The organism is Amphritea pacifica (assembly GCF_016924145.1).
Classification (GTDB): Bacteria; Pseudomonadota; Gammaproteobacteria; order Pseudomonadales; family Balneatricaceae; genus Amphritea; species Amphritea pacifica.
The window spans coordinates 57,672-108,580 of the sequence record NZ_JAFFZO010000016.1 but is presented as its reverse complement, the minus strand read 5'-3'; the positions used below and the strand labels follow the sequence as shown (position 1 = coordinate 108,580).

Sequence of the window (50,909 nt, the reverse complement as noted above, 5' to 3'; positions counted from 1 at the left end):
ACAGTGATAATAGGGAGTGTCTGCGGTAGAAATAATCTGATGACGGGCACGGGTCATATGATTTCCTTAACATCCTTGTTTGAGGTATCAGCAGTATAGATCAGGCTTTTAGAATATGCCTGTCCCTGTTTAGCCTTGTTTAGCCGTGAATATGCAGCGGTATTAAAGACTCTGCCAAACCTGAATCAGGCCGAATAAATGCAATAAACCGATTGCCAGGCTAATCAGTGAGCTGAGGTACCAGAACTGATCACTGTTACCCGGGATTACCCTCTTTAGCAGGGGAAACGCAGCCGACCTTAGTAGATATACTGCAGTGATAGCAAATAACACTACATTAACAAATGGCAGCCTGGGGATCGCGCCGGCACCTGATAGCGCATAGAGCGACCAGATAATGAGTATTATCCCGATCAGAACTGCGACGACAAAAGGGTAACAGTTGCCCCGTGCAGCCATGTGAACCAATCGGTCTCCTGCGCCAAGTATCCGGAAACCGGGGGCACCCAGAAAAACGCAGGCAAAATGTAATAATGCCGCGCAACCGCTTGATATTGCCGCTACCATTAGCAGAACATTCGGTGAACTTTGCATAGAGAGAAATCCTTGTTGTATTTAACGTCTGCAATCCGTACAGGCCGACAGTGTAAATGAATATTCAACTGGTCAACATGGGGCCGGTATATTTTATGAGACTGAAACGAGTTATCAAATGGGCAGGCCAATTTTTTCGTTGTTTGGCAAAAAGGGATGAAATGATAGAAGAGCAGACTACCCATAGGTACAACAGAGGCGCTACTTTCTTATGTTGGTTGGGACTCTATCTTAGCATCGCGCTGGTTGCCGGTTGTGATGTTGTGAAAGTGGAGGGCCGGGGCAGTCAGCTGGCAAGCCTTCGGATTGTCGCGCTGCCTGATGCCAACCAACAATCATCCACAGCGGTGGATCTGGTTTTTATCTACAGCAGCCGTGCGGCAACATTGTTACCCCGCGATGCTGCGGAGTGGTTTGCTGCACGGAATGGCCTGAAATCGATACTTGCTCGTCAGGCTGACCTGGTTTCCCTTGAGATACCTCCAGGCGACTTTGTCGAAGCGGTTGATTTGCCTGAGAGGTATCGGTCTGCAATCGATGTTGTGATATACGCGAACTACCTGAGTAAGAAAGGGCAGCAGCGGGTGTCTGTCTCGGGTTTTCATAACCTCCAGTTGGTTTTGAAAAAAGATCATATTGAGTATCTTGAGGTGATGGAGTGAGTGGCGCTCTTTTAGTTACAGGGCAGGCTGGTGGGGTCAGCTTCTCCTCTGGCTACGATCAAAAATACCCCTGACTCTATGAACGCCAAAGGGTTATGAATGTTTTAAACCGGTTGTTAGCACTGTTATGCAGCACCCGGTCGGGAGATATTAAGAGTCCGTTTTCTGTTGCCCAAACACACGCGCAAAAAAGTGCCCAATCGTTTCATTCAGCTTCTGGTGAACCGATACCCGATCAACATTTTTGCTGTCTTCGCACAAAACCGGAACTGCGTGTTTCAGGGCGTCCGGGCAGGGGGCAATAAAGACAAAGTGACCAGCATCTTTGATCACCTCGCTAGCGGAGGTATTGCCAAGAAATTTCTCAAAATGCTGAGCGTTGTAGCGATTATCCAGCTCCTGGTCTTTTTCTGCACTAAACAAACGGACCGGAATATCGAGTTTTGCCAGCGATTGCTCAGAGAATAGAGGCCCATACGCGGGTGCAAGCAGTACGATAGCTGCTATCTGATCAATCTTTTGCTGTGACAGTTGGTCTGCGATAGTGGCAAAACGCCGTGTCGCTTCAGGTGAACATAACAGAGCATCGTTAATCTCAGCGCTGCAGTAAGCGGCTAAACCTGATGGGTCGGGCTGCACGCCGCTGGCTGCCAGCGCGGTGTAACCACCTAAGGAGTAGCCAATAACGCCGACACGATGTTGCAGAAAGCCTGCCTTAAACTGCGGATGATTTAAGAGCCGGTTGCTGATCAACCGGAGATGACGTGGTCGTACCGCTAACGGATCGAATTCTGGTTTTCCCGACTTCAGGCCCGGTATGTCAGGATGGGTTGGTGTGGCCACCACAAAACCCTGGCGCGCAAGAAACTGAGCCGTATCATTGTGCCCCAGAAAGCTCCCCGAAAAGCCATGGGAGATCAGTATCAACCCATGAGTCCTGGCGATTGGTCTGGCGCCACGGGCCACATTCAGGGTTGCCGGACCCACCGTCTCAGCCTTCGCTCTCTCCTGGGTGGGGTACCATACCGCAACGTCAATGTCGTAATCTAACACCGGGTCTGACACCTGAAGCGTGTTAAAGCCCACATTCCACTCATCGGCCTGGGCTATTCCGCCTGCGAGGGAATAAGAAAAAGTAGTGAATATTATTAAAATTCGGGCAAGTAAGCTCATTGTATTCGTCGTTTAGTCAGAAGCGAAAAGGGAGATCGCTCAAAGCAGGGAGAGACCCTGAATAGGGTAAACGCTCACCATCCATAGCGATTGATAGCGTTATTAGAGGGGAACTGGCTAAAAATAACAATAACAAATAACCAGGGGTTATTTGCAACGGTTATTGTTAATGCACAGAGGTGCTGCGGAGGCTTTGATATGGACACTAAATCAGCTCACACAAAGTATTGATTCTATTGGTCAATACCTTCTTTCTTTGGTAAATCTCTGAGTTATGGGTAACGGAATAGATTTTTATCGTGACAACTCACTGAGCATTTCACGTCGCCCTGGTTTTCATCTACTATCATTCGACCTACTGATAATGAAAGGAAAACCGATGACCAGCCGCGTATATGTGATAGCCCAGTTTAAGCCGAAACCAGGTAAAGAGTCAGAGCTGTTTGAGGTGTTAAAGGCGCTGGAGCCTGATTCCTGCCGGGAAGAGGGGTGTATTCAATATCGGCTGACGCGTCAGATTGATCATCCCAGTGCCACCCGTAATGAATACCCAATCGTTTTCAATGAGATCTGGAAGGATGCAGACGCCTGGTCGGCCCATGGACGCAGAACACAGATTCAGCATTTCTTTGAAACCCAGGTTCAGGCAGAAGCGGGGTTGGTTGAGGATGTTATTGTTACCGCTTACTCCGATGAAAGCGTCGATTACGATGCACCTGTGTTTGAGTGAGACAGATCTCTCCGGACGAGATCTCTGCCTGCCAGCGCGGTATCGCTAATGTTTAAGAACACGACCTTACAATGAATATTGCAAAATTTTCAGCGTTGACCGGGCTCTCTTCCCATACCCTGAGGTATTACGAAAAGATCGGCTTGCTGGCGAATATCTCCAGAGATGCCAGTGGGCATCGGCGCTACTCTTCGAAGGATGTCGAATGGGTCCGTTTTATCAACCGACTGAAGGACACCGGCATGCCGTTGGCGGAGATTCGTCACTATGCTGAACTGCGGGAAGCGGGCGATGCGACCTTTGACAATCGCTGTCATTTACTAGAGCGGCACCGCGATGCTCTGAAACTGCGTTTGCAAAGAGAGCAGGAGCATCTGCAGGCGCTGGATGCAAAAATAGCGTATTACCAGTCACATAAACCCTGAACGATTAGCCGCTGAAGTCTTAAAATGCTTGACTTAGAGCATGCTCTAACCTTTAGCCTTGTTCCATACACCCACACAGGAGCAATGGAAAATGGCATTAACACGGTATGAATCAGGGTTAGAAAAGCTTACCGAGATCGATGGTGACGCCGGGCAACGGGTGATTGACAGCCTGCAGTCTGTTTGCCCCGATCTGGCACGCTACACCATCGAATTTCCTTTTGGCGATATCTATCAACGCCCCGGGCTGGATCTTAAATCACGGGAGATAGGCACGGTTGCTGCACTCACTGCGCTGGGTAACTGTGCTCCGCAGTTAGCCGTTCATATTAATGGTGCACTGAATGTTGGTTGTACCGCTGAGGAGATCATTGAGGTGATACTGCAGATGGCGGTGTATGCGGGATTCCCAGCGGCTTTAAACGGCATGTTTGTCGCTAAAGAGGTGTTTCTGAGTCGGGGCCTGATTCAGGAGCCAGCAGCTAAATAGACAGTGGCAGGCCCCGTTGTATTGCCGGGGCTTCTCTTTTATCTGTATTCGGGCAGACGCTCAGCCATCTGAGTCACTCAGCTTTTATCATCGTAATGGATAATTGAGAGCAGCTTGATCGGTACCTCTAACAACTCCTCTGGCCCGTGGGGGATCTCGGCATCAAATGTCAGGCTGTCGCCGGGCTCCATATCATAGAGATGGTTACCGTGGCGGTATCGGATCTTGCCGCTCAGAAGATGGATAAACTCCTCCCCCGGGTGAGAGAAGGTTGGGAACACCTCAGACAGATCATCCATGGTGATCAGAAAGGGTTCGAAGTTTTTCTTGCCGCCCCGCTGATAGGTCAGCAGTTGATAGGTATGGCCTTTCTCGGTTCCTCTGCGAACTACTTCCAGACCTTCGCCTGCTTTGGTGAACTGTGCACCCCCTTCCGGACGGTCAAAGTCATTAAACAGTTTTGACATCGGCATCCCCAGTGCGGAGCAGAGGCGACTGAGGGTTTCAAGGCTGGTGGAGACCTGGGCATTCTCTATCTTACTGACCATCCCCTGACTGATGCCGGATATGCGCGCGACATCGGTAATCTTTAACCCCTCTTCAAGCCGGGCTTTTTTTACTTTCATACCGATATATTGATCGAGTTCGAACTTCTGACCTTTATGTTCTGCCATCTGATTGCCCTTTCTTGGGGCGCTGTGAACCAGCTTTGTGCGCCTGTCCATGCGGCCTGAGACTATTTTTGAGATCCCTTATATTCCCATAAAGAATTTTTTTTTACTAGATTCATATAAATCAATAGGTTATCCTGTGAGGAAATAAATATTCATAAAAAGAACTTTTTTGGCATACGCGTTGCTTTCTCTTTAAGCATAAAAAATTACTGTTAAGAAATATATAGATCTGCTCCTTATCAGAGCAGAGCTCAGCATCAGACGGAGGGCTACCATGCCACAGGATTCAGAAAAGTTTATTGCGGATAACGACATTAAATATGTACTGGCTCAGTTTGTTGATATCCACGGTGTAGCCAAAACCAAATCAGTGCCGGCGAACTGCCTGATGGATGTTGTTGAAACCGGTGCTGGTTTCGCTGGTTTCGCGGTATGGGGCATGGGTATGGAACCTCACGGTCCTGACTTTATGGCCCGGGGTGATCTCAACACACTGTCAATCGTCCCATGGCAACCGGGCTATGCGCGGATTGTGTGTGAGGGCTATGTTAACGGGGCACCACACCCCTATGACAGCCGGGTGGTGCTGAAGCGACAACTGAAGCTGCTGCAAGATAAGGGCTGGACGTTGAATACCGGGCTTGAGCCAGAGTTCTATCTGTTCGAACGGGACAGCAATGGCGGTCTGAAAACCGTGGATGATACCGATACCCTGGCTAAACCCTGTTATGACTATAAAGGTTTGTCCCGTTCACGGGCATTTCTGGAAACTCTGGTTGAATCCCTGCAGGCGGTTGATTTCGATGTTTATCAGATCGACCACGAAGATGCCAACGGCCAGTTTGAAATCAATTACACCTACGGCAACGCCCTTGAATCGGCGGACCGTTTCACCTTTGTACGCATGGCTGCAGGGGAGATCGCCAATGATATGGGGATGGTCTGCTCCTTTATGCCGAAGCCCGCATCGGATCGTACCGGTAACGGCATGCACTTCCACCTGTCGATCTGCGATGAAAACGGTAAAAACCTGTTTAACGATGACAGCGATGTGAATGGTATGGGGCTGTCGAAAATGGCCTATCACTTCACTGCCGGTCTGTTACATCACGCTAAGGCCCTGTGTGCTTTCGCCGCGCCAACGGTTAACTCCTACAAGCGTCTGGTGGTGGGCGGTTCTGCGTCCGGCGCAACCTGGGCGCCAGCTTATATCGCTTATGGCGATAACAATCGTTCAGCAATGGTGCGGGTGCCGTATGGCCGCCTTGAGTTTCGTCTGCCGGACTCCGGCTGTAACCCTTATCTGGTGCATGCCGCGATTATCGCTGCCGGCCTGGATGGTATCGAACGGGAACTGGACCCTGGAAAGCCTGAGAACATCAATCTCTACGCCCTGACTGAAGCACAGCGCAGGGAGAAAGGGATCGATATTCTGCCGCAGAATCTGAATGAAGCGATCACTGCCCTTGAAGCGGACACCGTTCTGACTGAGCGAATGGGGAAAGAGATTGTGGCTGAATTTATCAAAGTTAAACGCGACGAGTGGATCGACTACAGCCGGCATGTATCCGACTGGGAGATTAACCGTTACGCAGAATTCTTCTAAGCCGGAAGGCTTACATTGTCGATTTAAGAGGACATAACTATGTGTGGAATTGTTGGCCTTTATCTGAAGAACAGGGCTCTTGAAAGTCAGCTGGGTGCGCTGTTTGAGCCGATGCTGATTGCGATGACTGATCGCGGCCCTGACAGTGCAGGTTTCGCTATTTATGGCGATGAAGTTGCCGATGGCAGTATCAAACTGACCCTGCGGCATGCGGATGAAAACTATGACTGGGCCGCGTTGGCTGAAAAAGCGCAGAGCGAGCTGAATGCGGGCGTTGAGTGGTTTAAAAACAGCAAGGTTGCGGTGTTTAAACTGCAGACCAGTGCCGCTATCGCTGAAGCTTTTGTTAAAGCGACGGCGCCGGAAGTGCTGATACTCAGTGCCGGCCAGTCTATCGAAATTCTCAAAGAGGTGGGGTTGCCCGAAAATATCGCTGACACCTTTAACCTGAAAGAGATGAAGGGCAGCCATATTATCGGTCATACCCGTATGGCGACTGAATCTGCGGTCACCATGGAGGGTAGCCATCCGTTCTCTACCGGGATGGATCTCTGTCTGGTGCATAACGGGTCGCTGTCAAACCACAACCGTCTGCGTGAAGAGTTGAAGCGCGAAGGGATTGTCTTTGAAACCGAGAACGATTCTGAAGTAGCGGCCGGATATCTGACCTGGCGTTTACAGCAGGGAGATAGTCTCAATGAAGCCCTGACTAACTCGCTGAAAGATCTGGATGGTTTTTTCACCTTTACCATTGGCACCCGGGATGGCTTTGCCGTACTGCGTGATCCGATCGCCTGTAAACCGGCGGTGATGGCTGAAACCGATGACTATGTTGCCATGGCATCAGAGTATCAGGCGCTGACCACCCTGCCGGGTATCGAAAACGCCAGAATCTGGGAACCAGAGCCCGCCACTATCTATGTTTGGGAACGCAGCAGCCACTAAGGAGCGACATGATGAAAACAATCAACCTAACAGAACAGAGCGTCCGTGACCTTAATCAGGCGCTGCATGATCAGGCTATCGAGTGTACTGAGCGGGAATGGGAAGTACTGGAGCCGAAAGGGCAGCACAATATCGCCTGTGGACTGGATCAGAATATCTCGGTCGATATCAAAGGCCCGACCGGTTACTACTGCGCCGGTATGAACAAGAAAGCCCACGTGACGATCCACGGCAATGCGGGTCAGGGGGTGGCCGAAAATATGATGTCAGGCACCGTCCGGGTTAAAGGGGATGCCTCCCAGGCAGCCGGTGCGACAGCCCACGGTGGTTTGCTGGTGATTGAAGGCAATGCCGCCGCCCGTTGCGGTATCTCCATGAAAGGGGTCGATATTGTTGTTAAAGGTAACGTGGGCCACATGAGTTGCTTCATGGGGCAGGCGGGTGCGCTGGTGGTGTGCGGTGATGCCGGCGATGCTCTGGGGGATTCTCTCTATGAAACCCATATCTATGTCAAAGGTGAGGTGAAGTCGCTGGGGGCTGACTGTATTCAGAAGGAGATGCGTGAAGAACATATCGAAGAGCTGACCGAACTGCTGAATCGCGCCGGGGTGGATGAAGATCCAACCGCGTTCAAACGTTACGGCTCTGCCCGTCAGTTGTACAACTTTAAAGTGGACAACACTTCCGCTTACTAAGGCTGATTTCGAGGACAAAAAGATGAGTGAAGATATTAAAGTAAAAGATGGTCTGCGTGAGTCAGCAACGTTTGACCGTAACACGATGACCGAGATCCGTCGTGCCGCTGAAACCGGCATCTATGATATTCGTGGCTTCGGTGCCAAGCGTAAGTTGCCACATTTTGATGACCTGCTGTTCCTGGGGGCGAGTATGTCCCGCTATCCTCTGGAAGGTTACCGAGAGAAGTGTAATACCTCGGTAACGCTGGGAACCCGTTATGCCAAAAAACCGATCGTGCTGGATATCCCGGTGACGATTGCCGGTATGAGTTTTGGTGCACTGTCTGCCAACGCCAAAGAAGCCCTCGGGCGCGGAGCATCACTGATGGGCACCTCAACCACCACGGGTGACGGCGGTATGACCCCTGAAGAGCGTGGTCAGTCCAGCAAGCTGGTGTATCAGTACCTGCCATCCCGTTACGGTATGAATCCGGATGATCTGCGTAAAGCCGATGCCATCGAAGTGGTTCTGGGGCAGGGGGCCAAGCCTGGCGGTGGCGGTATGCTGCTGGGGCAGAAGATCACTGACCGGGTGGCTAAGATGCGCACCCTGCCGATGGGAGTGGATCAGCGTTCTGCCTGCCGTCACCCGGACTGGACCGGTCCCGATGATCTGGCGATTAAGATTCAGGAACTGCGTGAGATTACTGACTGGCAGGTGCCTATCTACATCAAAGTCGGTGCCACCCGGACCTACTACGATGTCAAGCTGGCGGTCAAAGCCGGTGCCGATGTGATCGTCGTCGATGGGATGCAGGGTGGTACGGCAGCCACTCAGGATGTGTTTATTGAGCACGTCGGTATTCCGACGCTGGCAGCGATTCCCCAGGCTGTCCGCGCACTGCAGGAGATGGGGATGCACCGCAAGGTTCAGCTGATCGTCTCCGGCGGTATCCGTAACGGTGCTGATGTTGCCAAGTGTATGGCGCTGGGGGCGGATGCGGTGGCGATCGGAACCGCAGCACTGATCGCGCTGGGCTGTAACCATCCGATGTATGACGAAGAGTTCAAAAAGATCGGCTCGGCGGCAGGCTTCTATGATGATTACCATGAAGGTAAAGACCCGGCAGGTATCTCCACTCAGGATCCTGAGTTGATGAAACGTCTTGACCCGGTTGATGGTGGTCGTCGCCTGGCAAACTATCTCAATGTGCTGACGCTGGAAGCCCAGACCCTGGCCCGTGCCTGCGGTAAGAATGATCTGCGTAACCTGGAACCTGAAGATCTGGTGGCCCTGACGGTGGAGTCGGCAGCGATGGCCAATGTGCCACTGGCGGGCACCAACTGGATTCCTGGAAAGGGCTACTAACAACGCGACCAGAACGGCGTTACTGAAACGCTAAACAGATAGATTCAAAGGGAACCGACACGGGACGCACCCGCATCCTGTGAACGGTCACCCTTTGCCTGAATAGATGAATAATGAACCGGAGACTATGGAGTCTGCCATCATGAGTAAGTACGAAGCAGATAATGAGATTGTATTAAAAGCCAGCTGTATTGCTGGCAGTGGCATCGTCGCAAAAGTAACCACCTTCCTGGCAGAGCGGAACTGCTATATCAGCGAATTGGCGCAGTTTGATGATGAGGACAGCGGTAACTTCTTCATGCGCGCCCGTTTCCATGTTGAGAATGGCGGCTATCAGATCACCGATCTGCAGAATGAATTCCCTGAAGTGGCGGACAGCTTTGATATGAAGTGGGAGATGGTCTCCGTTAAGTCACCGATGAAAACCCTGATTATGGTGAGTAAGTTTGACCACTGTCTCGATGATCTTCTCTATCGCCTGCACAAGGGTGAGATCAACATGGAGATCACCGCGATTGTCTCTAACCACAAAGATCTGCGGCCTATGGCGGAAAGGGAAGGAATCCGCTTTGTCCACCTGCCGGTGACGAAAGAGAATAAGCTGGAACAGGAAGCCGCTTTGATGGAGATAGTCGAAGAGACCGGCTCTGAACTGGTGGTGCTGGCGCGTTATATGCAAATCCTCAGCGACAATCTGTGTCAGCAACTGAGTGGCCGGGCGATCAATATACATCACTCATTCCTGCCCGGTTTTAAAGGGGCTAAACCGTACCATCAGGCCCACGCCCGTGGGGTGAAGCTGATCGGTGCTACCGCGCATTATGTCACCTCTGATCTGGATGAAGGCCCGATTATTGAGCAGTCGGTTCAGCCGGTGGATCACACCTTCAATGCCGATGCGCTGGTGGCCGTGGGACGGGATACCGAAACCGTCGCGCTGGCCCGGGCGGTTAAACTGCACACCGAACACCGGGTTTTCCAGGATGGTAACAAGACCGTTGTTTTTAAATAGGTGCTGACCATGACCCTTTTAATCGATGGCAAAAAGATCTCAGCGGCTGTAGTTGAGCAGCTGGCGATCGATACTAAAGCGTTTATCGCTGAGTTTGGTGTGACACCGGGGCTGGCAGTGGTACTGGTGGGAGATGACCCTGCCAGTCAGGTCTATGTGCGCAATAAAGTAAAACAGGCGACGGCGGCTGGCTTTCATTCCACTGAACATCGTCTGCCAGCGGACACCGGCCAGGCAGAGCTTAACGCACTGGTTGAACAGCTGAATAACGATCCCTCGGTTCATGGCATCCTGGTGCAGCTACCCCTGCCTGAGCAACTGAATGAACCGGAGATCATTCGTCTGATTGCGGCGGAAAAAGATGTTGATGGTTTCCATCCGCTTAATGTGGGGGCGCTGGCCTCCGGTATAGCTGAGCTGATTCCCTGCACTCCGATGGGTTGCATGATCATGTTAGAAAAGACACTGGGCGATCTGTCAGGCAAACATGCGGTGGTGGTAGGGCGCTCCAACATCGTCGGCAAGCCGATGGCTGCGCTGCTATTGCAGGCAAACTGCACAGTGACCGTGGTTCATTCCCGCTCTGCCGATATCGAAGCGATCTGCCGTCAGGCGGATATCCTGGTGGCGGCGGTCGGGCGCCCCGAGATGATCAGAGGCAGCTGGATTAAACCGGGCGCAACGGTGATCGACGTGGGTATCAACGCGGTTGAGAAAGATGGCAAGCGACGTCTGGTAGGCGATGTGGCGTTTAGTGAGGCGAGTGAAGTCGCGGGGGCGATCTCTCCGGTGCCAGGAGGTGTCGGACCGATGACGATCGCCTGTCTGATGAAAAACACCCTCACAGCGGCGCGTCAACAGATTTCTGCATGATCCCATTAACCGGTACAGAATGCGACATTGAATGGAGGAGAGGTCGATGCCTTTCTCATTACTGAAATACGGTCTGAATAAAGACTACCCATTTGAACAGAATGCAGATCTGCCAGCGCCTTCTGCGTTGAAGTCTCACTACGATGTAGTGATTATCGGTGGCGGCGGTCACGGTGTCGCCACCGCTTACTATCTGGCGAAATATCATGGTATTACCAATGTTGCCGTGCTGGAGAAAGGCTACCTTGGTGGCGGTAATACGGCCCGGAATACGGCGGTTATCCGTTCCAACTATCTCACCTCAGAAGGGGTGAAGTTCTATAGCGAATCGGTGAAGCTGTTCCAGGGCCTATCCAATGAGTTTGATTTCAACATCATGTACTCCCGCCGGGGACAGCTGACCCTGGCGCATTCGGATGCTGCGGTGCGGGGGTTCCGGCAGCGTACTGAGGTCAATAAACATTTTGGCGGGAAGACGGAGCTGATCGATCCACAACAGATCCGCGAACTGGTACCGACCCTGAACATGAACCCGGCGGATCAGCCGGTGCTGGCCGGTCTGTGGCATATCGATGGGGCCACCGCACGCCATGATGCGGTTGCATGGGGCTACGCTAAAGGCGCTACACAGCGGGGTGTTGAACTGCACCAACTGACCGAAGTGACCGGTGTCAATGTCGAGCACGGTAAAGTGACTGGCGTCGAGACCAATCGCGGCAAGATCCGCTGTGGTTGTGTGGTACAGGCTGTGGCGGGAATGAGCTCAGTGGTGGCCGCGATGGCGGGGATCCGCATGCCGATCACCACCTATCCACTTCAGGCGATGGTGACTCAGCCGGTTAAGCCGTTCCTTGATCCACTGGTCAGCTCACCGGCACTGCACTGCTATGTACAGCAGACCGGTCGTGGCGAACTGGTATTCGGCGGTGGCTCTGATCCCTATCCCCTGTATAGCACCCGTTCCACCATGGATCTGAAAGAGAGCTTGCTGGCCCATGCGGTCGAGCTGTTTCCCTTTATGGCCAATTTGCGCCTGATGCGCCAGTGGGGCGGTCTGACCGATATGACATCTGATTACAGCCCGATTATGGGGCTCAGCCCGGTAGATAACTACTATCTTGATGCCGGCTGGGGAACCTGGGGCTTTAAGTCCACACCGATCTGCGGCAAAACCATGGCCGGGCTGGTTGCCACGGGCAAAGTGCCTGAACTGATCGAGCCCTTTGCCATGTCGCGCTTTGATACATTCCGCCAGGTTAACGAGATGGGCGCTACGGCGGCCAGCCACTGAGGAATCTGCAATGAAGATTATTAATTGTCCTCTGAACGGACCCCGAAACAGCAGCGAATTTGTCCATGGTGGCGAGCTGCGTGAGATGCCAGACCCTAATAACTGCACTGACAGGGAGTGGGCCGATTATGTGTTTTACAGCGATAACCAGATTGGTGTGATCACCGAATGGTGGCTGCATGCACCGTCAGGCTATTGGTTTATCGCTGAACGGCATACCGGTAGCGATGAGATTTTGCGTACCTATGACCCTTCTGAAATCTTTACCAAACGGGTCGAGTTCAGTGCGAAAGCAGAGAGTAGTCAGTCTGAGGAGATTACCGCATGAGCAGCGAGAAGCGCCTAAAGGCCCCGATGGGGTTGCTGATCGATCGGGAGAAACCGCTGTCGTTCAGCTTTGAAGGTAAGCAGTACCGGGGTTTTGCAGGCGACAGCATTGCCAGTGCACTGCTGGCCAATCAGCAGTGGTTGATGTCCCGTTCGTTTAAATATCACCGCCCCCGTGCGCCTCTGACCATGGCCGGTCAGGATGCCAATACCTTAGTACAGCTGGGCGGTGAGCCTAATGTACTGGCCGATCGTGAGATGATTCGTGAAGGGATCACTGCCGAGGGACAAAACTATAACGGCACGCTGGAAGGCGACAAAGACGCCTATCTCGGCCACTTTGGTCGTTTTATGCCGGTGGGTTTTTACTATCGCAGTTTCTTTAAGCCGATGGGCGTGTGGGACAAATGGGAAAGTTTTATCCGTGACAAAGCGGGGCTGGGCAAACTGGATCTTTCGTTTAAACCGGAATACTACGATAAAAAATATCTGTTCACTGATGTTGTCGTGATCGGCTCTGGTCCGGCAGGTCTCAGTGCCGCACTCAAAGCCGCCGATGGCGGTGCTAATGTGTTATTGGTTGAAGAGATGCCTCTGTTAGGTGGGGCACTGACCTATAACCGCTTCGATATTGAGGGGCATAAGGCCGATACCCTGCGTCGCGAACTGATCGATAAGGTTAATGCTCACAACAACATAGAGGTGATGACCGATACGGTCTGTAACGCCTGGTTTACCGATAACTACCTGCCACTGATTAAAGGCAAACGATTTTATAAGCTGCGGGCTAAGGAGTGCATCGTTGCGTCCGGTGCCTATGAACAGCATGTGGTGTTCCGCAATAACGATCTGCCGGGCATTATGCTCTGCAGCGCGGTCACCCGGTTGATGAAACTCTATGCGGTAAAACCTGGCAGTAAAGCGGTGGTGCTGACCGGTAATGATGATGGATATCTGACGGCGCTGGAACTGCTGGAAAATGGTGTGGAGGTCGCCGCCATTGTTGATCTGCGAGCCGAGCATCCCTGGCCAGAGTTGCTGGGTAGTGTGCAGCAGAAGGGTATCCAGGTGATTCAGGGCAGTACGGTCTATGAAGCGTTGCCAACAAAAGGCAATAAACATATACGTGGCGTTGAGATCCGTACTATTGTAGCTGAGGGCCAGGTGAGTGAATCCGCGACCACGCTGGAGTGTGATCTGCTCTGTATGACCGCAGGCTATATGCCGGCGTACCAGTTGCTGTGCCAGGCGGGAGCGCAGCTCTCCTATGACGATGATGCCGCAGAGTTTACCCTGTCCGGGCTGCCGCAGGGCGTGCATATTGCCGGTTCCGTCAATGGTTTACACACTCTCGATGCGGTTCTCGCCGATGGTGCGAACGCAGCGATCCGGGCACTGCATAATCTGAAACTCAGTGAAGAGGCAGAACAGCCGGTTAGCTGTCAGGCTAAACCCAACTACAGCTGGCCGATCTTCAGCCATCCTAAGGGCAAAGATTTTGTCGATTACGATGAGGACCTGCAGGCTAAAGATATCGTTAATGCGACCCGTCTGGGGTACCGCGATGTGCAGCTGGTTAAGCGTTTTTCAACGGTAGGCATGGGGCCGTCACAGGGCCGTCACTCGGCCCTGCCAACCGCCCGGCTGGTGGCGAAATCGACCGACCGGACAGTAACGCAAACCGGTGTGACCACCGCACGTCCCCCATTTGCTCCGGAAAAGCTGGCGCATGTTGCTGGTCGGATCTTTGATCCACGGCGACACACTCCGATGCATCACCGTCATCTGGAGCTGGGGGCGAAGATGATTCCGGCGGGTAACTGGCGTCGTCCTGCCTATTATGGCGATGCGGCGCAACGGGATCGCTGGATTCGCGAAGAGGCAGAGCATGTACGTGCCAAAGTGGGTCTGATCGATGTCAGTACACTTGGCGGTATCGAGATCCGGGGAGCCGATGCGGCGGAGTTTATGAACCGGATCTACACCTTTGCATTTCTGAAACAGCCGGTGGGTAAAACCCGTTACGCAGTGCTTACCAATGAACATGGTGTCGTTATTGATGATGGTGTTGCCTGCCGTATCAGCGAGGATCATTTCTACGTGACAGCCACCACCAGTGGTGTTGAACGGGTCTACCGGGATATGACCAAGTGGAATGCACAGTGGCGTCTTGATGTCGATATTCTGCACGTTACCTCAGCGTTTGCTGCGGTCAACCTGGCCGGACCTGATGCCCGCAAGGTGCTGCAACAACTGGTGGATGATGTCGACCTCAGTACTGAAGCCTTTCCCTATCTGGCCTATCGCGAAGGCCATGTTGCAGGCATTCCTGCGCGACTGTTACGGGTCGGTTTTGTCGGCGAGCTGGGGTATGAGATCCATGTACCGACCCGCTATGGTGAAGCACTCTGGGATGCGCTGATGGATGCAGGTAAAACGTTTGATATCCGCCCATTCGGAGTTGAAACCCAGCGTCTGTTACGACTGGAGAAGGGCCATCTGATTGTCAGTCAGGATACTGATGGGATGAGTCATCCCGGCGAGCTGGATCTGACCTGGGCGGTGAACCGCAAAAAGCCCTTCTTTGTCGGTTGTCGGTCGGTTGATATTGTGATGGCGCAGCCACAAACCAGAAAGCTGGTTGGTTTTAAACTACCCCTTAACAGCACTAAACCCGAGGAGGGGCATCTGGTGCTGAAAGGGGATAAGATAGCTGGCAATGTCACTTCCTGTGAGTACTCATCAGCCAGTCAGGCGATTATCGGTCTGGCCTTTGCGGATATTGCTGACAGTGAACCGGGTTCCAGCATCAGTATTCGCGTAGAGGGTGAAGAGATTCTGGCGGACGTCGTCAAGCTGCCGTTCTATGATCCAGACAACCTGAGACAGGAGATGTGACCATGACAGTAATCAAACCTGAGCTGTTTCACAGTCGCAGTTTTATCTATCGCAAACACCGGCAGGCTGAGTTTGCCGAGGTCAACGGTGCTGCTCAGACGCTCAGCTATGCCGGGCAGGATGATCCGCTCACCGGTCTGATCGATCTTTCGGTGTTACCCCGTTTTGGGCTGCGCGGCCCGCAGGCGGGGGAGGCGCTGATCGCCGCCGGACTGTTACACCCGCAACAGCCAAACTCACTGACGGTATCTGATGATGGCGTTATGATTTTACGGCTGGGACGGACAGAGTACTGGGTGCTGGCGCTGCCCAACGCTGCTGCCGAGCGTGATCTGGACGCACTTCAGCAACAGCTCAGCGGCCCCGGAATCTATCCGGTCTATTGTCACGACAGTTATACCTGGCTGGCGCTGGCGGGTGAGAATCTGGCGGATATTATGGCGAAGGTCTGCGCGGTTGATCTGCGCGAGGACAGCTTTGCTCCCGGCGATCTGGTGATGACTTCGCTGGCCCGGGTGGGCGGTATTATCTGTCATCATCAGATGGCAGGTAAACCGGTGTTCTCCATCTTCAGTGACAGTGCATCAGCGGGATACCTCTGGGACGCGCTGCTGGATGCCATGGCTGAGTTTGAGGGCGCTCCGGCAGGCCAGAATTTTCTCCTGAGCAGTCAATAACAAGCTCAATCTTTACCGTTTCCATCACCCAAAAACCGGCTGGCATCTCCTCCGATGCCAGCGGTTTTTTTATATCCCGCCATTTTTTCGCCTGGCAACCGTTTCTATCGTCAGACTTTAAGGTAAAGTTAGCGCTTTCACAGGGGTTAACAGGGTGCGAGACGTTTATGCAGCAAACCGATATTCAGGCCGCCGCTCAGGCACTGCTAACCCGGCGTCTTAATCGGCAGATTACCGGTCCGTTACCTGCGGAACAGCGTCCCGTAACAGTCGAGCAGGCGTTGGCGATTCAGCAATCACTGATGCAACAGATGGCGTTAGCCGGGCAGGGGGTCGGTGGCTGGAAATGTGCACTGCCTATCGCCATTGACGGGCTGGAAAATGTCCCGGTGATCGCGCCGATTTTCAGCAGCAGTATTTACACCGGTTCACCCTGTCCGATTCAGCTGGATCAGGGGGTGTGCAAAATTGAACCGGAGATCGGTTTTCGTTTCGGGCGTGATCTGCCGCACCGACAGGAACCCTATGGTAAACAGGAGATACTGGACGCATTGTCTGGCGCGCATCTGGCACTGGAGCTGATTCTGAGTCGTTATGCTCAGCCCGATTCGATCAGCTATCTCGAACATCTGGCTGACTGTCTGTTTAATCAGGGCTTGTTTGTCGGCCCGCAAATCAGCGTTGCGCAGGCGCTGACTGCCTCTGAGATAAGTTTTGTTTTAACGCAGGGGATTGTCGACTCAGAATCCCGGATGGAGGGCAAACATCCTTCAGGCTATCCTCAAACACCGCTTTTCTGGCTGGTTAACTGTCTCTCCCAGCAGGGTATCGATATCAAGGCCGGTCAGGTGGTGATTACCAGTTCCTATGCCGGGGTTATTGAGGTAGCGCCTGAGATTGATTTTACCTTAGAGTATGAAAAATATGGGGAAATTTCGTTGCGCTTTAAGATAAACTAGTCGTGTATACGAGTAAAAAAACAGAAAAGGGGTGTGGCTATGGGGATTCTGTCCTGGATTATCTTGGGTTTAATCGCAGGTGTACTGGCAAAGTGGATTATGCCGGGTAAGGATGGTGGCGGTTTTATCATCACTACTCTGCTAGGTATCGCCGGTGCTTTTGTTGGTGGTTTTCTCGGCAATCTGATAGGCTTCGGCACCCTGGATGGCCTTAGCCTTGGCAGCATAGCAACAGCAACCGTTGGTGCCTTTATTCTGCTGTTTGTTTATAAAAAACTGAAGTAAACCTCAGCTTCCCGGAGTCGGTCAAGTCTTCAACTTCTGGAGACAGATGGGACCTGTCGGGGCTCTAGTGAGCGGTATATTCGTCACCAGTTCATTCGTCCGCAGTGCTTTCCTGATCATTGTTTTCGAAGCCTGTCGTCTGCATGAATTTCAGCAGTTCCGGTAAACACCTGAACTGCTTAAGATCCTCAGTCAGATGTGACACTTCCGCTGTGATCTCATCAGCGCTCATCTTCGCGGCCTCCCCCTCCAACTGACGGGCCCGTTCAACGATACGGGTTGCTCCAACATTAGCGGAGATGCCTTTTAAGCTGTGTGCTGCACTGATCAACGCTGCTGTATCGCCAGATTCTGCCGCATTCTGAAGCGTCTTCAGAATCTGAGGGGCGGATTTCAGATAGATCTCAATAATACGTTGTAACAGCGTTTGTTTCTGATTCAGTTGTTGCAATGCCTTGTGCTTGTTCCAGAGTGGCGAGTGGACTTGTGAATCGTCACTCTGCGTGAGCGGTTCTGCGCTATTGACCGGGGCAGGGGCTTCAATAACATGGGGTAGCCACTGACACAGCAGCTGTTTTAGTGCCTCCGGTTCAAAAGGCTTACTCAGATAGTCATTCATGCCCGCTTGCAGGCACTTCTCTTTCTCGCCCTGCAGGGCCGCGGCGGTTAAGGCGATGATCGGGACATTCTTATAGATCGGGCCAGCCTCCCCGGCACGGATTTTCCGGGTCGCCTCATAACCATCCATCACCGGCATCTGACAATCCATGATAATAGCGAGCACGGTATCATCGGTCTGCTGGCGGAGGATATCAATAGCCTCCTGGCCGTTCTGTGCATGCAGTACATGGGCATGATAGTCTTCCAGCAGCCCCTGAAGTACTTCACGATTGATCCGGTGGTCATCGACGACCAGCAGATTACGGTTATGGAAGTTGAGCTTTGGTGTATCTGAAACTGGCGGCTCTCCTTCGGCATGTTTTCGGTCGATTTTTAATGCTTCAAGGGCGGCTGACAGATTGACCAGTGTCGCCGGTGAGTCAATTAACACGGTATCTGGATCCAGAACGGCCGGATCGATCAGATCCGGGGCATGCCAGTTATCGATGATCATCACCTGCGCTGATGGGTTGCTCTGCTGCAGGTAATGCTCAATACCGGGCTTCAGCCGGATGTAATTGACTGAATCGACAACCAGCAGGTCGTAGGTGGGTGACTGGTATATATTATGAAACTGATCAGCATCCGACAGCGTCACACGCGCTCCCCAACTGTGAAAAATTTTTGTCAGGTTGGCTGATGTGCTGGGTTGCGTTGCATCTATCCATACACCCTGGCCGCCCAGGTCCGGTTTAAATGCAGGGGCTGCTTCGGTGGTCGCTGGATTGAGGGGGATGGTGAAGGAAAAGGTGCTGCCATACCCTTTTTCGCTGACGACTCTGATCGAGCCACCCATGAGTTGACAGAGTTGTTTGCAGATCGTCAGGCCCAGCCCGCTGCCACCATATTGCCGGGAAGTTCCAATCTCTTCCTGGGAGAAGGAGGTAAAGATCCCGGATAGTTTCTCCGAGCTAATACCGATGCCGGTGTCTTGTACTGAACAGCTAAGCCAGAGCGTTTTGTCATCCTTCATATAGGTGGCTGCTTTGAGGCAGATCTGTCCTGTCATGGTAAACTTGACGGCGTTACTGAGCAGGTTATTGAGAACCTGGCGTATCCGGTTTGAATCTCCATTGACCCAGACGGTGTCGACATCCACCAGATGAGCGATCATCTCAATATCTTTGCTGTAGGCGACAGACGAAATCGACTGGACACAGGCGTGCAGCAGTCTGTGAAGATCAAAGTCAATAAACTCAAGTTCCAGTTTATCGGCCTCAATTTTAGAAAAATCCAGAATATCGTTGATCAGCAGGGTCAGTGATTTAACGCTGCTCTCTGCCAACTCCAACTGTTGTTGCTGGCGACGGCTGAGAGGCCCTTTACGGAGTAATCCCAGCATGCCAAAAATGCCATTCATTGGCGTTCTGATCTCATGGCTCATATTGGCCAGGAAGCGGCTTTTTAGTTCGGTGGCTGCCCGGGCTTCACGGACGGCGTCCTGCAGTTCACGGGTGCGTGCTTCAACCTGTTGTTCCAGCGCCTCATTGTGCTTAAGCTGCAGGGCCTGTGCCTGTTTAAGCGCTGTAATATCGTGAATGATCACAGCGGCTGTGGCTGTGTGCTGGGTATCACGATTATCTTTAATCGCCGAAAGCGTCATCTCCACATGACGAACCTGTCCTTCACGGTTTTTTATCTGAACCTCGTTCGTGCGTATTCTGCCATCGTCAATGACGTCCTGCACCGATAACAGACATTGGCTGCTCGCATCAGTATCCGCTATAACATGACATATATTGAGGCTGAGCAGTGCCGCAGCGTTGTAGCCCAACAGCCGCTCAGCTGCCGGGTTCCAGTCTTTCACGCAGGCGTTCCTGTCGACGGTAATGATCGCTTCTGAAGACCCCAGCACAATTGCGCGGAAATTACTTTGGGTTTTCAGTAGCTCTCTGCGGGCCGAGAGTGCTTTCTGGTAAAGAAAAACCACGCTCAGGGCGATCGTGAATATGATCAACAGGCCGGCAAATGTTGCCAGGAAATGTTTAAGTATCTGCGCTTGTATAGCGTTTTCTGTCAGTGTCTTTATTACGGTGAACTGTCTTGGCTCGTTGCTGCTGCCCAGGTTAATCTGGCTGGCGATATAGTTCAGCGTATCGCCATCAGGAGTACTAATCTGTTGCCAGCGTTGTGATCCGCTAACCGGCTCTGTCTGCCCTGAATAGTCTGGCCAGGTGACGGGGTTACCCCGTTCAAAAGCAAAGGCGATATCCGGATCGGGATGTAATAGAAAATCACCACGGTCATTGAGTAAAAACACACCACCTGCATGGTGCATGTTGTTCAATCTCTGCAGCAATGGCCCGGCGTTGTAATTGATAATGACAAAGCCAAACAGCGCGTGGTCTGCATCGTATATTCTGACCGCCAGACGGTAGGTAGGCCATTCCGGCAGTTCGATCTTGCCAAACTCACGGTTAAATTCAATATCACTTAAATAGACCGACTCATCAACTGAGTTTGTTATCTCCTTAAAATAGGCTGAATCACCTTTAGACTGGAGTTGTTGCTCGGTAATGATACTGAGTTGCCCCTGACGGCGGTCAACCCGGATCAGTTCGCGTCCGTTATTGGCGATACCGATGAAGCGGAGTTGGCGAATCTCGGGAGTCGTTTTCACAAACGCCAGAAACGACTGTTGCAGATGTGACTTCCATTGGTTCAGGCTGAGTGCTTCGATGGAATCAGAGGTGTTGGTGTGAGTCAGTTTTTGGGCAATCGCCTCAATGGCGGGGAGTTGGGCAATAAACTGAATCTGCTTGCGCTGAGTATCCAGCTGATCATTCAGATAACGCTCAATCTGTTTCAGAGCCTGACTCTGATTTTGTAGCAGATCGTCTCTGATACTGGTTCGCGCCTGATAATAGATTACTGCTGAGAGGGTCAGAAATAAGATAACGGCAACCGCCACTCCCAGATAAAACTGTCGTAATTTGAATGCCGATTGCATAAAACTCTCCCTGAGTCTGTCTGCCCGGTACTGCAGGGTGTTCGAGATAGATAACACAATAGTTGATAAAAACTGCAAGCATTAAAATTGCTTCCGATCGCTGCTGGCATAACCTTAATAAACTCATAAGCTTATCGGCAATACCCGGCGATGAGCTGAATTAGAAACCTCCTGATCAAAACTATTTAATTACACTCTTATTGTTACTAATTTTGGTGTGTGACTGTTTGTGCGTCAATTGCTTGTTTATAAAATTTCAATACTATCAATATATTACTTACTTTTTGCATGGTCTTTTAGGCTTGTTTCATAACCTGAGTGTAGAGTTTGTATAGTAGTGGAATGTTAAAGATTGTCTATAATTGAATCAGAACCTAAGTCCTGGAAGCTGGTAGTTGCAACAGGCTGTTTCACCTCCCCTGACGCGGGGTACCCCTAACCTAGATGAGTATGGGAATAATGAGAATGGATACTCAGGCACCACTAACAGTTTTATTAGTCGATGATGATGAAGCTACCCGTCTTTTGTTAGCAGACGCCGTCAGTGGTATGGCGGAGATTATTGAAGCGGATTGTGGTGAAACTGCGCTTCGGCAGGCTCGCTCATATCGTCCGGACCTCATCCTGCTCGATATCAGTATGCCGGATTTAAGCGGTATCGAGGTGTGCGAAATTCTCAAAGCCGATCCTGAATTTGAACATCCGGTTGTTATCTTTATTACAGCCAATGAAAGCGAAGTGATCGAAACACAGGCGTTGGGGGCCGGGGGCGTTGATTATCTGACTAAACCGATCAATGTTAAAAACTGTCGTCTGAAAGTAAAAAATCACCTGCAGCAATCTGCCCAGGTGAAGCAGGTTAAACTCGAACACCAGGCATTAACATCGATGATTAGCAGTTTGCCTGTGCAGGTCACTTACTGGACCCGGGATTGGGTTAATAAATACAGTAATGACCCTGAGGGTGCATGGTTTGGTCATTCAGCTATGGAGATGGCCGGTCGGTCGATTGATGATCTGTTACCTCCCCGCTTAGCCCGGCTGTTAAGGCGGTTCGCAACACAAAAAGCCGGTTCAGCCCCCCAGATCAGTTATTTGCATAACGGTAGTGAACGACACCTTCAGGTGAACTTTGTTAATACAACTCCGGTGACAGGAATTCAGGGTTATCTGCTGACACTTATAGATATCACCTCGCTGAAAAGAACTGAGCGCGAGCTGCGACTGCAAAATGAAAACTATAATGTCACCCTTAATGTAATTGGCGATGGTGTTATCTCGATTAATACCGACGGCCGGGTTACCTATATGAATCCGATTGCTGAACGTTTAACCGGAATTTCATCCGTAGCCGCATACGGTCTCCCCATTGAAGAGGTCTTTGTTTTACACAATGGATTAACCGGTGACCGTATTGATAGTCCAGAACTTCTGGCACTGGAGAATCTGTGTGTTAACTACCTTTCCTCTAACAGCCAGTTAGCCGGTCACGATGGTAACGTCTATCCCATCGAAGGATCTGCCGCCACCGTTACCGATACCGATGGTAGAATCACCGGAGCGGTGATTGTGTTCCGGGATCTCAGTGATACGGTGGCGATCTCGGATAAGATGGATTATCTGGCATACCATGATCAGTTGACCGGATTACCTAACCGGGTTCAGTTACAACAAAGGCTTGAGGATGCCATTGCATTTGCACAAGCCTCGGGTTTGAAAACAGCTTTAATACTGATCGATCTGGATAACTTTAAATACATCAATGATTCGTTGGGCTATACCCAGGGGAACAGCCTGATTAAACAGGTGGCTGACCGGCTTAAAAAACTGAATGAGTCCCGTGCGACGCTGTCCCGAATCGGTGGTGACGAGTTTGCGATGGTTATCCCGTACATTGATGATATAAGTCAGGTCGAACGGATGGCGGTCAATATTCATAAACAGATGGAAACACCTTTTAAGCTGACCGAGGGTGAGTGTGGACTGTCGGTGAGTATGGGCATCAGTATTGCGGCTGAGGATACGACTGATGAAGAAGATCTGATGCGACTGGCCGATGTGGCGATGTATCGGGCCAAGTACGAGGGCCGGGGGCGCCACTGCTTTTTTTCCAATCAGTTGGAAGAAGCCTTGCTCTCCAGGCATGCGATCGAGCAGCTAATCCGCACAACTGTTAAGAATCAGAGTTTTGAAGTGCATTACCAGGCTAAGTTCTCCCTTTGGGAATACCGGATTGTGGGTGTAGAAGCCCTGGTAAGAATGCGGGACTCAAGTGGACGGCTGATCCCGCCCTGTGAATTTATTCCGGTAGCGGAAGAGTTAAACCTGATTGAGCAACTGGGTGAACAGGTGCTGAAAACAGCGTGTTCCGATGCGGACAAATGGCTTCCAGATCACCCTGAAGTTCCTGTGGCGGTGAATGTTTCTGCCTCTCAGCTGAAGCGGACAGACTTTGTTGACAGGGTTATGGCTATACTAGGCCAGAGTAGTTTGCCGCCTGAAATGCTCGAGCTGGAAGTGACCGAAAGCGCTCTGATGCAAAATATTGAGACCGCCCAGCAGATTATCGAAGCGTTGCATAACCAGGGGATTGTCATTGCGCTGGATGACTTTGGTACGGGTTATTCCAGCCTGACCTATCTGCAGCGGTTCAATATTGATGTTCTGAAGATTGATCAGTCCTTTATTCAGAGAATGGGGGATAATAATGACAGCCTGGCGATAGTGAAAAATGTTATCTCACTGGGGAAATCACTTAACTTGCGTGTATGCCCTGAGGGAATAGAAACTCAGGATCAGCTGAAAGAGTTGATTCGGCTGGGTTGTGAGATGGGGCAGGGATATCTCTTCTGCCGGCCAATACCTATTGATGAATTTATCCGCTTTATGGATGATGTGAAAAATTATAGCGAGAGTGCTGGCAATCTCTATTTTATATAGTTGTTAGTGAACACGGTAATACGAGAGCTGTATGCGCCCCTTAATCCCTTTTATACATCAGCTCAGTCGTCAGGAAGCCTGCGACTGGATCGATACAATTCAGACGCAGTTATCCGGTTGTGATATCTGTGAATTCTCTCAACTATCCGCGGTAGATAAAGGGCAGGTAGAGATCGCTATTGTGGCGAATCCTGATCCGGTGGAGGTTGCACAGCTGTCCCGGTTGCAGTGGGTTCACTCAGTGTGGGCTGGTGTCGAGGGGATGATGGCCAATCTGTCACATATGCCGTTTGAGATTGTTCGTCTCACCGATCCGCAGCTGGCACGAACGATGTCTGAAGCGGTGCTGGCCTGGGTGCTGTATCTGCACCGTGATATGCCCCGATATCGCCAGCAGCAGGCGGACAGTCACTGGCGACAGCTATCCTATACTGATCCGGGTGATCGACATATCGCACTTCTGGGGTTGGGCAAGCTGGGGGAGTGCAGTGCATTACGGCTGGTGGATAACGGTTTTCGTGTGTCTGGCTGGAGCCGTTCAGCTAAACAGATTGACTCTGTCGATTGCTATGCCGGGGAGCAGCAGCTGTCAGAGCTGCTCGCTAAGGCGGATATTATTGTCAATCTACTGCCGCTGACGCCTGCCACTCTGGGCTTAATGAACCGGGCATTCTTTCAGCAGGTTAAAACCGGCGCAGCACTGATCAACTTTGGCCGCGGTGCGACGGTGGTTGAATCGGATCTGCTTGAGGCTCTGGATCGGGGACAGCTCAGTCATGCAGTGTTAGATGTGTTCGCAGAGGAACCACTGCATCCACAATCGCGGTTGTGGGGACATCCCAATACTACCCTGTTACCGCATATCTCGGCGCCCACCAGTGTTCCCACAGCAAGTCGAATTGTTGCCGACAATATCAGTCGTTATCTGTCCGAAGGCAGCCTTCCTCAGTCTGTTGATAAAGCACGCGGCTATTAAGCCTCAAACGACGGTTTTCAAACCATCCGGTTTTAAAGAATACGGGCTGAACAGGGGGTATCTGTGTTAAAGTGCCAGCCTTATTCCTCTCTGTCCGGATCTTTTTTGTGAACAATAACGATATTCTGCGCCGCCTGCGCTATACCTTTGACTTCAGTGATACCAAAATGATCGGGGTGTTTCGTCATGCTGAGCTGGCGGTAACCCGGGTGCAGCTGAGCAGTTGGCTGAAAAGAGAGGAAGAGGCTGGCTATATCCGTATGCCTGATTTTGAGATGGCGAGCTTTCTGAACGGTCTGATTATCGAAAAGCGTGGCCGTCAGGAGGGCGATCAGCCGGTGGCGGAAAAGCGTCTGAACAACAACATTATCTTCCGTAAGCTTAAAATTGCGCTCAATCTGACCGCCGATGATATTCTGGCAATTCTTAAGCTGGCCGGTGTGCGGCTTAGCAAACATGAGCTGAGTGCTCTGTTCCGCAAACAGGGCCATCAGAACTACCGCGAGTGTCAGGATCAGGTGCTGCGCAACTTTCTCAGCGGATTACAGAGCCAGATGCGTGATAAAGCGCCCTCCGTTAAAGCGGATAGACCTCAGCGAACCACGGCCACGGCTGTCGCCACATCGGATAAACCGGTGCGGAAACCCTCTGCTGAAAAGCGTCAGGCAGCGGATGTTCAGTTTGTCGTTGATAAACCAGCGGGTGAAAAACGCGATGTGAAAAAGTCTGCTCAGAGAAACAGTAGCACTCAAAAGCCCGCCGCTAAAAAGGTCGCGACTGAAACGGCTGCTACAGAGACTGTCATTGACGCTAACTCTGTTTGGGCTAAGGCGTTGGCGAAAAGCACGAAGAAGAGCTGAGCCGCATGAAAGAGAAACTGTTGCCTCCCACCCGGGAGGAGATCGCTCTGTTTCCCCCGTTTCCGGGCATGACACTGGAACAGATACAACAACCCCGTGGCGCTGAGGCGCTGACATCTGCTCTTCAGGATCTGCTGAGTTGCGATTTTGTTGGCTTTGATACCGAATCAAAACCGGTCTTTCGTAAAGATCAGGCCTCTGATGGTCCCCATGTGGTGCAGTTGTCGACCGCCACGACCGGCTATATTTTTCAGTTGCATGATGAGGAGGCTTACCCGCTTATCCGTCAGGTGCTGGAAGCGAAACAAGTCGTTAAAGCTGGTTTTGGCCTGCAGTCAGACTGCAGCCATATCCGGCGTAAATTCGGGGTTGAGATTCAGGGGATTCTCGATCTGGATACGGTCTACAGGCAACTGGGTTACCGGCGTCAGTTGGGGGTTAAAGCGGCTGTTGCGGTTCAGTTTCAGCAGAAGTTTAACAAATCAAAACGAGTCTCAACCTCTAACTGGGCGCTGCCAAAACTGAGTGATGCGCAGTTACTTTATGCCGCTAATGACGCCTATGCCGCACTGCGGATTGTGCAGGGGTTGCAGGACAGTGGGCATGGTCAGAAGGTCGCTCAGCTGATACGCTGAGAACGCTGCGTCATAATCGTTTTTAGGATATTTTCAGCATGATTTTAAAGAAATTTTCAGAACTTCCCGCGCTGGAAACGGAGCCAGGCACTGACTGCTCCTTTATCAGTCATAGCCCGAAGGGTGAGCCACTGCTGACGGTTGTCTATGCCACTAAACGGGATTTTCTCTCAGTGCCGAAAACCTACACAACGGTGCAGTTTAAAGGCAACGATACTATCCCGCTGGAGTTTCACTCAGTTTCCCGTAAAGACTATCTGGAACAGCTGGAGCTGGCCAACAGCTGGTTTAAATCCGGCGCCTACGAGATTGAAAGAACTAAAGACTATACCATCGTGCTATTACTGACCAACGACCGGGCGCTGGAGATTATCTTCACCGGGTTTGAACTGTTAGAGGAGACCTACCACGCGGTTGACTCTCAAACGGCTTTGATACTACATATTAGTAGTTAGACTGAGGCTTCGCTGCTGGATAAGAGCGTCAGTTTTACATGTAGGAGCTGCATCCTGCAGTGATTGCATCTGGTTCTACCCCGATTCTTTGGACAGTCAGTTAACAGCGGTTTGAGTTCGCTTCCGCTTTTTCCTCTGGTCGTAGAGTTGTTCAATGTAATCAAGTATGTCTGCTCGGCCTCATCCCGGCTTCGAAAACCAATTCCTTATACCAGCTTACAAAGCCTTCTGAAACGCGACAACAGTGCTTTCTGGTGCAGGCTTCTGCACAAATACATCTCTTTGTGGGGACTTATTCAGGTTACTTCTCTGACGATCAGATATATGGTGAAGAGTAGAAGATTTGACGGTAGGTAACTATGCAGTCTTTTAATAAAAAAAATATTATTCTGGGGTTGTGCGCCGCCTGTGTTATTGGGGTTTTGCCGTTTATCGTATTGCGTTTGATGGACCGGCTCTGGCTGATGGTTGCGGTTGATTCTACCGCTTTAGTGGGCGCGGCCCTGATCGGATTGTATGTTATTAAAAGCAATAAGTTGCGATTAGCCAGTGTTATCCTCACCGCTCTATTTCTCGTCACGGTGGTCTTGGTAGTTAACATCAAGGGGCCATCGCTTATCTATTGGTTGTATCCAACCATGATTACCGGGTACTTCCTGCTCAAACCCGGGGAAGCGTTGATTGTCAATATACTGGCGCTGTTTGCGATCTTTCCAATCATCAATACACAACTGGTTTTGATCGAACAACTGAGTATTCTTTTTACCATTACCCTGGTGAATGTTTTTTCATATATCGTTTTCAGGAGTATGGCGGGTCATCAGGATGTGCTTACGCAGCAGGCGACTCAGGACGGTTTAACCGGTGCGGGTAATCGTCGCTTGTTTGATTATCACATGGAACCGTTTTTTGCCTCAGCAACCGAGCAGCATACCCCCTTGTCGCTCATCGTCCTGGATATCGATAATTTCAAAGCCATCAACGATACTTTTGGCCATGTAAAAGGGGATGAGGTTCTCTGCGCTGTTCTGAAGTTACTGAGCTCAAGGCTGAGAAAATTTGATACCATCTATCGTCTCGGGGGGGATGAATTTGCCATCGTACTCAGTGAAGCCAGCTGTGATGCCGCGGTCAGCAAAGCTGAAGAGTTATGTCACCTGGTGAATAGCGATCCGTTTTGTTCTGATATTAAGATGACTGTCTCATTCGGTGTGGCTGAAAGACACGCCGGCGATGAGATCCAGGAACTGGTTGCCCGTGCGGACAGCGCACTTTATCGGGCGAAAGAGGAGGGACGCAACCGGGTATGCGGTGAGTGGGTTGTCCCAGCGAAATAACAATCAGCCGCTTTATTTCTATCTTTCATCTGGTGAGGTCGTTAGCTTCCCGTTTTTCCCGTATCATTCAGAGAGTGAGCCGGGCAGGCCGTCCGGCGTATTAAGCATTTATTATACTCTCAGGGATAACAATGATGTGCGCTGTCGGTTGGATTCCTGCACCCGTAAAAACGGGAGTAGAATCATGAAAGTGAAACTCTTTTATCTAAGCTTTTTTCTTATCACTGGCTGTACCAATAGTGGTTCTTTTGAAAGTATGCAGCTTAGTAACAGGTTTGAATGTTCTAAGCAGCCACCCCCGTTATATGATGAGTGCGTGAATCGTTACAAAGAATCCTACGATCAATATGAACGTGAGCGAAAAGAAGCAATGGGGGATTAAGCTGGTGATGGGGAGATCTATCCTCTTGCTGAAGTACTTTAATACCCAGTTAACCGCTAAAAATGGCTTCTGTAGAGCGTCCTGAAGCTGATCTGAACAGGTAGTTATGAATTGTTATAACGACGAACCATAGGGAAAGCATCATGAAATCAATCGTGATTATTATGGCTGGGCTTTGGATCTCATGGCATTACACCGATCTGTATTCAGATCAAACGCTGTTTAATATGGTGGCGCCATTAGGCGTATTGATATTCGGCGCCTCTCTTGCTGTATGGCTGGTTTTAAAAATGGGATCTGGTGGTCGCGGCAGTCGGTCTGATGGTTATAGCGGTGATAGCGGTGGTTTCTTTGATGGCGATTCAGGTGGTGGTGATGGCGGCGGTGACTGAGCGCTGTTATTAAGTGTTGTTATTAAGCGTCGTCATAAGTGTTTGGCCATCTAAAATGCTGCTGTCCCTCCCGATTTTTCTAACCACTTTTTGAGCGTTTCACAGCTCAAAATACCTCCCTGGTGTTTTTCCCAGTGCTTTGCGAAACATGGTGATAAAGGCACTCTGACTATTGTAACCCAGGTCCTGGGCAACATTGGCTACTGCATCCCCCTGGGCGATGCGGGTCAGTGCTGCCAGCAGGCGCACCTGCTGGCGCCACTGCCCGAATGTCATCCCCGTTTCCTGGCGAAAGTGGCGAGCCAGAGAGCGGGCGCTGGTGCCAAGTTCGGTTGCCCACTCTTCAATCGAGCGCGGGTCGGCGGGGTTATCCCTCAGCCTGTGGGCGATCTCTATAAGGGATTTACTTTTGGGATGCGGCAGGTGGAGAGGGGCCTCGGGAATCGTTTTAAGCTGATCAAGAAACACCTGAACGATACGCCCCTGTGTTCCATCCTCATCATAGAGGGTATCAAAGGAGACCATCTCCAGAATCAGCTCCCGCAGCAGGGGGGTTACATGGATGACCTGACAATGATCGGGCAGATCTCTGGAAGCTTCAGGTGCAATATAGACATTGCGCATCTGTACCGGATGGATAGTGCGGGCATCGTGTTCGATAAAGGCGGGAATCCATACTGCCCGTTGCGGCGGTACCACCCAGTAACCAATATCCCGGGCTGACACCTGAATCAGTCCGTCGGCGATAAACAGCAGTTGTCCCCAGCCATGACTATGGTAGGGCGAGTAAAATCCTGCTTCGTGGTCAGCTTTACGAATCACGACCTGACGGGGAACGTGTTCCAGCCGGTTGACCGGTTTTCCATCCAGGGTTACCCAGTGTTTGGGAATTTCAGGTAGCTCTGTCTGTTTCTCGATATAAGTTGGCATGCTTTATTGTATACGCCAGATTGGATCTTTTTTAAAGTAGTCTGAGAAATTAATTGAGTTATCAGGTCGGGTATTACTGCGTTGTTAAACATGTCCGCCTGTGCAGGAGTTACTATGATGAATCTTATCCGTCGCCCGGAGTTGTTTTTGTTTCTGCTGGCGGGCGCGATGCCTCTGTCGATGGGGGTGTGGATGGCACTGCTGAATAACTTTGCCATTGAGAAAGCGGCTTTTACCGGGGTTGAGATCGGTATTCTGCAATCTTTGCGTGAGATTCCCGGGTTTATCTCTTTTGGCGCAGTGCTGTTGCTGGTGTTGATGCGTGAACAGACCCTGGCTCTGGTATCGATGTTGCTCCTGGGTCTGGGTACCGCGGCCACCGGCTTCTTCCCCTCCGAGGTTGGCCTCTACTGTACTACCGTGCTGATGTCGCTGGGGTTTCACTATTACGAGACTATGAATCAGTCGTTGTCACTGCAGCTGTTCAGCAAGGAGGAAGCCCCCCACCGTCTGGGACAGATGGTGGCGATTGGCTCGTTTGCCAGCCTGGTGGCGTTTGCTCTGGTATGGCTGGCATTGGATATCTCCGGCTTATCGATGCAAACCGTCTATCTGTTGGGCGGTGGGGTTACCATAGCGATAACTCTGTTTTGCTGGCTGGCGTTTCCCCGTATGGAGGGCAAGGTTGAGCAACATAAAAAGTTGCTACTACGCAAACGATACTGGCTGTACTACGCGCTGGTATTTATGGGCGGTGCCCGGCGGCAGATCTTCATGGTGTTTGCCAGTTTCCTGATGGTGGAAAAGTTTGGTTTTTCTGCCGGTGAGATCTCCATCATGTTTCTCATCAATGGCGCTCTGAATATGATCTGTGCCCCCAGGATTGGCAGGCTGATCGGTTTCTGGGGTGAACGTAAAACCCTGACCATCGAGTATATCGGGTTGATTATTGTGTTCACGGCCTACGCTATTGTGTCAGATCCCTGGATTGCGGTGGGGCTGTATATTGCCGACCACCTGCTGTTCTCTATGGCGATAGCGCAGAAAACCTATCTGCAGAAAATTGCCGATCCGAAGGATCTGGCGTCTACGGCAGGCGTCTCTTTCACCATCAACCATATCGCTGCAGTGGTGCTGCCTGCCGCCTATGGTGTGTTATGGATTATCTCTCCGGCTGCTGTGTTTCTCACCGGCGCGGCGTTGGGCGGGGTGTCGCTGATACTGGCGCGGATGGTGCCTGAGAAGCCGGAACCCGGGGAGGAGGTTGTGTCGTTTACGGGTAAAATAGCACCGGTGTAATCGCCAAAAGGTGTGCCGCGTCGCTTACGACAGCAGCGCTGCACACCTGCCCGTTGTTAGTTTGGAACGACTCTGGCAGCACGAGGCTTTATAAAGCCTGACTAGTGTTAGCACTGGACACTGTTTTACCAAACACAATGGTTCCCAGCGCGATGATCCCCAGCAACCAGCTGTAATGGATATTGCCGATGATCAGCAGGGGGGACAGACCGGCGATTGAGCCTGCCAGCAATACCTGTGCGCCATAGGGTAACAGCCCCTGCACTACGCAGGAGAATATATCCAGCAGACAGGCACTGCGTCGTGGGTCAACATGCTGACGTGTGGCGATATCTTTCGCCAGGCCTCCACAGATAATGATGGCAACGGTGTTATTGGCGGTACAGATATTGGTCAGGGCGACGGCAGTACTGATCGCCGCTTCACCCGCCCGGGGGCTGGCTTCTGATTTATCGCTCTGTATTGTGAAGCGATCAATCAGTCGGGCAAGAAACTCCAGACCGCCCTGTGCTTTCATCAGAGCCCCCAGACCGCCAATCAGCATCGACAGAATCAGAATTTCCTGCATTCCGGTATAGCCGGTATAGATATCTTTGGAGAACTGTGCAATCGAGTATTCCTGCACGCCTGTCAGACCGATAGCGCCGGCCAGCAGAATACCGCTGAACAGGACCAGAAATACATTCAGACCGCTGAGCGCCATCACCAGCACCGCAAGGTAGGGCAGTACTTTAAGCAGTTCGTAGTCGTTGTCCTGCGTAATGCTGGCATCGGCCCCCTGCAGATAGAGCCAGCCCAGTGTGATCAGCGCTGCGGGCAGGGCGATTTTAAAATTCATACGAAACTTGTCTCGCATATCGCAGCCCTGCGAGCGGGTGGCGGCAATAGTGGTATCGGAGATGATGGACAGATTGTCGCCGAACATCGCTCCGCCAACCACTGCGCCGATGCAAAGCGGCAGTGACAGATCGCTGACCCCGGTCAGCCCCAGGGCGATAGGTGCCATCGCTGCGATAGTACCCATGGAGGTGCCCATCGCGGTGGCGATAAAGGCGGTAATTACAAACAGACCCGGCAGCACCAGTTCAGAAGGGATAACACTGAGACCAAAATTGACCGTGGCATCCACGCCGCCAACGGCTTTTGCGACGCTGGCGAAGGCTCCTGCCAGCAGATAGATCAGGCACATGGTGATGATGTTGCTGTCGCCAACCCCCGCGATAAAGGTTTCCAGGCGCTGGTTCAGTGTGCCCTGATCCAGCAGCAGAGCCAGCACAATCGCAGGCAGAATCGCGACCGGCGCAGAGATCTGATAGAAGGCGAAATCAACATTAGCTGACTGATAGTAAACGCCGCTGCCGATAAACAGGGCAAGAAAGAGTAATAGCGGTAACAGAGCGAACGGGTTTGCTCTCATTTCAGACTCCCGGAGTACAGAAAACATTATGCTGAAGTGTTTTATCAATACGAACAGCAAAGATCACCGCAGGCTGTATCTCAGCAACAGGGGAAATTCACAGGATCTTTAAAACAACGTTGTTCTGCAGATAAGCAGAATCAGCAATAAAAAGCCTGTCATTCTTTTGGAATACAGACATAAAAATTGATAAGCAGGGCTTCTGGTAGGGAAACCATACTGTTAAGGCTCGGGATTATACTGGTTCACCGGGCAAGCGCTAATATTGATTCAGCATAAAAGTTATTATTTAGTTATAAATAGGGTTTGTTGATAACCCAAGGGAATAAAACGGTTCTGAAGTTTTTAAAGGTACCCGACAGCCGCTGGAAGGAGATGTTAATCTGTCAGATCGTGGTGCTCAATTTAATCACGACATTGTCTTATCAAGATATTGTCTGTCTTATCAAGATACTGTCTGATCATAATATTGAGTTACGAGGTTATTTGTACCTTCTGATGCTCCTCGGGCGCTTCGGCAAAGCAGTAGCTGTTGCTTTGCATACGCTTGGCTTTATACATCGCCTGGTCGGCTTCATGCAGAAGTGATTCCAGAGGCAGCCCCTGAAAGTGTAAGGCAATACCGATACTGATACCCACCTGAAGCTGCTGTCCGCGGAAGGAAACAGGTTCTTCTGTCGCGCTGATAATTCGTTCGGCGATTATCTCGAGTTGACGTTTGTTGCCGTAGGAGGATAGCAGCGCGGCAAATTCATCCCCTCCCAATCGTGCCAGGAGGTCACTCTCCCGCAGTATCTGCTTCAGCCGGGCCGCAAACTGCTTTAACACATAATCCCCGGCCTCATGTCCATACCGGTCATTGATTGGTTTGAACTGATCCAGATCCATATAAAGTAGTGCTAAAGGTTCTTGTGTGCGCCTGGACTGGGTCAGTTGCAGCTCCAGTATCTGAATAAAGATATTGCGATTGTTCAGGCCGGTCAGCACATCATGATGGGCAAGGTGCTCAATCTGCTGCTGCGAGATCAGGTTTTTTCGCTGGATTCTGAAATACATGATGGTGCCTACCCCGGTAACCATGGCGGTCAGAACAAAAAACATCGCCAGTGGGGGTAGAAAATTACTGTAAGCTTTGGAAAGGCTGTTAGGGCTTGCCAGTGATATCAGTTTCCACTCTGGCCAGTGCAGTTCTGCAGCCAGCTTATTGTGCTGCGGGTCTTCTGGCGTTGCCCGGCCAGTTGCTATGGTATCAAATATAAAATAGCCATAAGGTGACAGAAAAGCCCCCCGGTCTTTGCCTATAATCTTCTGCCAGATGCCGGGATAATATTTCTCAATGGTCCTGTCTTTATATTCCGGAAACATAAAGGCCCAGGCCGCATCACGTTCCCGTCCAAACATCCAGTAGCCATCCTCATTAAGCAGCATCAATTCGCCGGCGGTATTCTTTGCATCGCCTTTCAGCTGAGTGAACAGGGCGGAGGCATTCAGGTTGATGATTACGAGACCCTGTTTATTGCCCTGGCGATCGAAAACCGGAGACGCGGTGCGCACAATCGGTTTGAAGGGCAGCTCAATCTGTTTGTGTTCGATGTTGAGATCCATCGGGGAGATGTAAACCTGCCCCGCTAAAAGCTTTAATGAGTCTTTAAAGTAATATCGATTATGTTTGTCCTGCAGGTTTTCAGTGCTGATGACGACCGGATCAATACTGCCCTGATCAACTCTGATCTCTTCTACGCCCTGCGCATTGAGATAACGGATCTGTTCATAGACCGGCTTGATGGCCGCCAGATTAAGGTAGTCGTTTGTCAGTCGGGTACGAGCCTCAGGGTCACCGCTTAGCAGATCCTGAAGGTTTTCCTGTCGTGCCAGCATCAGTGTATCCAGAGCCGCTTTGGATATGTGATCGTTGAGGCTGTTTTTGATCAGGGCTAGCTGTGGCTTTTCAGCCGCTACCGCCTGGGTTATATAACTCTGCTGCTGTTGCTGATAAACATTCAGAAGTAATAACAAAAACAAGCTCAGGGAGGAGAGATAGCAAAACAGGAGAAAACCCCGCAATGCCAGGATTTTATCGATCAGCGTACGCTGGTTTACAGGGACCAGGTTTGTGGGCTTCAGCAGTAAGTAGTGTATTAACAGTGTGGTGATCAGTGAGAATATCACCCCATCGGATAACGTCACAGCAAACCCGGTTGCAGACACCCTGATCAGCGGAAAGATCAGCATCAGCATGGTCTCAACGGTGAGAGCGATCAGCCCTGTTCGCAGCAGGACGGACTCACTATTCAGATCATGACGGATCGTCAGTCGGTTTGTTTTGATAAAGAAACGTACGATGGCAACCGTAATGAAGGCGATCAGTGCCGCGTCCAGGAATACTTCCAGCCAGAAGAAACTGATTGCGATCTCCAGCCTCTGCATCGCCTGCATGATCAGCATCTCGGCTGACATGAGTAAAGTGAAGAGAAGCAGGAGGTTTAACATTTTTTAGCGAGCGCCTTGTGCTGCGATGTCTGAATATAACGCCTACAGGTGTTGGCGGCGGTTAACGAACCAGCCAGCGTAAAAAAACAGTTTTCTGTGAATGAGTTATATTATTTTGTCCATAAAAGTAGGTCTATATTAACAGAGCTTCAGAGGCAGCAACAGTGACCTTTATCAGTTTAAGCCGGGCATTGAATTGCGTTGTCTGGCTAGCGGGCCAGGCAGTGTTATTGGATGCTGTTACTGTAACAAGTGAAAGACATCGCACCGTTCAGACCTTGGCCATATTGTGTCGCGTCAGATAATAAAAAAGCCTCACAATGGAGGCTTTTCAATATCTCATTAAGCGTTAAATTCAGGCGCCGATAATACCGCCGTCTTTACGCTGAATGGCCATAATGGTTGAACGAGGCTTGCTGTTGCCGCCAGCCGGGAAGTGGGATGGTTTATCATCTTCCCCCGGGTGTTGCACGCCGACAAACACGGTGCGCTGGTCCGGTGAGAATGTCAGACCGGTGATCTCGCAGGCGATTGGGCCGGTGGCAAAGCGACGCACCTCTCCGGTTTCAGGATCAGCACAGAGCATCTGGTTATTACCCATACCCGCGAAGTCGCCTTCGTTGGAGTATTTGCCGTCGGTCAGAATCCACAGGCGTCCAGCCTTATCAAAGCCAAGTCCGTCCGGGCTGTTGAACATGTTTTCATCATTGATGTTGGCAGAACCGGCGTAGAAGTCATTGTGCACTGTCGGGTTACCGGCAACCAGGAACAGATCCCACTTGAAGGTAGTGGCGCTGTTATCGCCATTGGTTTCGTTCCAGCGAACAATCTGACCATACTTGTTGTTGGCCCGTGGGTTTGGTCCGCCTACCGGCTGGTTGTCTTTCTTGCCACGGTACTTATTGTTAGTCAGAGTACAGCAAACGGTTTTGGTTTTATGGTTTACCGCAACCCACTCCGGACGATCCATGGTGGTGGCACCCACAACCGTCGCCGCTTCGCGGGCGTAAATCAGCACTTCAGCCTGGCTGTTGAAACCATTCTCCTTGGTGAGACCATTTTTGCCGTAAGTCAGCTCGATCCACTCACCGTTACCCTTCACCTCACCGGGCTGTGCGCTGAAGCGAGAAACGTACAGGGTACCCTCTTCAAGCAGGTTGCGGTTGGCAGCTTTATCTGTAGCGTTGTACTTGTTTTTAGAGACAAACTTGTACAGGTGTTCCCCTCGCTCGTCGTCGCCCAGATAAACCACAACGTGGCCATTGTCTGCCACGATAACGGCTGCGTTCTCATGCTTGAAACGACCCAGCGCGGTACGCTTCAGCGGGGTAGAGGTTGGGTCCATCGGGTCGATCTCGACCACCCAGCCATGACGGTTTGGTTCGTTTGGCTCTTTAGTGATATCAAAACGGTCATCAAATTTGAACCACTGGTAATCACTGTCATCTTTCAGGCCGTAACGTTTTTCGCGGGCTGTTTGTCCGCCACCTGGTTTAGCGAAGAATCCGTTGAAGTTCTCTTCACAGGTCAGATAAGTGCCCCATGGGGTCTCACCGTTGGCGCAGTTGTTGAATGTCCCGAGTACTTTCTTCCCACTCGCATCAACGCTGGTTTTCAGCAGATCATCTCCAGCGGCAGGGCCGGTCAGCATCATTTCGGTGTTGGCAGTGATACGACGGTTGTAATCAGAGTCTTTGCTGTATTCCCAGCCATCAGCGGTACGCCTGATTTCGAAGACAGAGATACCAACAGCCGCCTGCGCTTTTTTCACGTCATCGGCGGTCATCGCTTCGCCTCTATGATCGAACAGCAGTGGGTAGTTGGTGTATTCGTTGTTGACTGCCAGCAGGCCGTGATCGTCAGACAGTGGGAAGAAGGTCATGCCGTCGGTGTTATCACCAAACTGGCCCGCCTGAGCGCTGGCCGGCTGAGTGCCGCTTTCGTCAAATTCCGGCGCGCCTTTCAGGATTGGATCGCCCCAGGAGATCAACGGTTTGGCAACATAACCTTCAGGCACCACGAAGGTGTCAGCGGTGCTGGCAGGTACTTTGGTAAAGCCCAGCAGCTTGCTTTGAGGGTTACTGGTTGCTGCCATCGCTTCGGCCAGTGGGTTGGCTGCCAGAAACAGCCCCATAGCGGTGGCTCCGCCCTGTAAAAAGCGGCGACGGCTCAGGCCGGCATCAATAATTTTGCTGAAGTCGGAGTCTGATTCAGAATGCATTGCTGAATCGGCCTGCAGATGATCTTTGTTCATACTTATATTCCTGAAAACGGAAGTGAGTGGAATCATTTTCTGCAAAGAAGACTAGACTCTGTTTATGTCTGCCACATGACTTTAACGTTACCGGAAGATGACGCTGTAATTGTAATGCTTTGTTCACCAGCAGAACTAAAAGCGTTACTTATATGTCACAATGATGTGTTTATCTGCAACATTATAATTAAAGGACTTTCAGTATGCTGACTTTGGTTTTGGGGGTAATTCTTTTTCTCGGAATACACAGTGTTGCCATTGTGGCGATGCCGTTGCGTAACCGGGCCGTCGCTGCCAGTGAAGTGGGTTGGAAACTACTCTATGCGGTTATCTCTCTGCTGGGGCTGTGGCTGATCGCTAAAGGCTATGCGGCGTACCGGCTTGACCCCTATATTGTCTATGTCACGCCGGTGTGGATGCGTCATCTGTCAGCTCTGTTGCTGTTACCGGTATTCATACTGTTTCTGGCGCCATACTTTCCCGGACGGATTAAACGGGTCACCGTGCACCCGCAGCTGATCGCGGTAAAACTCTGGGCGGTGTCCCATCTGCTGGTTAACGGGACTCTGGGTGATCTGGTGCTGTTTGGTAGTTTTCTCGCCTGGGCGGTGGTTGACCGTATCTCAATGAAACGACGCCAACAGCGGCCACTACCCGGTGCCCCCGCGTCTGCCTATAACGATCTGATTCTGATTGTCGCGGGACTCGCACTTTACGGTGTCACGGTCGTCTGGGCCCATAAATGGTTAATTGGTGTCGCGCCCTTCGGTTGAGACAGTCCTGCAGCAGACTGCGCCAACTCAGTCTGCCAGCTCTTCCAGTCCGGGGGTTTTTTCCAGGGCGCGGCTGGGGCTGAGCAGATGCTGTCTGATCAGTTCCCGGGCCTGTTCTCCATCACCCGCCAACAGAGCATCAATCAGCAGTTGATGCTCTTTTTGATTGGCATCAAAGACGTCGCTGTTTGCCATATTTTTCTTCAGCCAGAGATTGCGGTAACGGGAGGCTTTTTCATACAGCGAACGGCGCACCTGTAACAGGGTCGGTGAGTTACACCCCTGGGCGATTGCGGTATGAAACGCCTGATGGCGTCGTTCCCACTCCTGCGGGTCTTTATCGACCATATCACCGAATTTATGCATGGTGTGAGCTGCTGCCAGGATTCCCGCTTCCCACTCATCATCACCTCGCTCCACTGCCAGCCCGATACACAGGGCTTCAATTTCAGCCCGGGTTGCATAGATATCGCGCATCTCTTCCCGTGACACCGGGTGTACCTTAAAGCCCCGCTGGTTTTCTACCACCACCAGTTGTTCGATCAGTAACTGGGAAAGTGCCTCTCTCAGGGGGCTGACGCCGATCTGATAACGTTCTTTCAAACGGGTCATTTTGAGTTTTTCGCCCGGTTTGAAATAGCCTGTAAGAATATCCTGTTTCAGATCACCTACCACTTTCAGGGCAGAGTTATCGCCCCTGGCATCGTTGACTGGTCTGGTCTTTATCATGATTAGAAGGGTCTAGTTTTCTGTTTTTAAAGGATTTATTGAAATAACTAAGTCGCTTGTCCTGGGTCAGTTTAATTTATCGACATTGATTAGTTAAGACAAACAATAAAATATAATGTTGACGTTAATTTAAAATGTCGACATTATTGTATTGCGTCGATGTTGGTAGTGATCCAGATCAACTTATGATTCAAAGATCCTGAAATTGAATGTTCCTGAGATTGAAGGAACCTGAGATTCCATGATTCTGAGACAGAACGATCCGCCACAAAAACAAAAATTGACAACGTCTTACCAGAACGTCCTGCACTCAGCTGTCATTCTGTTGAGTCTTTGGTAAACGATACGAATACACTTTAGGAGAGATAAAGATGACTGCTTTGTTGCGTGAAGTTGAAACGACTCAACCCCAGGGTTTTTCCGTTGCCCCCTATGCGGCAAATAAACGATTGCAGGTGGTAACGCTGAGCGCCGAGACTATTGCCGCATTTGATGAGGCGATAGCGCAGTGGCCGCTACAGGCCCTCGAGTACAAGCCTTTTCTGCGTTATGCCACCGCAGACAAGCTGGATGCTATTACCGGGTACTCTCTGGGTAAATTTCTCAATGCAACGATGCAGGACCGTAATACCGCGGCTTTCCTGCTGCAGTATGAAGGTCAGCCAGAAGTGACAGAGGGTGAGCTGCGTACAGAGTTTGAGATCAAGTTGTCGACTGCAATCTCCCATCTCATCGGTATGCCAAACCATGACGCGATGTACGGCAAGTATTATGCCCGCTTTACTGTTCTGAACGATGATAACTCGGATAGTTATCTGCGTCAGGCTCACCGCCGTATGGAGCTACATAATGATGGCACCTATGTGGATGAGCGTACTGACTTTGTCCTGATGCAGAAGCTGGGTGAGGCGCATATGGAGGGGGGCGATTCTTTGCTGCTTCACGTAGATGACTGGGCTGAACTGGATCGTTTCTATCGTCACCCTCTGGCTAAACAGGATATCGTCTGGGGCGCCCCAAAATCTAAGAATGTAGCAACCAAGATTGAGCATCCAGTCTTCTTTGAAGAGGATAAGAATGGTAAACCGCATATGCTGTTTATCGATCAGTTTGCTGAGCCGCAAAACATGGCCGAAGGTATCTATCTCTATGAGATGGGCAAGTCTCTGGAAGAGGATGAGAACTTCTTCCGCGTTCGCCTGCCGGTTGGCACGATGCTGGTGGTACAGAACCATTGCTGGCTTCACGGTCGTGATAAGTTTGTGGCACACCCTCAACTGAGTCGCGAACTGCTGCGTCAGCGGGGTCACTTCACCAGGTAATGCCGTGCAGATATACTAAGGCGGAGTCGATTGATCGGCTCCGCCGTCTGTTATTTTAAAGCGTATTTAACTGATTCTATGTTTACGGGTGAAATGCATGACATACGATTACATTATCATCGGCGGCGGTATCGTCGGTATGTCGACAGGCTGGCAGTTACAGCAGCGCTTTCCAGACGCTAAAATCCTGCTGTTGGAAAAGGAGTCGGTTTATTCTAAACATCAGACGGGTCATAACAGTGGTGTTATCCATGCGGGTGTGTATTACGCGCCAGGCAGTCTGAAAGCGCAGTTCTGCAAAGCCGGTGTGGCTGCAACGATGAAGTTCTGTGATGAGAATGGGGTTGCTTATAATCAGTGCGGTAAGCTGTTGGTTGCCACGAATGATCTGGAAGCTGAGCGGATGCAGGCATTGTATAATCGTTGTATCGACAACGGTATCGATGTTGAGCTGCTGGATGCCGGGCAACTGAAAGAGCGGGAGCCTAATATTGTTGGTGTTGGGGCTATCCTGGTGAAAGATACTGCGATCGTTAACTATCAGCAGGTGACCACCAGGATGGCGGAGCGCTTTGTGGCGATGGGGGGCGATGCCCGTCTGAATCATAAAGTGACCGGTCTGTCGGAATCTGCAGACGAAGTGACTGTAGAGGCACTTCATAATGGACAGCAGGTGAGTTTTAAGGGTAAGTTTCTGATCACCTGTTCTGGTCTGATGGCGGATCGCACCACGAAAATGCTGGGCATCAAAACCGACTTTCAGATCATTCCATTCCGGGGTGAATATTACAAGTTGCCGGAAAAATACAACACCATTGTTAACCATTTGATCTATCCGATACCTGATCCCGATCTGCCTTTCCTGGGAGTGCATCTGACCCGGATGATCGACGGTTCTGTGACCGTGGGGCCAAACGCCGTGCAGGGCTGGAAGCGTGAAGGCTACGGCAAGATCAATATCAGCCTGAGGGATATCTGGGATATGGTGACCTTTCCGGGGTTCTGGCGGGTGCTCAAAGCCCATATCGGTACCGGTATTGTGGAAACCAAAAATTCGCTATGGAAGCCCGGTTATCTGAAGCTGGTACAGAAATACTGTCCGCAACTGAAAGTAGAAGATCTGCAACCCTATCCCGCCGGTATTCGCGCCCAGGCGGTGATGAACGATGGTTCACTGGTGCATGATTTTCTGTTTGCCGAAAGCCCCCGTTCGCTGCATGTGTGTAATGCGCCTTCTCCTGCGGCTACCTCAGCGATTCCGATTGGTGGTTATATCTGCGATAAGGTGGCAGAGCAACAGGGCTAAGTATTTCTCTCTGCATTTGATAAAAATGCACCGGAAGTGCAATATTTCTGGTGCGTTTTAGTTGAGCTTATATTCGCTATTTCCTTCTATCTGTTGTAATCTGGCAGGTAAAAGCATATACCTTGTTATCCACCCATCTTTCATCAAGCCGTCTGCTATTCACTTAATCCTTCAGGAAACAGTATGGCAGTCCGCGTCCGTTACGATACCCACGAATTTGACAATGTTGATATTCATCTGCGCAGCCTGCGTAGTAATCAGGAGTTTGAAGATGAAGATGGTCAGGCGGAAGCGCTGGGGATCTCTTCAGCCAGCTGGCCGTTGTTTGGTATTGTCTGGCCATCCGGTCAGGTGCTTGCTCACCATCTGTTCCAGACCAACTTCAGGGATAAGCGTATTCTTGAGGTGGGGTGTGGTATCGGCCTTACCAGTGTTCTGCTGAATCATCTGCAGGCAGACATCACCGCCACGGATTATCATCCCCAGGCAGAAGGCTTTATGCAGCACAATACCGATCTTAATGATGATCCCCGGGTGCCCTTTGTGCGCACTGGCTGGGCTGATCCGCAGACCGATCTGGGGCTGTTCGATCTGATTATCGGCAGTGATCTGCTCTATGAAGATGAACATGTGCAACAGCTGGCAGACTTCATCTGTCAGCACAGCCGGCCTCAGGGAGAGGTGATTCTGGTCGATCCTGGCCGGGGACGGCATGCTCGCTTCAGCAGGGCGATGGCTGAAGCGGGTTTCAGCCTGCTAGTTGAGCGGCCGCAACAACCTGATTTTATGATCAGTCCATTCAAAGGCGTCATCCTCAGTTATTCTCGATAGCTCTATGTCTTATAAAGTTACATATTGGTTACTTTGTTTGTGATTTTTGTATTTAAAGTTCAATATTTGTTACTTTATTGTGTGTCGATATGATTGGTCTATAATGTTATTAAATCTTACTTTAACAGGATTATCTCAATTTAAGTGCTGATTTGGGGATATTATGGATCTTAGAGAGGGTTCTCCTGCCGCGGTCGCTGTTATTCTGGGAGAGCGGTTAAAACAAGCTCGGCTGAATGCCGATATGACTCAGACGCAGGTGTCTGAGTTGTCTGGCGTTTCCCGCAAAATGGTGATGGGGGCAGAGAAGGGGAAGGTACAGCTGGAAACACTGGTCGCCATTATGCAGGCCCTGGGGTTGAGTGACCATTTAAACCGTTTTCTGCCTGAACAAACGATCTCGCCGGTACAGCTGGCGCGGTTGCAGGGTAAAAAACGGCAGCGGGCATCGGGTAGCACCAGCGTTAAGCCTGAGGGGGGCTCTGAATGGTGATGCAGGTTGTCAGGGTTCTCTATCATGACCAGGAGGCTGGTGCAGTGAGTTTTGATACTGACACCGGGGTAGGGGCGTTTGAGTATAGCCCTGCTTTTATTCAAAGCGGTATTGAGCTGTCCCCCATTAAAATGCCGCTGTCCCGGCGTATCTATAGTTTTCCCGAGCTGGAATATGCAACATTTAAAGGGTTGCCCGGACTGATCGCCGATTCACTGCCGGATGATTTTGGTAATGCGGTGCTCAATGCCTGGGTGTCCAGTCAGGGTAAGCAGCCTGGCGATATTACCCCGCTGCAGCGCTTGCAGTTTACCGGTACACGGGGTATCGGTGCGCTCGAATATGCCCCGGCCACCCGGCTGAAAAAGCTCAATGCATCGCAACAGGTCGAGATCGAATCGCTGGTGGCGATTGCTCAGGAGATTCTCGACAATCACCATGATTTTTCGGTAGAACTTTCCCGGGAGGGGCAGGAAAATCGCGAAGCGATGCTTGCGCTGCTCTCTGTAGGTATGAGTGCAGGCGGTGCCCGGCCAAAAGCGGTGCTGGCGTTTAATGAAGATTTTACTCAGGTACGCTCCGGGCAGACCGGGGTGCCAGAGGGGTATACTCACTACCTGATGAAGTTTGATGGCGTCAGTGAACATCATCAGAACCGGGAGACCTTCGGCGACCCGCTGGGTTATGGTGCAATGGAGTATGTCTATTCCCTGATGGCGGGGGGCTGCGGCATCCGGATGATGCCCTGTCAGTTACTCAACGAGGGCAACCGGCGGCACTTCATTACTCAGCGATTTGATCGTCAGGGGGATAACAAGTTACATGTACAGACACTCAACGGTATTGCCCATGTGGATTATAAAAAACCGGGGTCTTTCTCCTACGCTGAGTTATTTGGGATCGCGCGACAGTTGAGACTGTCCGCCAGTGATGCCACGCAGTTAATGCGGCGAATGGTGTTTAATATTGTTGCCCGCAACCATGACGATCATGCTAAAAACTTCGCATTTATGCTGCAGCCTGAAGACCCCTCGCAGCCGTTGTCGCCATCCCGGTGGCAGTTGGCTCCCGCGTATGACCTGGCGTATAGCTACAAACCCGGCAGCCCCTGGGTGAACAGTCACTGGATGTCGCTGAATGGTAAACGGGATGGCTTTACCCGGGCCGATCTCTATTCTCTGGAAAAGCTCAGTCCGCTGTTTTCGCGGCAGAAGATTGATCAGATTATCGATGAAACTGTTGAGCAGGTATCAAACTGGCGCAAGCTGGCAACTGAACATGCTGTACCGGCGGGATTGGTTGACGAGATTGAAGCTAATCTCCGGCTAACGCTGTAACGCTATCTATCAGGATGACACTGTGGTGCTGTAACAGGGATCGCTTCCTCTCCGGGTCTGGCAGCCCGGGGGAAATGAAGCCAGGGGGAGGTACAACGCGAACTTTCGGGGCTCACTCAAACACGATACGCAGGGGTTCACCGAAATCGTCATAGATCACTTTTTTGCGCTGCCGGGTAGTTTTTTGTGCCGCGGTAGCACGTTGAGTGCGTTCTGCTTTGCGTGCATCAATCTGAGCCAGTACACCATTCAGAGGGGTGCGTTCCTGACGCTGAGGGTTGAGAATAAAGCCGGCATTACGATAAGAGCCATTCACCAGACCTGTTGCACCGCTAGCGACTTCAGCAACCTGACCGCCCTGTTTAAGGAATGCCTGAGTTTGTTGCTGTAATTGCTTACGTAGTTCTGATTTGGTTTGGCGCTTAATCATATTGAATTTTCCCTGACCTGTATAATAAACGATCAATTATGCACTATTAAGTGCTCTAATAGCAAAAGAGATCCCCACTTTGCGGTGATAAGTTGATTATTGATCCGCCCTGACGCGGTGAATCAGGGTTTTCTCCAGCTCAACAGCGATAAACAGTATCAGTCCTACCGCTAAAATCTTACCCCAGGCGGCTGCATCTATCGGTGTTGTATGGAAAAACAGCTGCATAATGGGCAGATAGGTAAATATCAGTTGAAACAGCATGACCAGCACTATCGCATATAACGCATAGCGGTTGCCCAGAAGCCCATCCCTGTTGAGTACCGGACGGGTCAGAAAGCGGGAGTTGAGCAGATAGAATACTTCCAGCACTACCAGAGTATTCACTGCGATGGTTCTGGCGGTATCAATATCGGTACCGTTGCTGCGTTCCCATAAAAACAAGCCGAAGGTTCCGCTAACCATCAGTAATGAGACAAACACAATTCGCCATATCATAAAAGGCGAGAGTATTGCGTTGCGGGTGTTGCGGGGCGGACGTTGCATAACATCGGGCTCGGTTGGTTCAAACGTCAGCGCCAGTGCCAGGGTGACTGCCGTTATCATATTGACCCAGAGAATCTGAGCCGGAGTAACGGGTAACAGGGTTCCCAGAGCGATTGCAGCCAGCACTGTCAGTGCTTCGCCGCCGTTGGTTGGCAGAATAAACAGGATCGATTTACTGATGTTGTCGAATACGGTACGCCCCTCTTCGATTGCATAGGTGATTGAGGCAAAGTTATCATCGGCCAGAACCATCTCCGATGCCTCCTTGGCCGCTTCTGTTCCTTTAACCCCCATGGCTGTACCAACATTGGCCCGTTTCAGCGAGGGGGCATCGTTAACACCATCACCGGTCATCGCGACAACATGTTCTCTGGCCTGCAGAGATTTGACGATACGCAGCTTATGTTCGGGGCTGGCCCGGGCAAACACATCGGTATCTTCCACTACCGCTTCCAGCTGGGTGTCGGTCATCTGCTCGATCTGGTGACCGGTCAGGGCTTTGGGGGATTGTGTGATCCCCATCTGCATGGCGATCGCAGTGGCCGTAATAACATGATCGCCGGTGATCATTTTTACTCTGATACCTGCCTGATGGCACTTCTGTACCGCGTCAATCGCCTCATCCCTGGGGGGATCAATAATGCCGACCAATCCCAGCAGCGTCAGGTTGTTGCTGATATCGCTGAAATGCAATACCCGTTGCTCTTCCGGCAGGTGAAGCGTTGCCAGTGCAAGGGTTCGCTTACCCTGACTGGCGATCAGTTCCTGCTGAGCGATCCAGAATGCCTGGTCCAGGGGGGGAGTGATTTCGCCTTCCTGCTGCCATTGGCAACGGGACAGAACCGCTTCGATTGCACCTTTGATATAGACCACGCCTGTGCCTTTATGGTCGTGGTGCAGGGTAGCCATAAAGCGGTGTTCTGATTCAAACGGGATCAGGTCATCTGTAGGCATTTGCTGGTGCAGCTCATGCAGATCGAGACCTGATTTAGCCCCCAGTACTAGCAGCGCCCCCTCTGTCGGATCTCCTTCGATCAGCCACTCTCCCTCTTTCTGTATCAGTTGTGCTTCATTACACAGTACGCTGGCCTGACACAGCAGTTGCAATTCAGTCAGGTTATGCAGATTCAGATCCTGATGGCGGCAGGTGAAGGTTCCGTGAGGGTTATAACCAACACCACTGATATCGGCACTGCAGCGAGCCATGACCACGGAGGTTACAGTCATCTCATTGCGGGTCAGTGTGCCGGTTTTATCAGAGCAGATGACTGAGACCGACCCAAGGGTCTCAACTGCTGGCAGACGGCGGATAATGGCATGGCGTTTGGCCATGCGTTGCACTCCAATCGCCAGAGCGATGGTGATGATAGCGGGTAAGCCTTCGGGGATTGCAGCGACGGCCAACCCCACCGCAGCGAGAAACATATCTCCCAGCGCATAGTCTCTTATCCAGTAGCCAAACATCATGGTGGCAATGGCAATCAGCAGGATGGTGCCCGTCAGCCAGCGGGCAAAGCTATCGAGTTGGCGAGTCAGCGGTGTGGTCAGCGTGGAGACTTCGGCCAGCAGTGTGCTGATCCTGCCTATTTCGGTATCCGCTCCTGTGGCGATTACGGTACCGGTTCCCTGTCCAAAGCTGACGAGGGTGCCGGAGAAGGCTAGATTGGTCCGGTCGCCAAGGTCCGCCTCAGCAGCCACCGGTTCAGTCTGTTTGCTAACCGGAACGGACTCTCCTGTGAGCAGCGCTTCATCGATGTTCAGCGCTTTAAGCTTATGCAGATGCAGATCCGCGGGGACCCGGTCACCGGACTGAATAAAAACGATGTCGCCGGGCACCAGCTGTTCAGCTGGAACCTGTTGCCGGTGTCCGTTACGGATGACAACGGCTTGCTGGGAAAGCATATTGCGGACGGCATCGATCGCTTTTTCCGCCTTACCCTCCTGAAAGAAACCCACCAGAGCATTGATCAGTACAACCGCAACGATAACCCCCGAATCGACCTGATGACCCAACGCTGCGGTTATCAGGGCCGCGATAACAAGCACGTAGATGAGTACATTATTGAACTGTGCTAATAAACGCATCAGGCCGCTTCTGCGCGGAGGCGCAGGAAGGCGGTTAGCTCCGTATTGTTGCTGGCGTTTGTTAACCTGTTCAGCGGTCAGACCCTGCGGCGATGTTTCTAAGAGACTGTATATCTGTTCGGAGGTGCAGGTATGCCAGACTGTTTGCTTTCTGTCTGCAGCTGGGCCAGATGCGATATCTGAAGAGGTGTCCATGACTATCGTCCCAAGGGTATAAATACAGTATAAGAATAGCGAATAACCGGGCGGTGATCGTGTTCTGGAGGGCAGTATTTAAGCCCTGTCAGAGGTTACCGGCGTAATCTCTGACAGGGATCATAAGTTGGGTGGGTAAAAGGGAATGGCTGCAGATTTGAAATGCTAAGACGGGTTGACAGATGGTTGCACTGTGCTCAGCCTGCATCGATCCAGTGCAGCGCTTGCAAGAACTGACTCTCGCTGAAGTGCTGCGCTTCCCCACTGATAAAGGTCTGGCCCAGTTTTATGGCCCAGTCGAGCCATTCCCCTCCGCCAACGACTGCAAGCCGGATAAAATCATTGCTGTGCTGCAGGCCGAGTTTGGTATCTTCCCAGATAGCTCCGGCTTCCCAGCCTTTGAAGTTGTGGTCCAGATAGAGCAGGCAGCGTACCTGGCCATGGATGGCGATTTTTTCTTCCAGCAGGGGGACAAATGTATCCTGGTAGTCTGCTGCAGTAAGTGTGTCAGTCGCCTGAATTACAATGATATCACCAGCGGTTTCCGGCAGAATGTGAAGCATCGCAGTTTCCTTTAGTCACATTGAGAGTTGAAGCTAGTGTATCGGTGCTGCTGTCGGTGTCAAAAAAGTTTCCAGCCTGCCGATAACCTGTGTTGAAACTCTCATATTGGTTTGCGATCACTATACGATGACACGATTGATTGCGTTGATATTACTGTTGAGCCTGGGAGGCTGTGGTTCGCAGCCATACCGGACTGCTCAGCCTGGCGGCACTACGGCTGCGCCGTCACAGGTGAGGGCGAGCCTGTTACAGCAGTACCGCGAATGGCAGGGGGTGCCCTACCGGTTGGGCGGCACGGATAAGCAGGGGGTGGATTGTTCCGCGTTTACGCAACTGACACTACGCCAGCGGCTGGGGGTGGATATTCCCCGAACGACTCTGGCGCAGTCGCAGGAGGGACGGCCGGTGGCTATCAGGCAGCTGCAGCCGGGCGATCTGCTGTTTTACCGTTCCAGAGTTAAGCTGCGGCATGTGGGTATCTATATTGGGAATGGTGAGTTTCTGCATGCATCAACCAGTCGTGGGGTGATGATATCGCTCCTGAATAACCCCTATTGGACCGCGCACTTCTGGCAAGCCCGGCGCGTGACCGATTAATGCAGGGGGTTGTGAAAGGTGACTGATTGTTGCCTGCCTGCATTCTGGTATAGTGTGCGCACTTAATGCAACTAACACATAGCGCTGAACCTCCAGTCGCCATAAGATCACCGAGTAGTCCGAGTAGTAATGAGTTATCTGCCGATTGAGCAATACAAGAAAGCCTGGATCTTCAGACATAAAGATATGCCTGTTAGTGAAGAAGACCTGGCTCAGATTAAACCGCTAAGTGAAGCGCGGGCCGAGCAGGTCTGGTCTCAGCAGATCAGTAAGCACTGCAACCATCCGGGTCTGTTTGGCTCCGAGGACTGGGCTAATAAGAATCAAGTCTGGCTGGAGACTGCTAACTGGCAGCAGACCTGGGAATCTGATGATCCCGCGTTGCCTGGGCTGCTGGCGGACCATCTGCAATGGGATGATCAGACGGTTGTCTGGTTTTGTTACAGCAGTGAACATGTGATTGAAACCCGTTGGGATGTGTTTCGCCGCAACTGGAAAAACTTTCTGTTTTTTGATGATGGCCCGCTCCTCATCGGTCGCAAGCGAAAACAGGTGGCACAGTTCCATCAGACGGGCAACTATCGGATAGGTAATCGTCCGTAAGCACCGGGGGCATTCAGGCCCGCTAATTAATCATCGTTACTCTTTTTAAATCACTCTTGCCAGGGATAGTACACGCCCGGAATGGATTCCTGTTTTTTTGTCTGTAAGGGATCTGTATGCCAAATCGTTTTCTGATCGCTCTGTTTCTGTTGTTGCTGTCTGGCTTTACGCTGGCAGAACCGGCCGCCTCATTCAGTAAGTCAAAACGTTTGCTTGCCGGGTTGTATGAGGTCAACCCCATCAGTTTTTATTGCGGTTGTGACTACCGGTATGAGGGGAAAAAGCTGGTGCCTGAGTGGGACAGCTGTGGTTTTAAACCGCGTAAAAATGCCAACCGTGCTGCCCGTATAGAGTGGGAGCATATTGTGCCTGCCTGGGCGTTTGGTCACCAACTACAGTGCTGGCAGAAGGGCGGGCGTAAAGCTTGTAAACAAGATGAACGTTTCAAGCGGATGGAAGCCGATCTGCACAACCTGGTGCCCGCGATTGGAGAGGTTAACGGAGACCGCTCCAATTTTAGTTTCACACTGCTGGAAGGGGAGCCCCGGGTTTACGGTCGTTGTGATATGGAGGTTGATTTCAAACGGCGTAAGGTTGAGCCGCCGCAGAACCGTCAGGGGGATATCGCCCGCACCTATTTCTATATGCGCGATCAGTATGGCCTGAAGATCAGTTCAAAGCAGGAGAAGCTGTTTGCCGCCTGGAGTGTTCAGGACCCGGTGGATAGCTGGGAGCTGCAACGCAATAAGCTGATCGCCAGGTTGCAGGGCAACAGTAACCCCTATGTCACAGCCCCGTCTGGATTGATCGGCGCTCAGGATACGGCGACGCCTGTTGACTCAGATGCGGATAATGGAACAGAGGATACGTTGATACAGCGGTTGCTGACAAAACTGGGGCAGTAACAGTTTCGCCCAGAATATATTTGTCCGAGATTCTTGCTAATCTTAACTAATTCTATTAAATCAGAGTGTCAGAAACCGAGGTATTTGATGATAAAACCCTATTACCGGACTGTGCTGATCTACCTGATCTTCGCGCTATTGTGGATCTACTTTTCAGACGCGCTGGTTTCTTCACTGTTTCATTCTGCAGAGATGATTACGCGGGTGCAGAACCTTAAGGGTTTTGCATTTGTCAGCTGTACGGCGCTGTTACTGCTGTTTCTGATTCGCGCCGATCTGAACCGGATTGAGCAGGTAAACCAGAAGCTACAGCAAAGCTATGATCAGACACTTAAAGGCTGGGTGCAGGTAATGGATATCCGGCATAAGGAGACCGGTGAGCACAGTCTTCGTGTGACCCGAATGACGGTCAGGCTTGCCCGTTTGTTGGGGGTTGAGGGTGATGAGCTGACCTATATAGCCCGGGGAGCACTGATGCACGATGCGGGCAAAGTGGGTATTCCCGATGCGATTCTGATTAAGCCCGGTCCGCTTGACCATGATGAGTGG

The 50,909-nt window shown here is 51.3% G+C and carries 45 protein-coding genes (1 of these 45 only partly in view); 34 read left to right on the top strand and 11 right to left on the bottom strand.

Going from position 1 to position 50,909, the window contains the following annotated elements:
- Positions 1-755 precede the first annotated feature (755 nt).
- The gene (locus JW499_RS11005) at positions 756-1,256 is read left to right on the top strand and encodes a hypothetical protein (RefSeq protein WP_205210645.1); all 501 of its coding nucleotides are present in this window, start codon (positions 756-758) and stop codon (positions 1,254-1,256) included.
- 150 nt (positions 1,257-1,406) lie between these two features.
- On the opposite strand, the gene JW499_RS11000 is transcribed toward JW499_RS11005, so the two are convergent.
- Positions 1,407-2,309, bottom strand: a complete 903-nt coding sequence (locus JW499_RS11000) for an alpha/beta hydrolase family protein (RefSeq protein ID WP_205210644.1) — start codon at positions 2,307-2,309, stop codon at positions 1,407-1,409.
- A gap of 499 nt (positions 2,310-2,808) precedes the next feature.
- Between JW499_RS11000 and JW499_RS10995 the strand changes: the two genes are divergently transcribed.
- The 3 genes from JW499_RS10995 to JW499_RS10985 all read left to right on the top strand — a co-directional run bounded on the left by JW499_RS10995 (position 2,809) and on the right by JW499_RS10985 (position 4,074).
- Positions 2,809-3,159, top strand: a complete 351-nt coding sequence (locus JW499_RS10995) for a putative quinol monooxygenase (protein WP_205210643.1) — start codon at positions 2,809-2,811, stop codon at positions 3,157-3,159.
- A gap of 71 nt (positions 3,160-3,230) precedes the next feature.
- Positions 3,231-3,584, top strand: coding sequence for a MerR family transcriptional regulator (locus JW499_RS10990; RefSeq protein ID WP_205210642.1), 354 nt, complete (start codon positions 3,231-3,233; stop codon positions 3,582-3,584).
- Positions 3,585-3,675: 91 nt separating this feature from the next.
- Positions 3,676-4,074 (top strand): carboxymuconolactone decarboxylase family protein, encoded by a 399-nt coding sequence (locus JW499_RS10985; protein ID WP_205210641.1) that lies wholly within the window; start codon positions 3,676-3,678, stop codon positions 4,072-4,074.
- A 77-nt stretch (positions 4,075-4,151) separates the two neighbouring features.
- On the opposite strand, the gene JW499_RS10980 is transcribed toward JW499_RS10985, so the two are convergent.
- Positions 4,152-4,748 (bottom strand): helix-turn-helix domain-containing protein, encoded by a 597-nt coding sequence (locus tag JW499_RS10980; protein ID WP_205210640.1) that lies wholly within the window; start codon positions 4,746-4,748, stop codon positions 4,152-4,154.
- A 274-nt stretch (positions 4,749-5,022) separates the two neighbouring features.
- Here JW499_RS10980 and glnT point away from each other — a divergent pair, with 274 nt between their 5' ends.
- From glnT to JW499_RS10920, 12 genes are all read left to right on the top strand, one after another.
- Positions 5,023-6,354, top strand: coding sequence for a type III glutamate--ammonia ligase (gene glnT, locus JW499_RS10975; protein WP_205210639.1), 1,332 nt, complete (start codon positions 5,023-5,025; stop codon positions 6,352-6,354).
- Positions 6,355-6,393: 39 nt separating this feature from the next.
- Positions 6,394-7,299, top strand: coding sequence for a class II glutamine amidotransferase (locus JW499_RS10970; RefSeq protein WP_205210638.1), 906 nt, complete (start codon positions 6,394-6,396; stop codon positions 7,297-7,299).
- Positions 7,300-7,310: 11 nt separating this feature from the next.
- Entirely contained in the window at positions 7,311-7,994 is a 684-nt protein-coding gene (locus JW499_RS10965; protein ID WP_205210637.1) for a GltB/FmdC/FwdC-like GXGXG domain-containing protein, read from the top strand.
- Between the two features lie 22 nt (positions 7,995-8,016).
- Positions 8,017-9,345, top strand: coding sequence for an FMN-binding glutamate synthase family protein (locus JW499_RS10960; RefSeq protein WP_205210636.1), 1,329 nt, complete (start codon positions 8,017-8,019; stop codon positions 9,343-9,345).
- A gap of 142 nt (positions 9,346-9,487) precedes the next feature.
- Positions 9,488-10,357 (top strand): formyltetrahydrofolate deformylase, encoded by an 870-nt coding sequence (gene purU, locus JW499_RS10955; RefSeq protein WP_205210635.1) that lies wholly within the window; start codon positions 9,488-9,490, stop codon positions 10,355-10,357.
- A gap of 9 nt (positions 10,358-10,366) precedes the next feature.
- On the top strand, positions 10,367-11,230 hold the full coding sequence (folD, locus tag JW499_RS10950) for a bifunctional methylenetetrahydrofolate dehydrogenase/methenyltetrahydrofolate cyclohydrolase FolD (protein ID WP_205210634.1): 864 nt from the start codon (positions 10,367-10,369) through the stop codon (positions 11,228-11,230).
- Positions 11,231-11,276: 46 nt separating this feature from the next.
- Entirely contained in the window at positions 11,277-12,521 is a 1,245-nt protein-coding gene (locus tag JW499_RS10945) for an FAD-dependent oxidoreductase (RefSeq protein ID WP_205210633.1), read from the top strand.
- 10 nt (positions 12,522-12,531) lie between these two features.
- A complete protein-coding gene (locus JW499_RS10940) occupies positions 12,532-12,849 on the top strand; it encodes a sarcosine oxidase subunit delta (RefSeq protein WP_205210632.1) in 318 nt (105 codons plus the stop codon).
- Complete coding sequence (locus JW499_RS22660; protein WP_205210631.1) at positions 12,846-15,746, top strand: 2Fe-2S iron-sulfur cluster-binding protein; 2,901 nt, start codon at positions 12,846-12,848, stop codon at positions 15,744-15,746. The genes JW499_RS10940 and JW499_RS22660 overlap by 4 nt, the downstream gene beginning before the upstream one ends.
- Before the next feature lie 2 nt (positions 15,747-15,748).
- The gene (locus tag JW499_RS10930; RefSeq protein WP_205210630.1) at positions 15,749-16,423 is read left to right on the top strand and encodes a sarcosine oxidase subunit gamma; all 675 of its coding nucleotides are present in this window, start codon (positions 15,749-15,751) and stop codon (positions 16,421-16,423) included.
- A 167-nt stretch (positions 16,424-16,590) separates the two neighbouring features.
- Positions 16,591-17,382, top strand: coding sequence for a 2-keto-4-pentenoate hydratase (locus JW499_RS10925; protein ID WP_205210629.1), 792 nt, complete (start codon positions 16,591-16,593; stop codon positions 17,380-17,382).
- Between the two features lie 39 nt (positions 17,383-17,421).
- Positions 17,422-17,667, top strand: a complete 246-nt coding sequence (locus tag JW499_RS10920; RefSeq protein ID WP_091353642.1) for a GlsB/YeaQ/YmgE family stress response membrane protein — start codon at positions 17,422-17,424, stop codon at positions 17,665-17,667.
- Between the two features lie 91 nt (positions 17,668-17,758).
- Here JW499_RS10920 and JW499_RS10915 read toward each other — a convergent pair whose 3' ends face one another.
- The gene (locus tag JW499_RS10915; protein ID WP_205210628.1) at positions 17,759-21,277 is read right to left on the bottom strand and encodes an ATP-binding protein; all 3,519 of its coding nucleotides are present in this window, start codon (positions 21,275-21,277) and stop codon (positions 17,759-17,761) included.
- Positions 21,278-21,721: 444 nt separating this feature from the next.
- Here JW499_RS10915 and JW499_RS10910 point away from each other — a divergent pair, with 444 nt between their 5' ends.
- From JW499_RS10910 to JW499_RS10880, 7 genes are all read left to right on the top strand, one after another.
- Entirely contained in the window at positions 21,722-24,217 is a 2,496-nt protein-coding gene (locus JW499_RS10910) for an EAL domain-containing protein (RefSeq protein WP_205210627.1), read from the top strand.
- Positions 24,218-24,248: 31 nt separating this feature from the next.
- On the top strand, positions 24,249-25,193 hold the full coding sequence (locus JW499_RS10905) for a 2-hydroxyacid dehydrogenase (protein ID WP_205210626.1): 945 nt from the start codon (positions 24,249-24,251) through the stop codon (positions 25,191-25,193).
- Between the two features lie 107 nt (positions 25,194-25,300).
- On the top strand, positions 25,301-26,053 hold the full coding sequence (locus tag JW499_RS22830; protein WP_205210625.1) for a YehS family protein: 753 nt from the start codon (positions 25,301-25,303) through the stop codon (positions 26,051-26,053).
- Positions 26,054-26,058: 5 nt separating this feature from the next.
- Positions 26,059-26,688 (top strand): 3'-5' exonuclease, encoded by a 630-nt coding sequence (locus JW499_RS10895; RefSeq protein ID WP_205210624.1) that lies wholly within the window; start codon positions 26,059-26,061, stop codon positions 26,686-26,688.
- 38 nt (positions 26,689-26,726) lie between these two features.
- On the top strand, positions 26,727-27,143 hold the full coding sequence (locus JW499_RS10890) for a hypothetical protein (RefSeq protein ID WP_205210623.1): 417 nt from the start codon (positions 26,727-26,729) through the stop codon (positions 27,141-27,143).
- A gap of 359 nt (positions 27,144-27,502) precedes the next feature.
- Entirely contained in the window at positions 27,503-28,480 is a 978-nt protein-coding gene (locus JW499_RS10885) for a GGDEF domain-containing protein (protein ID WP_205210622.1), read from the top strand.
- 525 nt (positions 28,481-29,005) lie between these two features.
- Positions 29,006-29,254: a hypothetical protein gene (locus JW499_RS10880; RefSeq protein WP_205210621.1), complete on the top strand. Its 249-nt coding sequence runs from the start codon at positions 29,006-29,008 to the stop codon at positions 29,252-29,254.
- A 99-nt stretch (positions 29,255-29,353) separates the two neighbouring features.
- On the opposite strand, the gene JW499_RS10875 is transcribed toward JW499_RS10880, so the two are convergent.
- The gene (locus tag JW499_RS10875) at positions 29,354-30,184 is read right to left on the bottom strand and encodes an AraC family transcriptional regulator (RefSeq protein WP_205210620.1); all 831 of its coding nucleotides are present in this window, start codon (positions 30,182-30,184) and stop codon (positions 29,354-29,356) included.
- Positions 30,185-30,298: 114 nt separating this feature from the next.
- Here JW499_RS10875 and JW499_RS10870 point away from each other — a divergent pair, with 114 nt between their 5' ends.
- Positions 30,299-31,483: an MFS transporter gene (locus JW499_RS10870; RefSeq protein ID WP_232846347.1), complete on the top strand. Its 1,185-nt coding sequence runs from the start codon at positions 30,299-30,301 to the stop codon at positions 31,481-31,483.
- A gap of 88 nt (positions 31,484-31,571) precedes the next feature.
- On the opposite strand, the gene JW499_RS10865 is transcribed toward JW499_RS10870, so the two are convergent.
- The 3 genes from JW499_RS10865 to JW499_RS10855 form a co-directional block, all read right to left on the bottom strand.
- Positions 31,572-32,900: a Na+/H+ antiporter NhaC family protein gene (locus tag JW499_RS10865; protein ID WP_205210619.1), complete on the bottom strand. Its 1,329-nt coding sequence runs from the start codon at positions 32,898-32,900 to the stop codon at positions 31,572-31,574.
- Between the two features lie 474 nt (positions 32,901-33,374).
- Positions 33,375-35,390, bottom strand: a complete 2,016-nt coding sequence (locus tag JW499_RS10860) for a GGDEF domain-containing protein (RefSeq protein WP_205210618.1) — start codon at positions 35,388-35,390, stop codon at positions 33,375-33,377.
- A 355-nt stretch (positions 35,391-35,745) separates the two neighbouring features.
- The gene (locus tag JW499_RS10855) at positions 35,746-37,644 is read right to left on the bottom strand and encodes a PhoX family protein (RefSeq protein WP_205210617.1); all 1,899 of its coding nucleotides are present in this window, start codon (positions 37,642-37,644) and stop codon (positions 35,746-35,748) included.
- Positions 37,645-37,847: 203 nt separating this feature from the next.
- On the opposite strand from JW499_RS10855, the gene JW499_RS10850 reads away from it, so the two are divergent.
- A complete protein-coding gene (locus JW499_RS10850; protein ID WP_205210616.1) occupies positions 37,848-38,417 on the top strand; it encodes an NnrU family protein in 570 nt (189 codons plus the stop codon).
- 27 nt (positions 38,418-38,444) lie between these two features.
- Here JW499_RS10850 and csiR read toward each other — a convergent pair whose 3' ends face one another.
- A complete protein-coding gene (gene csiR, locus JW499_RS10845; protein WP_205210615.1) occupies positions 38,445-39,146 on the bottom strand; it encodes a DNA-binding transcriptional regulator CsiR in 702 nt (233 codons plus the stop codon).
- 371 nt (positions 39,147-39,517) lie between these two features.
- On the opposite strand from csiR, the gene glaH reads away from it, so the two are divergent.
- The 5 genes from glaH to JW499_RS10820 all read left to right on the top strand — a co-directional run bounded on the left by glaH (position 39,518) and on the right by JW499_RS10820 (position 44,435).
- Positions 39,518-40,468: a glutarate dioxygenase GlaH gene (gene glaH, locus JW499_RS10840; RefSeq protein ID WP_205210614.1), complete on the top strand. Its 951-nt coding sequence runs from the start codon at positions 39,518-39,520 to the stop codon at positions 40,466-40,468.
- Between the two features lie 97 nt (positions 40,469-40,565).
- Positions 40,566-41,774 carry an L-2-hydroxyglutarate oxidase gene (lhgO, locus tag JW499_RS10835; protein ID WP_205210613.1) on the top strand — a complete coding sequence of 403 codons (1,209 nt, stop codon included), beginning with the start codon at positions 40,566-40,568 and terminating at the stop codon, positions 41,772-41,774.
- A gap of 183 nt (positions 41,775-41,957) precedes the next feature.
- A complete protein-coding gene (locus JW499_RS10830) occupies positions 41,958-42,605 on the top strand; it encodes a class I SAM-dependent methyltransferase (RefSeq protein ID WP_205210612.1) in 648 nt (215 codons plus the stop codon).
- Between the two features lie 163 nt (positions 42,606-42,768).
- Entirely contained in the window at positions 42,769-43,098 is a 330-nt protein-coding gene (locus JW499_RS10825; protein WP_205210611.1) for a helix-turn-helix transcriptional regulator, read from the top strand.
- Positions 43,092-44,435, top strand: a complete 1,344-nt coding sequence (locus JW499_RS10820; RefSeq protein WP_205210610.1) for a type II toxin-antitoxin system HipA family toxin — start codon at positions 43,092-43,094, stop codon at positions 44,433-44,435. Before JW499_RS10825 ends, JW499_RS10820 begins: the two co-directional genes overlap by 7 nt.
- Positions 44,436-44,547: 112 nt before the next feature.
- Here JW499_RS10820 and JW499_RS10815 read toward each other — a convergent pair whose 3' ends face one another.
- From JW499_RS10815 to JW499_RS10805, 3 genes are all read right to left on the bottom strand, one after another.
- Positions 44,548-44,865 (bottom strand): hypothetical protein, encoded by a 318-nt coding sequence (locus JW499_RS10815; protein ID WP_205210609.1) that lies wholly within the window; start codon positions 44,863-44,865, stop codon positions 44,548-44,550.
- A gap of 96 nt (positions 44,866-44,961) precedes the next feature.
- On the bottom strand, positions 44,962-47,691 hold the full coding sequence (locus JW499_RS10810; protein WP_205210608.1) for a cation-transporting P-type ATPase: 2,730 nt from the start codon (positions 47,689-47,691) through the stop codon (positions 44,962-44,964).
- Positions 47,692-47,888: 197 nt separating this feature from the next.
- On the bottom strand, positions 47,889-48,254 hold the full coding sequence (locus tag JW499_RS10805) for a SpoIIAA family protein (protein ID WP_205210607.1): 366 nt from the start codon (positions 48,252-48,254) through the stop codon (positions 47,889-47,891).
- A gap of 127 nt (positions 48,255-48,381) precedes the next feature.
- On the opposite strand from JW499_RS10805, the gene JW499_RS10800 reads away from it, so the two are divergent.
- The 4 genes from JW499_RS10800 to JW499_RS10785 form a co-directional block, all read left to right on the top strand.
- A complete protein-coding gene (locus tag JW499_RS10800; RefSeq protein WP_205210606.1) occupies positions 48,382-48,852 on the top strand; it encodes an NlpC/P60 family protein in 471 nt (156 codons plus the stop codon).
- Between the two features lie 129 nt (positions 48,853-48,981).
- Positions 48,982-49,455, top strand: a complete 474-nt coding sequence (locus tag JW499_RS10795) for a DUF2947 domain-containing protein (protein ID WP_205210605.1) — start codon at positions 48,982-48,984, stop codon at positions 49,453-49,455.
- Positions 49,456-49,571: 116 nt separating this feature from the next.
- Positions 49,572-50,360, top strand: a complete 789-nt coding sequence (locus JW499_RS10790; protein ID WP_205210604.1) for an endonuclease — start codon at positions 49,572-49,574, stop codon at positions 50,358-50,360.
- An 87-nt stretch (positions 50,361-50,447) separates the two neighbouring features.
- A protein-coding gene (locus tag JW499_RS10785; RefSeq protein ID WP_205210603.1) for an HD-GYP domain-containing protein crosses the window boundary here: on the top strand, positions 50,448-50,909 show its 5' portion. The gene runs 351 nt beyond the window's last position; 462 of the gene's 813 nt are visible here — the first part of the coding sequence; its start codon is at positions 50,448-50,450; its stop codon lies beyond the right edge, outside the window.

Excerpts from the sequence above, each read along its gene's own strand:
- JW499_RS11005 (WP_205210645.1), top strand. The coding sequence starts at position 756 with ATGATAGAAGAGCAGACTACCCATAGGTACAACAGAGGCGCTACTTTC.
- JW499_RS10995 (WP_205210643.1), top strand. The coding sequence starts at position 2,809 with ATGACCAGCCGCGTATATGTGATAGCCCAGTTTAAGCCGAAACCAGGT.
- JW499_RS10990 (WP_205210642.1), top strand. The coding sequence starts at position 3,231 with ATGAATATTGCAAAATTTTCAGCGTTGACCGGGCTCTCTTCCCATACC.
- JW499_RS10985 (WP_205210641.1), top strand. The coding sequence starts at position 3,676 with ATGGCATTAACACGGTATGAATCAGGGTTAGAAAAGCTTACCGAGATC.
- JW499_RS10980 (WP_205210640.1), bottom strand. The coding sequence starts at position 4,748 with ATGGCAGAACATAAAGGTCAGAAGTTCGAACTCGATCAATATATCGGT.
- glnT (WP_205210639.1), top strand. The coding sequence starts at position 5,023 with ATGCCACAGGATTCAGAAAAGTTTATTGCGGATAACGACATTAAATAT.
- JW499_RS10970 (WP_205210638.1), top strand. The coding sequence starts at position 6,394 with ATGTGTGGAATTGTTGGCCTTTATCTGAAGAACAGGGCTCTTGAAAGT.
- JW499_RS10965 (WP_205210637.1), top strand. The coding sequence starts at position 7,311 with ATGAAAACAATCAACCTAACAGAACAGAGCGTCCGTGACCTTAATCAG.
- JW499_RS10960 (WP_205210636.1), top strand. The coding sequence starts at position 8,017 with ATGAGTGAAGATATTAAAGTAAAAGATGGTCTGCGTGAGTCAGCAACG.
- purU (WP_205210635.1), top strand. The coding sequence starts at position 9,488 with ATGAGTAAGTACGAAGCAGATAATGAGATTGTATTAAAAGCCAGCTGT.
- folD (WP_205210634.1), top strand. The coding sequence starts at position 10,367 with ATGACCCTTTTAATCGATGGCAAAAAGATCTCAGCGGCTGTAGTTGAG.
- JW499_RS10945 (WP_205210633.1), top strand. The coding sequence starts at position 11,277 with ATGCCTTTCTCATTACTGAAATACGGTCTGAATAAAGACTACCCATTT.
- JW499_RS10940 (WP_205210632.1), top strand. The coding sequence starts at position 12,532 with ATGAAGATTATTAATTGTCCTCTGAACGGACCCCGAAACAGCAGCGAA.
- JW499_RS22660 (WP_205210631.1), top strand. The coding sequence starts at position 12,846 with ATGAGCAGCGAGAAGCGCCTAAAGGCCCCGATGGGGTTGCTGATCGAT.
- JW499_RS10930 (WP_205210630.1), top strand. The coding sequence starts at position 15,749 with ATGACAGTAATCAAACCTGAGCTGTTTCACAGTCGCAGTTTTATCTAT.
- JW499_RS10925 (WP_205210629.1), top strand. The coding sequence starts at position 16,591 with ATGCAGCAAACCGATATTCAGGCCGCCGCTCAGGCACTGCTAACCCGG.
- JW499_RS10920 (WP_091353642.1), top strand. The coding sequence starts at position 17,422 with ATGGGGATTCTGTCCTGGATTATCTTGGGTTTAATCGCAGGTGTACTG.
- JW499_RS10915 (WP_205210628.1), bottom strand. The coding sequence starts at position 21,277 with ATGCAATCGGCATTCAAATTACGACAGTTTTATCTGGGAGTGGCGGTT.
- JW499_RS10910 (WP_205210627.1), top strand. The coding sequence starts at position 21,722 with ATGAGTATGGGAATAATGAGAATGGATACTCAGGCACCACTAACAGTT.
- JW499_RS10905 (WP_205210626.1), top strand. The coding sequence starts at position 24,249 with ATGCGCCCCTTAATCCCTTTTATACATCAGCTCAGTCGTCAGGAAGCC.
- JW499_RS10895 (WP_205210624.1), top strand. The coding sequence starts at position 26,059 with ATGAAAGAGAAACTGTTGCCTCCCACCCGGGAGGAGATCGCTCTGTTT.
- JW499_RS10890 (WP_205210623.1), top strand. The coding sequence starts at position 26,727 with ATGATTTTAAAGAAATTTTCAGAACTTCCCGCGCTGGAAACGGAGCCA.
- JW499_RS10885 (WP_205210622.1), top strand. The coding sequence starts at position 27,503 with ATGCAGTCTTTTAATAAAAAAAATATTATTCTGGGGTTGTGCGCCGCC.
- JW499_RS10880 (WP_205210621.1), top strand. The coding sequence starts at position 29,006 with ATGAAATCAATCGTGATTATTATGGCTGGGCTTTGGATCTCATGGCAT.
- JW499_RS10875 (WP_205210620.1), bottom strand. The coding sequence starts at position 30,184 with ATGCCAACTTATATCGAGAAACAGACAGAGCTACCTGAAATTCCCAAA.
- JW499_RS10870 (WP_232846347.1), top strand. The coding sequence starts at position 30,299 with ATGATGAATCTTATCCGTCGCCCGGAGTTGTTTTTGTTTCTGCTGGCG.
- JW499_RS10865 (WP_205210619.1), bottom strand. The coding sequence starts at position 32,900 with ATGAGAGCAAACCCGTTCGCTCTGTTACCGCTATTACTCTTTCTTGCC.
- JW499_RS10860 (WP_205210618.1), bottom strand. The coding sequence starts at position 35,390 with ATGTTAAACCTCCTGCTTCTCTTCACTTTACTCATGTCAGCCGAGATG.
- JW499_RS10855 (WP_205210617.1), bottom strand. The coding sequence starts at position 37,644 with ATGAACAAAGATCATCTGCAGGCCGATTCAGCAATGCATTCTGAATCA.
- JW499_RS10850 (WP_205210616.1), top strand. The coding sequence starts at position 37,848 with ATGCTGACTTTGGTTTTGGGGGTAATTCTTTTTCTCGGAATACACAGT.
- csiR (WP_205210615.1), bottom strand. The coding sequence starts at position 39,146 with ATGATAAAGACCAGACCAGTCAACGATGCCAGGGGCGATAACTCTGCC.
- glaH (WP_205210614.1), top strand. The coding sequence starts at position 39,518 with ATGACTGCTTTGTTGCGTGAAGTTGAAACGACTCAACCCCAGGGTTTT.
- lhgO (WP_205210613.1), top strand. The coding sequence starts at position 40,566 with ATGACATACGATTACATTATCATCGGCGGCGGTATCGTCGGTATGTCG.
- JW499_RS10830 (WP_205210612.1), top strand. The coding sequence starts at position 41,958 with ATGGCAGTCCGCGTCCGTTACGATACCCACGAATTTGACAATGTTGAT.
- JW499_RS10825 (WP_205210611.1), top strand. The coding sequence starts at position 42,769 with ATGGATCTTAGAGAGGGTTCTCCTGCCGCGGTCGCTGTTATTCTGGGA.
- JW499_RS10820 (WP_205210610.1), top strand. The coding sequence starts at position 43,092 with ATGGTGATGCAGGTTGTCAGGGTTCTCTATCATGACCAGGAGGCTGGT.
- JW499_RS10815 (WP_205210609.1), bottom strand. The coding sequence starts at position 44,865 with ATGATTAAGCGCCAAACCAAATCAGAACTACGTAAGCAATTACAGCAA.
- JW499_RS10810 (WP_205210608.1), bottom strand. The coding sequence starts at position 47,691 with ATGGACACCTCTTCAGATATCGCATCTGGCCCAGCTGCAGACAGAAAG.
- JW499_RS10805 (WP_205210607.1), bottom strand. The coding sequence starts at position 48,254 with ATGCTTCACATTCTGCCGGAAACCGCTGGTGATATCATTGTAATTCAG.
- JW499_RS10800 (WP_205210606.1), top strand. The coding sequence starts at position 48,382 with ATGACACGATTGATTGCGTTGATATTACTGTTGAGCCTGGGAGGCTGT.
- JW499_RS10795 (WP_205210605.1), top strand. The coding sequence starts at position 48,982 with ATGAGTTATCTGCCGATTGAGCAATACAAGAAAGCCTGGATCTTCAGA.
- JW499_RS10790 (WP_205210604.1), top strand. The coding sequence starts at position 49,572 with ATGCCAAATCGTTTTCTGATCGCTCTGTTTCTGTTGTTGCTGTCTGGC.